This is a genomic window from Xenorhabdus eapokensis, assembly GCF_001908105.1.
The window spans coordinates 1-57,671 of sequence record NZ_MKGQ01000011.1; the positions used below are offsets into that span (position 1 = coordinate 1).

A 57,671-nucleotide genomic window follows, 5' to 3' on the forward strand; every position below is an offset into this window, starting at 1 on the left:
AGATAACAATTTGAATAATAGCTCAAAAACCCCTTTTTTTGACCAGGCATTGAAACGCTTAAAAAGGGTATTCCATTTTCCGAATTCCTCGGGTAAATCTCGCCACGGACATCCCGTTCTCATTCGATAAAGTATCCCTTCGAAAGTTAGGTAATGTTCTTCTTTGTAGTAAATGAATCCATGTTGTTGCATCAATACAGCTAGCGTATTCCATAAAGATTTTGATAACATTGTTCTTGGCATGATGAGCTGGAGTAATGGTTTTTTCGCGAAGACAATGATACCAGATCATCATGCTGTTCAAATTCCCCTCACAAAACGTCAACACGCCCTACCCTAATTTATTAAAAATTCTTTATCAAGAACCATGTTGGGTTAGAAAGCTGACAATACTACGATTCGCCGGAGGAAATTCATCAGCAATTAATTCTGATTGTAAAACCCAACGGGAAGGTTGCCCTTCTTTACCAAACGGCTCGTTTTCCCATTCATCGACCAGAAAAAAATCAAGAATGATGCTTCTATCAGGAAAATCATGTTTGATGGTGTCAATTAATTCACAATGCGTTACCGTGATCCCAACTTCTTCCTTTAATTCTCTAATCAATGCTTGTTCAGATGTTTCTCCCTGTTCAAGTTTCCCCCCTGGGAACTCCCAAAAGCCGCCCATATGTGAATCAGCCCTACGCTGAGTAATAAAAATTTCATTATTGCTATTTTTAATGATGCCTGCTGCAATATGCAGATGTTTTTTTTCCATAATCATTTTCTTACAGTGTATTATTCAACTTAACTAACTATCTCTTGCAGATTACATTAGAATGAGTTTAAGCCGCAAATTTGTATTTCATGCAAAGTGTAATCGCTTTTTATTACCAATTACCTCTCAGGAAAAAACAAATCATGTGAAAACAAGCTGTAAACAGTGGCAGAAATTAATTGGCAAATAGATTGAAATGACTATTTTAAGAATTAAGGAAGCACGGTTTATGCTAAATGATGTTCAATCATTGATCGAAGCACGGCAAATCGCCTATCAATTCTCTGGTGAAACAACACCTCTGTTTTCTGATATCAATATATTTTTAAATGCAGAACAACATGCGTTAGTTGGACGCAATGGTATTGGTAAATCCTGGCTGGCATCAATATTGGCACAGCAGATCCTTCCCACAGAAGGCAGTGTAAGACATTTTTGTGAGGTGGGTTATTTGTCACAAGGCCTAACACCTTTTGCCGGTCATACCGCTGATCTGCTGGGATTAACCAAAATCATGAGAGCCAATGAACGTGTTCTGGCGGGAGTGGGTGACGAAGCAGATTTTGATGCTATGGAAGGAAACTGGGATTGGCAATTTCAAACTGAGTCTTTATTGGCAGAAGGTGAACTCAACCCAAACATATTAAATCAACCTTTTAATTCCTTGAGCGGCGGAGAACAAACACGGATCAGGTTGTTGGCACTGAAACGTCAAGGCGCAGGTTTTATGATTCTGGATGAACCAAGCAATCACCTTGACCGACAAGGCCGCCTGTGGCTGGTTCAATGGCTAAGTGATTTTGCGGGCGGCATTTTACTGGTTACCCATGATACCCAACTATTACAGCATGTATCGGTTATTTACGAACTCAACGGATTAGGGTTATCCCGCAGTATTGGTGGATGGGAAACCTGGTTAGAAAGTAAAGAACAACTACGGCTAGGTGTTCAACGTGAAGTGGATCAAACCAGAAAAAATCTAAAAAAAGCCTTACGTGATAAACAAAAAGATCATGAGCTGGCTAGCAAAAGGCAAAGTCAGGGGAAGCAACGGCGGGAAAATGCCAATCAGGCTACAATCCTTCTTGATCACGCATTAGGACGCTCAGAAGCAACATTATCACGGATAGCAAAACAGAATGAAGAGCGATTGCAACGCAGCTCTTCATTAGTCACAGAAGCCAGAGCAAAACTCGAAATTATCGATCCGCTGTCAATCACTGTTGCGACTCCACAAACAGCAACTTCTCCGTTACTTTATCTTCAGGATGTCATTCTGCCCTTCGGCTCCGGCACTCCCATCAGTTTAACCGTCAATAATGGCGATCGGATCGCTATCACAGGTAAAAATGGCAGCGGAAAATCCACCTTATTAAAGGTAATGACGGGTTCACTGGTTCCGAAACAGGGTATCTGTCGTATCACTCCTTCACACAGTCTGATGGATCAACATTTTTCATTCCTTGATAAAAACCAATCTGCATTGCATAACTTTCAATTACAGTCACCAGGCTGGACAGAAGATCGTTACCGTACTCGGTTGGCACAATTGCGTATTCGCGGTGAGGAAGCCTTGAAACCTGTCGGTTATCTCAGTGGCGGAGAACAACTTAAAGTCGCGCTGGCTTGCCTGTTTTGTGGGCCATATGCTCCTGCCCTGTTGTTATTGGATGAACCCGATAACCATCTGGATATTGAATCACGCGAACTGTTGCAAAAAGCACTACATGGTTATACGGGGGCGATGGTACTTATTTCCCACGACGATAAATTCATTGAAAATGTAGGCAATATGCAGGAACTCATATTATGACAAAACCCTCAAATCTATATCTTAAAAGATAAGATCTAAGGGTTTTCGTTAAATTAACCCGTGCCAATGGTAATTTCCCACTGGCACGGTTTTTTTGCTTATAAACTCAATCTACTTATAAGCGACCGTGGCAATGCTTATATTTTTTACCAGAACCACATGGGCAAGGATCATTGCGTCCAACTTTACGCTCCCCCGTTGCCACTTGGGCCTCGGCTTTTGACATCAACGCGCCTTGTTCAACTTCATGGCTCAAATGTTGTTGTCTTGCCAAACGCTCAGCTTCCTCACGACGCTGCTGTTCAAGCGCCTCAACTTCTTCCGGCATTCTAACCTGCACTTTGCTCAAGGTACTGATCACTTCATATTTCAGTGATTCCAGCATATTGGCAAACATGGCAAAAGATTCGCGTTTGTACTCTTGTTTTGGATCTTTCTGGGCGTAACCACGCAAGTGAATACCTTGGCGTAGGTAATCCATCGCGGCCAGATGCTCTTTCCACAATGTATCCAGGGTTTGCAGCATGATGCCTTTTTCAAAGTTACGCATCATTTCTGCACCGACAATTTCTTCTTTTTGCTTATAAACTTCTATCGCCTTCTCAAGAATACGTTCACGTAATGTTTCTTCGTGCAATTCAGGCTCTTTATCCAACCACTCTTTAACTGGCAGGTTCAAATCGAAATCGTTGCTTAAACGTTCTTGCAACCCTTCAACATCCCACATTTCTTCCAGTGATTGCGGTGGAATGTAAGCATCAATTGTTGTCTTAAAGACATCTTCGCGGATGCTGGTGATGGTTTCGCTAACATCACTCACATCAAGCAAGTCGTTACGTTGAGCATAAATTGCCCGGCGCTGATCGTTGGCAACATCATCATATTCCAACAACTGCTTACGGATATCAAAGTTACGGCTCTCAACTTTACGCTGAGCATTCGCAATCGCTTTAGTCACCCATGGGTGCTCAATGGCTTCCCCTGGCTGCATACCAAGTTTACGCATCATGCCGGTCACTCGATCGGAAGCAAAAATACGCATCAAGGAGTCTTCCATTGAGAGGTAGAAACGTGAAGAACCCGCATCACCCTGACGTCCCGCACGACCACGTAATTGGTTATCAATACGGCGTGATTCATGACGTTCTGTACCGACAATATGTAAGCCACCTGCGGCCAATACCGCATCATGGCGCTCTTGCCATTCTGCCTTGATTTTCTCGATTTGTGCTTCAGTTGGCGCTTCCAATTTAGCGATGTCCGCCTGCCAACTTCCTCCCAACATGATATCTGTACCACGTCCCGCCATGTTGGTTGCAATCGTCACGGTTCCAGCCTGACCCGCCTGCGCGATGATGTCAGCTTCCATTGCATGGAATTTTGCGTTCAAGACGTTATGTACAATGCCCGCTTTCGTTAATGCGTTAGACACCAATTCCGATTTCTCAATTGAGATTGTCCCCACTAAAACAGGCTGACCACTGCTTGTCCGCGCTCTGATGTCTTCAATGATCGCCTCAATTTTTTCCGCTTCTGTCATATAGACCAGATCCGAGAGATCCTGACGAACCATTGGGCGATTAGTTGGAATGACAATGGTATCTAGTTTATAAATGGATCTGAATTCAAAGGCTTCTGTATCGGCGGTTCCTGTCATCCCTGCCAATTTTTCGTATATACGGAAATAGTTCTGGAATGTGATTGAAGCCAGCGTCTGGTTTTCATTCTGAATCTCGACACTTTCTTTCGCTTCCACAGCCTGGTGCAAGCCATCAGACCAACGACGTCCTTGCATAGTACGACCGGTATGTTCATCAACGATGATGACCTCGCCTTCTTTAACGATATAGTCAACATCACGGGTAAACAGGGCATGAGCGCGCAGAGCGGCTGTCACATGGTGCATCAGCATGATATTGGTCGGTGAATATAAGGATTCGCCTTCATCCATCAATTTGGCATCCACCAATAACTCTTCAATTAATACCAGGCCACGCTCTGTCAGGTTGACTTGACGGGTTTTTTCATCAACAGAGAAATGTCCTTCCCCTTGGAAGGTATCTGAATCCTCTTTTTCCTGACGAACCAGTTTCGGGATCAGCTTATCTACTTTGATATAAAGCTCAGAGCTGTCTTCCGCAGGTCCTGAAATAATCAGTGGGGTACGAGCTTCGTCAATCAGAATCGAGTCAACTTCGTCCACCAACGCATAGTGTAATTTGCGTTGGACTCGCTCTTCTGGACTAAATGCCATATTGTCACGCAAATAGTCAAAGCCAAACTCATTGTTAGTACCGTAAGTGATATCCGCAGCATAAGCTTCACGTTTTGCCGGCGCTGGCATACCCGGTAAGTTAATGCCGACACTCAAACCAAGAAATTCAAACAGTGGGCGGTTATTTTCAGCATCGCGCTGTGCCAGATAATCGTTCACGGTCACAATATGAACGCCTTTGCCACTAAGGGCATTCAGATAAGCTGGTAATGTTGCGGTTAATGTCTTACCTTCACCAGTACGCATCTCTGCTATGCAGCGTTCATTCAAGACCATGCCACCTAACAACTGTACATCAAAGTGGCGCATACCAAATACACGTTTACTGGCTTCACGCACCGTAGCGAACGCTTCTGGCAAAATTTTATCCAGTGATTCACCCTCTTTTAAACGGGCACGAAATTGTTCTGTTTTCGCTTTCAGTTCTTCATCAGAGAGTTTTTCACAGTCCGGCTCCATACAGTTGATTTCATCAACCACTTTGCGCAAACGGCGCAAGGTACGATCATTACGGCTACCAAAAATCTTTGTCAGTAATTTAATCAGCATAATTAGTACATCTCAGATAGGGCTATTGTTGTAGCCAATCAATCATTTTATTAAAAATTGTCTTATTACACTTAGATTGAAATAAGACAGTAGTATTAAAGCAAAAATAGATGATTGAGCGTTGGCCCTGCTCTAATTCCCTGTATTTTAGCGACCCAGAGAGCTGGAGTATGGGTATCAGGAAGCACCACATCTGCCATCGCAACATTTGAGATAATTTCAAATGGGGCAGGTGATTGTGTCAACATAGCATGCAACGTATCCAGCATAAGTCGTTGCATAGATGGAGAAGAAATCCGGGTACTTTCTTTTGCTTCTTCGTACTTGACGGGCTCAACAACCGAAAAAGCAAAAGAAAGTTGGCGGATCACATTACGGACGGCATGTTGCTGCCAGTAATTTAAATAATTAGCTGGTTGACGCTGAACACTTTTTAATTGAAGTAAATGTAATTTAAATAGGTGCTCAAAAGAGGAAAGTGTTTGATGGCGGCAGCCTTGGGCAGATGAAGCATTTGTATGATGCAAGCCTTCTGCCACTCCAGCGAAAACAGTAGGAACACCAATTCCTGTCGCAACTATGCCCAGTAAAAGGTGAGACCAAAAATAACGCCTACCAAATTGTCGCCAAAGATTTAAAATACTCATTAATCCTTCATTAATAAATACTGGAACTGCCCCTATTATGCGAGATAGCCGCCCACAATCACTGGATAAGCTGTTTGAAGACGCGGCAACTGTCGGAAAAAGCCCACTTCAACTCATTCAACAACATGCAATCGCATTATTGAAACTCAACCGAGCCGTTCTCAGTTTGCTTCCTGCACAATTGCACCCGTGGTGCAGGGTTGCCAATTATCGCAAACAAATTCTGGTACTGGAAGCAGGAAATGCCAGTTGGATGACTCGGCTGCGTTATGAAATTCCTGTCTTATTGTCTACATTGAGGAGCGAAATTCTACCATCTTTATCCTCAATCGACATCAGGATTAACCCATCATTAATGGTTAAGTGTGATAATAATGAACAAGGGTTCTCAAAATTATCAACAAAAGTATTCAGTAATGATAATCAGGAATTACCAAAGCGCCAGCTCACTCATGCAAGTGCAAAAACATTAATGATATTGGCTGAAAACAGTCCGGAAAAATTAAAAAGGAAATTGGAACGGTTGGCTGCGCTGGCCGGAGAGGATACCAGTACAGCCAAGAAGAAGCGTTAGCGCTGAATAAAAAACATCAGCGAAAGAAGCGTGACAGATAGCATAACCCATTGGTGCATCATAGGAATGTTCTCAACATTCTTTATCAATACACATGTCAGACATTATGCCAACACCAGCGATGGAGCGCGGAAAGCCAATGGCATTTCTGCTTCATCTTCAAATGTGACAAACTCCCAAGCGCTTTCCTGTGCTAAAACAGTTTGCAGTAGTTTGTTGTTTAATGCGTGACCTGATTTAAACGCAGTAAAGGCACCAATGATATTATATCCACACATAAACAGATCGCCGATGGCATCTAACATTTTATGGCGGACGAACTCATCTTCAAAACGCAAACCATCTTCATTGAGCACGCGGTAGTCATCAACCACAATCGCACAATCAAAGCTGCCACCGAGGCATAAACCTTTAGATTGTAAGTACTCAATATCGCGCATAAATCCGAATGTACGCGCACGACTAATTTGGCGAACAAACGAATCCGCAGAGAAATCGAGGCTATAGCGCTGTGTACTCGCATCAATCGCCGGATGATTAAAGTCGATGGTAAAATCCAGACTGAAACCATGATATGGCGCTAATTCCGCCCATTTATCACCGTCTTCCACACGAACACTTTCTTTCATTCGCACGAATTTCTTCGCTACATTCAGCTCTTCAATACCCGCATCCAATAACAGGAAAATAAACGGGCTAGCGCTGCCATCCATAATCGGGATCTCTGGTGCATTGACTTCAATAACAATATTGTCGATCCCTAAACCTGCCAGCGCTGCGTTCAAATGCTCAACTGTTGAAATACGCACATTATGCTCATTCACCAGACAAGTACAGAGCATAGTATCACGCACAGATTTGGCATCTGCCGGAAAATCAACCGGAGGATTCAAGTCAGTACGACGATAGATGACCCCGGTATTAGCCGGCGCTGGACGCATTGTCAGCGTGACTTTTTTACCGGTGTGCAAACCGACGCCGGTCGCTTGAACAATACGTTTTAGTGTCCTTTGTTTGATCATCGTTTATATCTCGCAATGTTACTTATCCCGCCAATCACTATAATGTATGACTGGCAGGATAGTTTAACACAAAAAGCGGAGAAGCCAATTTTTTAGCAATCAGTCAGCCTGCTTACGCAAAAATGCAGGAATATCCAGATAATCAGGCTCTTTACTCGTATGCGCATTTTGGTCATTAACGACTTTTGCTACCGTCTTATTCTCATCGGGCAATGAAGAGATTCCACCAGAGATTTGCTGGTAACGGCGCTCCATCGCGTTTGTCTGCGGAGCCTTGTTATTGGTCACCAGGGTGATTTCTGGACGTTTGTCCATACCAATACCTGTTGCTACAACGGTTACACGCAGCTCATCATTCATATCTGGATCCAGTGATGTACCGATAACCACCGTTGCATTATCCGAAGCAAATGCACGGATTGTGTTACCGACTGTTTCAAATTCATCCAAACGCAGGTCGAAGCCCGCTGTAATGTTGACCAGAACGCCACGTGCGCCAGAAAGATCAATATCTTCCAGCAATGGGCTGGAGATAGCCATCTCTGCGGCTTCTTCCGCCCGATCTTCACCTTGTGCAATACCTGATCCCATCATGGCGTAACCCATTTCCGACATCACGGTACGAACGTCAGCGAAGTCAACGTTCATCAGACCTGGGCGAGTAATCAGTTCAGCAATACCCTGAACCGCACCTTTCAGAACATCATTGGCTGCACCGAATGCATCCAACAGGGAAATGCCTCGTCCCAGGACTTTCAGTAACTTGTCATTTGGAATAGTGATCAGTGAGTCCACATGCTTGGACAGTTCAGTGATCCCTTGTTCCGCGAAGGCCATACGTTTTTTGCCTTCGAAATTAAATGGCTTAGTGACAACGGCAACGGTCAAGATGCCAAGTTCTTTGGCAATTTCAGCCACAACAGGTGCGGCTCCCGTTCCTGTGCCACCACCCATACCAGCGGCAATAAACACCATATCTGCGCCTTCCAGTGCAGTACGCAGTGATTCGCGGTCTTCTTCCGCAGCAGTACGACCAACCTCAGGGTTCGCACCAGCGCCTAATCCTTTCGTAATGCCGTTGCCAATCTGGATAGTCTGACCAACAGCCGTCTTACGCAGTGCTTGAGCGTCCGTGTTAACCGCAAAGAAGTCAACGCCTTCAATACGCTCACGCACCATGTGCTCCACAGCATTACCGCCGCCGCCGCCGACGCCGATGACTTTAATCACCGCGTCGTTGGTTAATTCCAGTGGTTCAAACATAATTTCTCTCCGTTTTGTGCCTTTATATCGAGGCCGGCAACATTGTTATGGCCTCTGTATAAAAAATCAAAATTCTCTTTTCAGCCAGGTGCTGACTTTCTTAAACCAGCCACTTACTGACGTTCTTTTATCGGCATCAGAATCTCCCCCAAGGTGGGATTCTTTGCCATAATGCAGAAGTCCAACAGCAGTTGAGTAGCAAGGCTCCTGCACATAATCTGTCAATCCAGTGATGTTCAGGGGGTGGCCAATGCGAACCTGGGTATGAAACACCCGCTGAGCACACTCGGCCAGACCATCAATCTGGGCGCCTCCTCCTGTCAGGACAATCCCTGCCGCCAGGTGGTGTTTTACTCCCTGCTGCCGCAATTGCTCCTGCAATCGCAAAATTTCATCGTTCACTAAATTCAGCAGCTCGGTATAACGGGGTTCGATCACTTCAGCCAATGTTTGACGCTGCAAGCTACGAGGAGGGCGTCCTCCCACACTTGGGACTTCGACACTCTCATCCTTGCTCACTATCGAACCCAATGCGCAACCATGACGAACCTTGATGGTTTCAGCATCACTTGGAGGAGTACCAAACGCATAGGCGATATCACTGGTCACCACATTGCCTGCATAAGGAATCACCTTGGTATGGCGCAATGCACCGCCAGTATATACAGCGATATCCATCGTCCCGCCGCCGATGTCAACGACACAGACCCCCAATTCACGTTCATCTTCTGTTAACACAGCATAACTTGCTGCCAGTCCTGCAAAAATAAGTTGATCAACTTTCAACCCACAACGTTCTACAGCTTTTACGATGTTTTTCGCCATGTCGTTATGGCAGGTAATCAAGTGGACTTTCGCCTGCATACGCACGCCAGAGAGTCCAACCGGATTTTTGATCCCTTCCTGATAGTCAATCGCGTATTCCTGTGGGATCACATGCAAAATACGGTGTTCATCACGAACACGAACTGACTTAGCGGTATGGACAACACTGTCCACATCATCCTGAGTGACTTCTTCTTCCGAAACCGGCACCATGCCAATTTCGTTTTGGCAACTGATATGCTTGCCGGAAAGTGCCAGATAAACTGAAGATATCTGGCAATCCGCCATGAGTTCAGCCTGATCAATAGCACGCTGTACGCACTTGACAACCGATTCAAGATCGTTGACACCGCCTTTGTCCATGCCGCGGGATGGGCAACTTCCTACGCCGATAATATTGACCATACCATCGGGCAGAATTTCACCAACCAAGGCAGACACCTTTGCTGTACCAATTTCAAGGCCAACTACCAATTTTCTGTCCGTTGATTTGATCATCGTTATTCTGCCTGTTTCTGTATTATTACCAGTCACTGTTTTTTTTCTTGCCCGTTCATTAAAACTGGCGTATCAGTTAATAAAGGAGCCCAACCTACCGCAGCACCACTGTCATAACGTAAGTCAACATAAGCCACACGTTTTTCAGTGTTTCTCAACAACACCGGATAAAGTTCAACAAAACGTTTCATTCGTTCCATTTTATCTCGATTTCCTAGCTCTAAACGGATATCGTTATCCAATATCAGTTGCCAGGAGTTACGCGCTGTCATGATCACTGCCTTAAGTTTCATCTGGTGTTTTTCAAGAAAAGCTGCCATTGTGTGGTATTCACTCAATGCGTCCTCTTCTTTGCCTTCCGGTCCATACAACATCGGATACTGCCCATTTGCACTGCGCTCTATAGGTAAGCTAAATACCCGACCTTCAGCATCTAACAATTGGGTATCATTCCAGCGCGCATAAGGCACGTATTCTACCAGATGTATTTTAAGTTCATCAGGCCATTGTTTCCGAACAGTGACCTGCCGGATCCACGGCAGTTGTTCAATCTTTTCCTGAATGACGTTGACATCCTGAGTCATAAATGTTCCGGGAGATCCCAGAAACAAAATAGCCTGCCTTACATCATCATTTGTGGTGTAATGGCGTTCACCAGTCAGTACCAGCTTTGAGAGCGGTAATCTGCTAGGATCTTTCATCCAGTCCAGCGTCATCCAGCCTCCCCATATGATGGTACTGACTACCATCAAGAAGAAGGCAATCCCTGCCAGATAGTAACCATTACTGGGACGAGATCCCTGCGCTTCCCCCCCCTGCTCCCGGCTATTTCGGGCTGCCTGCGACATATTAATCAGCCAGCTCCAAAATTCTCGCTACGAGTTGAGAAAAACTTAATCCAGCCTGACGCGCAGCGGTTGGCACAAGGCTATGGCTGGTCATGCCAGGGGAAGTATTCGCTTCCAATAGATAGAAATTACCATTCCCATCATCCATGATATCGACTCGCCCCCAACCATGACATCCCAGCGCCTTATATGCTTTTAAGGCGATATCTAATAGCTCTTGCTCTCTTTCCGCACTCAAGCCGCTTGGACAAAAATATTGCGTTTGGTTGGAAATATATTTCGCATCGTAATCATAAAAGGTGTTTGAAGCCTGAATACGGATAGAAGGAAGCGCCTCATCACCCAAAAATCCGACGGTATATTCAGGGCCAAACAGCCATTTTTCAACCAATACGTCAGTATCGTATTTAAATGCCAGCTCCAAGGCGTCACGCAATTCAGCATATTCATTCACCTTGGTCATCCCTACACTGGAGCCTTCCAGATTCGGTTTAATCATTAATGGCAAACCTAATTCTTGAACATACTCTTTGAGTTGAAAATCATTAACTTGTTCAAATTTTAGAGAATTAATTACGACATAAGGTGAAATAGGCAGTTTTGCTCCCTGCCAGAGTTGTTTTGTGCGCAATTTGTCCATTGACAAGGCAGATGCCATTACTCCGCTGCCGGTATAAGGAATTTGCAAAAATTCCAGCAAACCTTGCAACGTACCATCTTCACCACCGCGACCATGCAGTGCGATAAAGACTTTATTGAATCCTTCCTCTTTGAGTTTAGTCACATCAAAGTCTTTTGTATCAACTGAATAAGCATTAATGCCCGCTTCTTTCAGCCCTGCCACAACCGCATGTCCTGATTGCAATGACACTTCGCGTTCAGCGGAAGTTCCGCCCAACAGAACAGCAACTTTATCAACCATGATGTCCTCCCTCATAAAAAGATGGCTGCAATTTTGTTTCAGCCAAATTGCGCGCTATTTTACCGATATTACCGGCACCCTGTACCAAAACTAAGTCATTGTTTTCTATTACCTGTGACAGGATGATTGAAACTTGTTCAGGTTCTGATACAAAAATCGGCTCCAACTTGCCACGACTGCGGATAGTACGGCATAAAGAACGGCTATCCGCGCCTGGGATCGGCGTTTCACCTGCGGCATACACATCCAACATTAATAGAACATCTACCTGACTCAGAACATTGGCAAAATCATCATATAAATCACGCGTTCTTGTATAACGGTGTGGCTGGAATACCATGACAATGCGTTTATCCCCCCAACCCGCTCGTGCCGCTTTAATCGTGGCATCAACTTCTGTTGGGTGATGGCCATAATCATCGACCAACATCACGCTACCTTCTTTGCCATTGATATGTTTAAGCGGAAAATTCCCCAGAAAATCAAAGCGGCGTCCAGTTCCCTGAAACTCGGCCAGAGAAGCCAGAATAGCAGTATCATCAATGCCTTCTTCTGTTGCCACTGCAACCGCGGCAGTTGCATTCAGCGCATTGTGGCGGCCAGGGGCATTTAACACGACATGTAAATCCGGCAAATCCAATCGGCTGATAGTGAAAAATCCCTGAGCGCCTTTTTGCTCATAATGGGTAATACGGACGTCTGCTTCCGCACTGAAACCATAGGTCGTGATATAACGCCCAATGCGGGGAATCAGCTCTTTCACGACAGGGTCGTCAATACACATAATCGCACGCCCATAAAATGGCAGGTTATGCAGGAAGTTAACGAATGTTTGCTTTAAGTTTTCAAAGTCCCCTTGGTAAGTATCCATGTGGTCGGCTTCAATATTGGTGACAACCGCCATCATGGGCTGCAAGTGCAAGAATGAAGCATCACTTTCATCTGCTTCTGCAATCAGATAGCGGCTGCTACCTAATCGAGCATGTGTACCTGCCGCTTTGACCAACCCACCATTCACAAATGTAGGATCAAGGCCTGCCTGTGCATAAATGCCAGCAATCATTGCCGTCGTCGTGGTTTTTCCATGCGTTCCCGCAATAGCGATACCGTGGCGATAACGCATCAGTTCTGCCAGCATTTCCGCACGGCGGATAACGGGTATCCTCGCTTCACGTGCAGCCACAATTTCGGGGTTTTCTGCCGAAATAGCCGTGGATGCTACGACTACGCTAGCGTCCCGCACATTTTCTGGACGGTGATTAAAATAAATAGTTGCACCCAGTGCAATCAATTGCTGTGTGACAGAATTGGGTGCCAGATCAGAACCACTTATCTGATAACCTTCATTAGCCAACACCTCGGCGATACCACCCATGCCAGCACCACCGATGCCAACAAAGTGGATATGCCTGACTTTTCTCATTTCAGGCACTGAAGCTCTTAATTTCGCCAACTGTTGTGTATTCACGTTTTAATCTTCACTCGTTATGTTTACATCACCGTTCTACCTGGAACGGTATTAATGATTCTCTACAGCATCAATCAATGCTGCTGCTACACGCTCAGTTGCATTAATAATGGCTACTGAGCGTGCTTTTTCTGCCATTTCCAGCAATTGTGGACGTTGCCACTGAGTTAATAGACCTACGACAGCATCAACTGTAAATTCGGGCTGTTCGAGTATCTTTGCGGCACCCGCTTTTTCCAGAGGCAAGGCATTCCAATATTGCTGGCGATCTTTATGCTGGAAAGGAACAAAAATCGCCGGTAAGCCTGCGGCGGAAACTTCACTCACCGTAAGTGCACCGGAACGGCATACGACAATATCAGCCCATGCATAAGCATGCGCCATATCATCAATAAATTCAGTCACTTTGAATTCAGATTTAACTGAATTTTCATATTGTTTCTGCGTCTCTTCTCTGGCGCCCTTGCCTGCCTGATGCCATAAAGTGATTTTATCGCCCAAGCGGGCAGCTACTTCTGGCATAGTTTGGTTCAGGATCCTGGCGCCTTGACTACCGCCAACGACTAGCACCCGAACAGCTCCTACACGCCCAGCCAAACGCTGCATGGGTTCTGGCAGTGCCAATACATCTTCCCTTACGGGATTACCAACAACCGGCACGCCAGGGAATGCGCCTGGAAATGCCTGTAAAACTGTTTTGGCAATTTTGGCTAACCAACGATTAGTCAATCCCGCAATGCCATTTTGCTCATGCAATACTACCGGAATGCCACACAACCATGCCGCGATCCCACCTGGCCCAGAGACATATCCTCCCATTCCCAGCACAACATCGGGCTGATAACGGCGCATAATGGCTTTTGCCTGTCGAATAGCCTTAAAAATTCTCATTGGGGCTGCAAGTAACGCTTTAATTCCCTTGCCCCGCAAACCTGAAATCTGAATAAATTCGATATCAATGCCATGTTTCGGAACTAAATCAGCTTCCATGCGATCCGCAGTTCCCAACCAGCGAATATCCCACCCCAGCTCTTTTAAATGGTGGGCAACGGCCAGTCCTGGGAACACATGCCCCCCCGTACCACCAGCCATCACCATCAAACGCCGGTTTTTGCCACTCATTTAGGGCTCCTTACAAACGCCTGTGCTTTTGCCAGACGGACTTCATAATCAATTCGCAATAACAAGACGATGGCCGTTGACATCACGATCAAACTAGAGCCACCGTAACTGACTAAAGGTAATGTTAATCCCTTCGTTGGCAACATACCTGCCGCCGCACCAACGTTAATGAACGCCTGAAAGCTGAACCATATGCCGATTGCACAAGCTAAAAAACCAGAAAATCGTTGATTAAGCTGCAATGCCCGACGGCCGATCATCATGGCGCGGAAAGCGACGAAGAATACCATTGCCAACACTAAAACCACACCGAAATAACCCAATTCTTCGGCCAGAATGGAGAAAATAAAATCAGTATGGGCTTCCGGCAGGTATTCAAGTTTCTGGACTGAATTTCCCAGTCCTTGCCCAAAGAAATCGCCACGACCAAATGCCATTAACGATTGGGTTAACTGATAACCACTGCCAAAAGGATCTTCCCACGGATTCAGGAAAGAGGTCACCCTGCGTATACGATAAGGTTCAGCAACAATCAGTACGCACACGGCAAATATTCCGCAGCCAATAATGGCAAGAAACTGCCACAATTTCGCGCCTGCCAGAAACAGTAGAGCCAATGTCGTCACAAATAACACAACCACGGTCCCCAAATCGGGCTGTGCCAACAACAAAATTGCCAATGCAACCATGACACCCATCGGTTTGAAAAATCCCCAGAAGTTGTTTCTGACTTCCTCAACTTTTCTAACCAGATAGCTGGAGAGATAACAAAAGAGTGATAGTTTCGATAATTCTGCCGGCTGAATGCGTAATGGGCCAATCGCTACCCAACGTGATGCCCCATTAACTGAACTCCCCACAAACAGCACCACAACCAGCATCATGATTGTGACTAATAACATGGCATTGCTGTAACGCAGCCAGAAGTTCATCGGAATACGCAGCGTAATCAGGGACAGGAAAAAACACAGCGACAAATAAATGGCATCACGTCGTGCAAAGATAAAGGGATCCTGGGCAAGACGTTGACCAACAGGCATTGATGCCGACGTTACCATGACAAAGCCAATCACAGCCAACCCTAATATCATCCAGACCAGGGTACGATCATACATAACGGTATCTGTGGCATCGGCCTCCACATTTCCCGCCAACCAAGTTTTAAATTTACCAAGGCCTGGAATGGTCATCAGCCTAACTCCTCTGCCAAACGAGCAAATTCATGACCACGATGTTCAAAGCTGTTGAACTGATCGAAGCTGGCACAAGCGGGTGACAGTAATACCATGTCGCCAGAAACCAGCTTGGGTGCAATTTCTCTCATCGCCTGTTCCATTGTTTCCGTCAGTGTTGCAATTTCCGGGCGCAATTGTGCTAATTGTTCCCCGTCACGACCAAAACAGTAAAGACGAACATGTTCCCCCGATATATAAGGTTTCAGTGGGGTAAAATCCGCCGCTTTTCCATCTCCTCCCAATAAAAGATAGAGTGTCCCTTCCAGCTTCAATCCACTCAGTGCCGCTTGGGTGCTGCCAACATTGGTTGCCTTAGAATCATTCACCCAACGAATTCTGTTCCTCATGTGGATCACCTGAAAACGGTGTTCCAGCCCGGAATAAGTCCGTAACGCCTGAAGGCTGGCCACACGAGGAATGCCTATAGCGTCCGCCAGTGCTAACGCTGCCAATCCATTGGCATAGTTATGTTGTCCAGCCAACTGCATTTCACGTGTTGCCAACACAGGATGTTGATTAACCATCAGTTGTTGGTGTTCACTATCAAGCTGATAATCACCATTATCCACACCAAAACTGATACAACGGCTGTCTTTGCCTGTTTCTGGTAATGTCAGAGCATCCTGTTCATTAACCACACAAATTTTCGCTTGATGGTAAATACGCAACTTTGCTGCACGATACTGTGCCAACCCTTCGGGATAACGAACCATGTGGTCTTCGGTCACATTCAGTACCGTCGCTGCTGCGGCTTTCAGACTGTAAGTGGTTTCAAGCTGGAAACTGGACAGTTCTAGTACATAAAGTTGACAAGGCTGTTTCAGCAATTCCAGTGCAGGGATACCAATGTTGCCCCCCACACCAACCTGCCACCCTGCTTCTTTCGCCATTTCACCAAGTAGGGTGGTTACAGTGCTTTTACCATTTGAACCCGTGATGGCGACGATTGGCGCCGTCGCTTCGCGGCAAAACAGCTCAATATCACCGATAATCTCAACTCCAGCATCAGCCGCCGCTTGCAATTCAGGCGTTGCCAGCGCAAGACCTGGGCTGGCAACGATTAAATCGGCATCTATCAACCATTGTTTGTTCAGGCTGCCGGTGTGACATTCGACACTATCAGGCAGCTTATCGCTGCCTGGTGGCACTATACGGGTATCCATCACACGCGGTGTCACGCCACGTGTAATGAAAAAGTCAACGCAAGACAGACCGGTCAGCCCTAAGCCAACGATGACGACTTTTTTACCCTTATATTCTGTCATGAGACGCTCAGCCATGATTAACGTACCTTCAGCGTTGCCAGACCAATCAACACCAACATCAAAGAAATAATCCAAAAGCGCACGATAACGCGTGGTTCTGGCCAACCTTTCAATTCATAGTGATGGTGAATCGGTGCCATACGGAAAATACGCTGTCCACGCAGTTTGAATGAACCAACCTGCAAGATGACAGACAACGTTTCCACCACAAAAACACCGCCCATGATGATCAGCAGGAACTCCTGGCGCAGCAATACGGCAATGGTTCCCAATGCCCCGCCCAGAGCCAATGAACCGACATCTCCCATAAACACTTGCGCCGGATAAGTGTTAAACCACAAGAAACCCAGCCCAGCACCGACAATCGCAGTACAGACAATCACCAGCTCACCCGCGTGGCTCAAATAAGGGATATGCAGGTAGTTAGCAAAATTCACGTTACCTGTTGCCCATGCCACCAAGGCAAAACCTGCTGCAACCAGTACTGTTGGCATAATGGCAAGGCCATCCAATCCATCAGTCAGGTTTACCGCATTACTGGTTCCTACAATCACAAAATAAGTCAGCAGAATGTAAAGCAAACCCAGTTGCGGCATAACCTCTTTGAAGAATGGCACGACTAATTGGGTTGCAGATGTCTCTTTGCCGATGCTGTACATAACAAATGCGACACCCAGAGCAATAACGGACTGCCAGAAATATTTCCAACGAGCAATTAGCCCTTTGGTGTCTTTACGCACCACTTTGCGGTAATCATCGACAAATCCCACAACGCCATAACCGACTAAAACAAGCAAAACACACCAGACATAGGGATTATCCAAACGCGTCCACAGCAACACAGAGATCGTGATGGAGAACAAAATCAACAATCCTCCCATTGTCGGTGTCCCACGCTTACTAAAATGGGACTCAGGACCGTTATCGCGTACCACCTGGCCTATTTGCAATTTTTGCAGATAAACGATTAATCTTGGTCCCATCCATAGCGCGATGAATAATGCAGTAAGCAAGCCGACGATGGCTCTGAACGTCAAATATGAGAAGACGTTAAAACCGGTGTGATACTTAACCAGATATTCGGCTAGCCAAATTAACATTGGAAGTTCTCCTTCAGCACGTTCACTACCTCTTCCATTGCGGCACTACGTGAACCTTTAATTAATATGGAAATCATTTCGTGTTGTTCCAATAGAGGAAGCAGCGCTGCAACTAATTCAGTCTTGTTCGCGAAATGCTGCCCCCGACCACTCGCGTCACTAATATGGGCACTGAAAGCCCCCACGCTGAGTACTTTATCTATGTTTGTCGATGCCACGGCTTCGCCCACCTCACGATGGCACTGAGTCGTCTGTTCCCCCAACTCGCCCATATCACCAACAACCATGACTCGATAACCGGACATCTGCGCCAGCACATGCGCCGCTGCTATCATGGAGCCGGGATTCGCGTTATAGGTGTCGTCTAATATCATTTTTCCCTCAGTCAGAGGGACAGGAAATAAACGTCCTGCAACTGCTTGTAATCCCGATAGTCCGCTACGAATATCATCCAACGATGCCCCCACAGAAATTGCCAGCGCACTGGCTGCCAATGCATTGGCAACATTGTGTTTTCCCGGCAATGGCAATGTCAGTTCAACACTCCCAATGGGGCTATGGAGGCAAAAGTGTGTTGCCAATGGTTGTTCTAAAATGTCCGTTGGGTAAAAATCCGCTCCCGTTGTTGATGAAGCGGAAAAACGCCATACCGTTTGTTGATCGCTAATGCTGTGCTGCCAATTTTCCCAATCATTGCTATCCAGATTGATAATGGCGGTTCCGGTCGGAGCAAGGCCGGCAAAGATTTCACCTTTTGCCTTTGCCACCCCCGCCAAAGAGCCGAATCCTTCCAAATGGGCAGAAAAGAGGTTATTAACCAATGCACTTTCAGGACGAGCCATTTCAGTGGTGTAAGATATTTCACCGATATGGTTCGCTCCCAGTTCAATTACAGCAAACTGGTGTTCATCAGTAAGCCTGAACAAAGTTAATGGCACCCCAATGTCATTGTTGAAGTTCCCCGCGGTATACAGGGTATTGCCACACTGACGCAGAATCGCTGCCGTCATCTCTTTGACGGATGTTTTACCTGACGAGCCCGTTAAAGCCACAATGCGGGCTTTACTTTGTTGGCGAACCCAACCCGCCAGTTTTCCCATCGCCAGACGCGTGTCTTTAACTACGACCTGAGGACAATCAATCTCCAGACAACAACTAACCAATAAAGCACCAGCGCCCTGCTGTGCTACATCAGCAGCAAAATCATGAGCGTCGAATTTTTCCCCTTGTAAGGCAATAAACAACCCACCACGCACGATCTTACGGCTATCCGTTTCCACCGCATTAATTGGCAAAGTTTCAGCTTGCTGTTCGGTAACGCGATATAACAAGCCACCGGTCAAGTGTGCTAATTGCTGTAAGGTCAGAGGGATCATGCAATTACCTCCAGCAAACGCGCAACGGTCAGGCGATCTGAGTAATCCAAACGACGATTGCCAACCAATTGATAATCTTCATGACCTTTGCCGGCCACAAGAACCACATCGTCTTCATTTGCCTGCATAATGGCACTGGTGACGGCCTCAACCCGCCCATGAATCGCCGTCGCCTGTCCTGGGTCGATGAATCCTTGTAGGATATCAGCCACAATTGACTGCGGCTCTTCACTGCGAGGATTATCATCAGTGACAATCACACGATCAGCGCCCTGCTCTGCAATGCCCCCCATTAATGGACGCTTGCCTTTGTCGCGATCACCGCCACAACCAAATACACACCAAAGTCGCCCTTTACAGTGCAGGCGAGCCGCAGATAAGGCTTTTTCCAACGCATCAGGCGTGTGGGCATAATCAACCACAACCGTCGGACGACCAGCAGCAGAGAAAACTTCCATACGTCCACAAACGGGCTTCAGGCAAGAAGCCGTCGATAACAGTTTTTCCAGGGGATAGTCCAGGGACAACAAAGTTGTGAGCGCCAATAGTAAGTTACTCACATTAAACGCCCCCATAAGAGGGCTATCGAACGTTCCATTTCCCCAACTGGAATTAAATGTGATGGAAGCCCCTTTGTCGTGATAATGCACCTCACTGGCCGATAACCAACGTCCCGGCCAATTTTCTGGCAAGTTATTTTCCATTGAGACAGCCACTGCATCCGGCAGACGAGACAACCACTTCTGCCCAACAGTATCATCAGCATTAATGATTTTCTGCTTTACATCATGGTCACTGAACAGTCGCCATTTGGCATCTTGGTAATTTTCCATATCACCATGATAATCAAGGTGATCACGGCTTAAATTAGTAAAAATAGCCGCCTGAAATGGCAGTGCTGCGACTCTTCCCTGAACCAAACCATGTGAAGAAACTTCCATCGCAACAAAAGTGGCATTTTTGTTAGCAAGCTGCTGTAAATCAAGCTGAATATCAACCGCAGAGCCAGTCGTATTTTCGCCGGGGACTATCATACCCAGCAAACCATTTCCGACGGTTCCCATCACGGCACTGGTTTCGCCAAGCCCCTGGCTCCATTGTGCCAATAATTGTGTTGTTGTTGTTTTCCCGTTGGTGCCAGTCACACCAATCAATTTCAGTTTATTGCCGGGATGTTGGTAAAACTCGCCGGCCAACTTGGATAATTTGCTATTTAAATTATCCAGATAGATAACAGGCACACCGTGCATTTTCTGCACAGTGCCGTTATCCGCTTTTCCCTTCGCTTCTGCAATCACCGCAGCAACACCTTGAGCGATGGCTTGAGGAATATACTTTCGACCGTCTGTTTGATGCCCTTGAACCGCAACAAACAGATCTCCGGCAGCCGCCTTACGGCTATCCAATGTCATTTCGCGCAGCGGAAGCTCCGGTGTATCAACACCCCACGGAGACAATAAATCGCGCAAATTACGATCTGCCACTTTTATCCTCTTTATTTATTAATCACAAATTCGTTTTTATCGCCTACAGGCAATGCATCTGGTTCAACATTCATGGTACGCAGGACACCACTCATGATTGTGCCGAAGATAGGCGCCGCAACTGCACCGCCATAATATTTGCCTGCTTGTGGATCATTAATGATCACAACCAGTGAAAACCGTGGATTACTCGCCGGTGCAATTCCGGCAGTATAAGAAATATGCTTATTATTGAGATATCTGCCATCCGGCCCGACTTTTCTTGCCGTCCCCGTTTTAACGGCAATGCGATAACCTTTTATCGCTGCCCGTACACCGCCTCCCCCTGGTAATGCCACACTCTCCATCATGTGCACCACGGTCCGCATAACAGTTTCAGGAAACACTCTGGTGCCCGGTACGGGAGGATCGACTTTGGTAATTGACAATGGGCGATAAATGCCCAGACTGCCTATCGTTGCATAGACTCGTGCTAACTGTAACGGCGTTACCATTAGCCCGTAGCCGAAAGAAAAGGTGGCCCTATCAAGATCTGACCACCGTTGTTTATTAGTTGGAAATAAGCCACTACTTTCTCCGACCAGCCCCAAATTGGTCGGTTTTCCCATCCCAAAGCGTGAATAAACATTTACCACCTCTGAGGCAGGCATCGCTAACGCCAGCTTGGAAACACCAACGTTACTCGACTTCTGTAAGATACCGGTGATAGTTAACTCAGGGCGTGGCGCAACATCTTTAATTTCATGCCCCCGCGATCCATACGTTACTCGGTATGGTCTGGTATCTAACACCGTATTCTCTTTGACAATGCCACTATTCAGTGCGCTCATCACCACCAGCGGCTTCACCGTGGAACCAGGCTCAAAAATATCGGTGATGGCACGGTTACGCATCGCATCTTTCGGCGTTCCAGCCAAATTATTGGGGTTATAAGATGGGCTGTTTGCCATCGCCAACACTTCGCCAGTATTGACATCAACCAATACGGCTGAACCTGATTCGGCTTGGTTCAGTGCAACCGCTTTCGTCAATTCGCGATACACCAGCGTCTGAAGGCGCTCATCTATGCTGAGCGTCAAATCGTGAGCAGCCCGGCTATCTGTCGATGAAATATCCTCAATAACACGCCCTGTCCGATCTTTACGAACAGTTCGGCTTCCCGGCATGCCGGTCAGCCAATTATCAAAGCTCTTTTCAACGCCCTCAATACCGGCACCGTCAATATTAGTGACCCCAATAATATGCGCTGTCACCTGCCCTGCCGGATAATAACGGCGGGATTCCTGACGCAAATAGATACCAGGTAGCCTCAATTTCTCGACATAATCGCCGATAGACGTATTCACTTGACGAGCAAGGTAAACAAAACGCCCCTTGGGATATTCGTTAATTTTGCTGGTTAATTGTTCAAGAGGGATGGAAAGGGCATCAGCCAAAGCCTGCCAATGAGTGTCATTTGTGATGCCGCCTCTTTCAAACACTTCTTTAGGGTCTGCCCAGACCGCATCAACAGGCACACTCACTGCCAGTGGACGCCCATTGCGATCATTAATCATGCCTCTGGCAGTCGGGACAGATTGGATACGCAGAGAACGCGAATCACCTTCTTTTACCAAACGATCAGGATTGATGATCTGCAAATAGGCAACACGAATCAAAAGCCCGATTAAAGCAACCCCAATGCCTCCACATAGCAAGGCAAAACGCCAGCTTACAAAACTTGCTTTATCTTCTTGCTTTTTCAACTTTAAAGAGCGTGCAGCTTTCATCGCCCACCTTTTGGTTGTCAACTGGACTTATTGAGTGATCACAATATTCTCTTTACTTGGATCAACGTGTTGCATCTGCAATTTTTCAGTCGCAATCCGTTCAACCCGACTGTGATCACCCAGTGCGTTCTCTTCAAGGAGCAGATTACGCCACTCAATATCCTGAGCATCAAGCTGGATCACTTGACGCTCTTTTTCCGCAGTCAATAAGCGGGTCTGATGTGTGACCGTCACAACGCTGATGGCTGACACTACAACGGCTACCAGCAAAATCAGCGGGAGTTTGGCATTACGAATTAAATCGCTAGCAATCACTCCAACTAACCCATGACGTTCACCAGCCATCATTCACTCACCTTTTCAGCAAACCGCAAAACCGAGCTCCGCGCTCTTGGGTTTGTGGCTACTTCACCCTCTGAGGGTTTCATTTTGCCAATGGATTTCAGACTTCTTCCCCCCAGCGTTTTTAACTGCGCTTCCGTGAGAGGCAAACCGACTGGAACCTGTGGCCCCTGACTGTGTTGTCGGATAAAGCGTTTCACTATGCGATCTTCCAACGAGTGGAAACTGATGACAGATAATCGCCCTTGTGGTGCCAGAACGCGTAGTGCACCCTCTAATGCACGTTCTATCTCTTCCAGTTCACTGTTAATGTAAATCCTGATAGCCTGAAAGCTGCGTGTTGCCGGATGCTTATGCTTTTCTTTAATTGGACTTGCCTGAGCAATTAACTCTGCCAGCTCACGCGTACGCGTAATCGGTTGTTCCTGATTGCGTGCCACAATAGCCTTCGCAATACGTTTGGCAAAACGTTCTTCACCAAATGTTTTTAACACCCATGCGATGTCATCTGCTTCAGCCTTCATCAACCACTCTGCAGCAGACTGCCCCCGTGTGGTATCCATACGCATATCCAATGGCCCATCACGCATAAATGAAAAACCACGTTCAGGATCATCCAGTTGTGGGGAAGAAACCCCTAAATCCAGCAATACGCCATTAATTTTTCCAACCAGACCCGCCTCTTCTACATAAGTTGCCAATTCAGAAAATGGCCCATGAGTAATAGAAAAACGCTTGTCCGTAATGGCCTTTGACGCTTCAATGGCTTGTGGGTCACGATCGATCGCCATTAAATGTCCATTGGGTCCCAATTTCGACAAAATCAGGCGAGAATGCCCTCCGCGCCCAAACGTTCCATCGATATAAATTCCATCTTCTTGAATATTCAATCCATTGACAGCTTCATCCAGCAGTACACTGGTATGCTCAAAATGACTATTTGCCATGTTATAGTGATAAATCCTGTAGCCTTGCTGATAGAGGTTCTTGTGTGGATTGCTCAACCGCAATATCATCCTGTACCTGTTGATACCAAACTTGTTCATCCCACAATTCAAATTTATTAAATTGCCCAACCAGCATGACCTCTTTTGTTAGCCCTGCGTGCTGACGCAGTGTGCTGGCTAATAAAAGACGTCCTGCACTGTCCATTTGACATTCACTGGCGTGTCCCAATAGCAAACGTTGAACACGACGTTCGGCTGGATTCATGCTGGATAAGCGAGATAATTTTTTTTCGATGATTTCCCATTCGGGTAATGTATAAAGCAACAAGCACGGCTGATGAAGATCAATAGTACAAACCATTTGGCCTGTTGATACTTCATTCAGCATTTCTCTATATCGGGCTGGTACAGTAAGTCGCCCTTTGCTATCGAGATTAACCAGCGTTGCTCCACGAAACATACTCAGGTTACCCCTTGATGGCCCAAATCTCCACATTATCCCACAAATCACCACAATTAAGAGTTTACGGATGGTATGAAAACCTTGTCAAGCCAGAGCCCGTGCGCTTTAGCTAGATTTACAGAAAGATTCGGGAGAGAAAAAGAAGGAATTTCTAGATTTGGCTATATTAATAATAGATAACACTATGATAATTTTGAATAATTTAATAAATCTGTAGCGAGCCTTATTGGGGATTGAATTTAGTACAATTAATTACCACTTAAATTAATTTATGTAACCCATATCTCATTGTTGCTCAATTGTTACTCGTCATAAACTTATTAATAATAACTATCCATTTGGGTTACAATAGTATAAAAAATAATAACATATTGAAATTTTGTATTTATCTAAAAACATAAAATGATTATATATCAATTAAGTAAAAAAATAACTCTCAAACAACAAATAACTTACATAAATAATAACTCGCTATCACAAAATTATTCATCTTGTGAATTTAAATAACACATTATCGATTTTCACGGTTATAAAAAGCCATTTAGAAGAATTTTAGTAAGAATAATCTCAAAATTACCTTAATGCGCGTATTTTGATGATGTTAAGCAGGTAAACAGCACCCTCATCTTTAATGAGGGTGCTCAATTAGGCTTTTCGACTTAACTTACCACGACGACATAGATGACGACGCATTCGGGTTATTCCGGGGGTTGGACGCTGCTTTTCATCCAAACTGGCTAATACCAGTTCAAGGGCACGTTCAGCGACATCACGATGGCGTTGTGCCACCGACAATACCGGACATTCAAGGAAATCAAGTAACTCATGATCACCAAATGTGGCAATAACCAATTGACTTGGTAACCGACCACCGCGCTTGAGAAGCGTATCCATGACGCCCTGAAGTAACGCAAATGAAGTCGTATACAAAGCCTGAGGAACAGGATTAGTTTCCAACCATAACGCAAATACTTCTGCCGCAGCTTCACGTTCATAGCTATTGGCATAAAGATAGTTGACTTCCCGTGGATCATGTTCCCACGCTTCGCGGAAACCTTGTTCACGCAAAAAACTGACCGATAATTCAGGTAATGCTCCCAAATAAAGGACAGATTCAGCCGGAAATTGACGCAACTCCTGTGCCAGCATTTTCGCATCTTCGAGATCATCTCCAACCACACTGATAAAGTGTTCGCTGTCCAAGGCACGGTCAAGTGCGATGATTGGCAATGAGCGATTCACCCAACGCTGGTAGAAAGGATGCTCAGGCGGTAAAGCGGTAGAAACAATGATCGCATCAACCTGACGTTGCAAAAGATGTTCAACGCAGCGCATTTCATTATCTGGCTGATCTTCCGAACAGGCGATCAACAACTGGTAGCCACGTTGCCGTGCCTGACGTTCAAGATAATTGGCAATACGGGTGTAGCTCGTATTTTTCAGGTCGGGTATGACTAAACCAATTGAACGGGTTCGCCCCGCCCGAAGGCCAGCAGCGACAGCATTAGGATGATAATTATGCTCCTTAACCACTGCCATCACTTTTTCTACTGTTTTATCACTGACCCGATACTGTTTGGCTTTACCATTGATGACATAACTGGCCGTAGTACGTGAAACACCAGCTAAGCGGGCGATCTCATCCAGTTTCACATTAACCCCTCAGTAAGATTATGAAAAAGCCCTACTTTACAGTAGGGCTCAATGAATATCTGTATTTTAACCCGCAGATTACGATTTTTCATCGCATAATTTTATCGCCGCGAGAGACTCCAACTATGCCCGAACGCGCCACTTCGACGATCTCCGCCACTTCCCTGACTGAATCAAGAAAAGCGTCCAATTTTTCACTCGTCCCCACTAATTGGACGGTATAGAGTGTTGCAGTCACATCAACGATCTGCCCGCGAAAAATATCGGTGCTGCGTTTAATCTCTTCCCGCGCGTATCCACTGGCTTGTAATTTTACCAGCATGATTTCCCGCTCAACATGAGGCCCTGCTGTTAATTCATTGACCCGCAATACATCTACCAATTTATGCAATTGCTTTTCAATTTGTTCCAATACCTTGGCATCACCTTTGGTTTGGATAGTCACACGTGACAATGTGGGATCTTCAGTAGGAGCAACGGTCAAGCTCTCGATGTTATAACCCCGTTGGGAAAACAAGCCAACCACGCGGGATAATGCTCCCGATTCGTTTTCAAGTAATACAGACAAAATCCGGCGCATGATCAGGTCCTCTCTGTTTTGCTTAACCACATTTCATCCATTGCTCCGCCTCGGATCTGCATTGGATAAACATGTTCTGTTTCGTCAACGGTAACATCCACGAAAACCAGACGTTGATTTTCAGTGACTTCATGCAGTGCCTGGGTCAATTTCGTCTCCAACTCATCATAAGTTTGGATGGAGACACCAATATGCCCATAAGACTCTGCCAATTTGACGAAATCAGGCAGGGATTCCATGTAGGATTGAGAATGACGACCCGCGTATATCATATCCTGCCATTGCTTCACCATCCCCAAGAAACGGTTATTCAGATTCAGCACCAGCACAGGCAGACCATATTGCAAAGCAGTAGACAATTCTTGAATATTCATCTGAATACTGCCATCCCCTGTTACACATACTACCGTGGCTTCAGGTTTCGCCAACTTCACGCCAAGCGCAGCAGGCAAGCCAAACCCCATCGTCCCTAAACCACCAGAATTGATCCAACGTCGCGGTTTATCAAAGGGATAATGCAGAGCGGCAAACATCTGATGCTGACCAACATCTGACGCAATGTAGGCGTCCCCTTTGGTTAGGCGATAAAGGGTTTCAATGACCGCTTGTGGCTTGATTTTCGCTGTCGTGTGATCGTAATCAAGACACTTGCGGCTGCGCCACTGTTCAATCGCAAGCCACCAATCTTTCAGGGCATCAGGATCTTGGGTATCTTCCGTAGAATCCAATAATTCCAACATCTGACCAAGGACCTGTTTGGCATCGCCAACAATAGGAATATCCGCTGTTACCGTTTTTGAAATTGAAGTTGGATCGATATCAATATGTAATACGGTTGCTTCGGGGCAATATTTTTCCAGATTATTGGTTGTTCGATCGTCAAAACGCACACCCACGGCAAAAATAACATCAGAGTTGTGCATCACTTTATTCGCTTCAAACGTTCCGTGCATCCCCAGCATGCCTAAGCTTTGGCGATGTGTTGCAGGAAATGCACCTAATCCCATCAACGAACTGACGACCGGAAGGTGAAAATGTTCAGCCAACTTCAACAGTTCAGTTGTACATGCTGAATTTATGGCACCACCCCCGACATAAACCACGGGTTTTTTTGCCCTCATCAGCGTCTTCAATACACGTTTAATTTGTCCCTTGTGTCCCTGCACGGTAGGGTTATAAGAGCGCATGGTAATTTTTTCAGGGTACACATACGGGAATTTCAATGCAGGGTTGACGGTATCTTTGGGAAAATCGATAACAACAGGCCCCGGCCGACCACTTGCAGCCAGGTAAAAAGCTTTTTTAATTGTATTTGGGATATCTTCTGCTTTTTTCACCAGAAAACTATGCTTCACGATGGGTCGGGAAATTCCCACCATATCGCACTCCTGAAAAGCATCATTACCTATCAGGGAACTGGCAACCTGACCAGATAACACGACCATAGGAATTGAATCCATATATGCCGTTGCAATGCCCGTAACGGCATTCGTTGCTCCTGGCCCTGAGGTGACTAAAACAACCCCGACTTTTCCCGTACTACGCGCGTACCCATCCGCCATATGAACAGCCCCCTGTTCATGGCGCACTAAAATATGTTCGATTCCCCCAATCGTATGCAGGGCATCATAAATATCCAGTACCGCCCCGCCCGGATAACCGAACACGTGTTCAACGCCCTGATCGATTAGCGATCTGACAACCATTTCGGCTCCTGACAACATCTCCATCGAGTTTGCCTCCAGGCTCTGTTTGCAAGTTAATCGTCGTAATTTCATAAGGTAACGAAAAAGTTACCTTATTTATTCCATTTCTTATTTATTCCATAACGCTAAGTTAACTAACATAACGTTAGATACAAGTGTTAGCAAACATCAATTTACATATTGAAAACATTTATTGAAGAAGAGTCGAACTTTTGCCTATTTTCAATCCCGATACATAGATTCAATTTCGCGCTGATAATGCTGAGAAATAACCTTGCGGCGTAATTTCAATGTCGGCGTTAATTCTCCTTTTTCCATTGAAAAGGCTTCCGGCAAAAGAGTAAATCGTTTGACTTGATGGAATTTGACAATATTTTTCTGCATTTCCTTTAAGCGCCGTTCAAACAACGCTATAACCTGCTGATTGTGCAGCAGTTCAAGGCGGTCGCGGTAATGGAGATTAAGAGATTTCGCGTACTCTTCCAGTGCTTCATAGCTGGGGACAATCAACGCAGAAACGAATTGGCGGGCATCAGCAATAACGGCAATATGTTCAATAAAACGATCCTGCCCCAACATCCCTTCAATCATTTGTGGCGCAATATATTTACCTGTTGACGTTTTCATCAAATCTTTCAGACGCTCGGTAATAAACAGATGACCATTATCATCCAACCTTCCGGCGTCGCCTGTCCGCAACCAGCCATCCTCCGTAAAGGCATGGACTGTTTCCTCTGGGCGATTAAAGTAACCTTTCATTACAATAGAGCCACGCACCTGGATCTCCCCTTCCGCACTAATGCGAACATCAATCCCAGGCAATGGCGTACCAATTGAGCCTAACAGATAATTTTTTTCTTCCCAGCACGACACCGTCGCGCAAGTTTCTGTCATGCCGTATCCATATTTAATGTTGAGGCCAATAGACAGGAAAAAACGGGTAATGGCATCATCAAGGCGTGCTCCCGCTACTGGTAAGAAACGTACCCGTCCGCCCAAAAGGTTGCGGAGTTTGCTCAACACCAATTTGTCAGCCAATTGATAACTACAGCGAGTGAATGGGCATCCTTTTTTATTCTTCTGCTGACGCCCCCAGCGCTCTTCTCCCCGCTTCAATGCCCAGTGAAAAATCATCCTACGCCAAAAAGGCGCGCGGGAAACTTTTTCTAAGATCGCACCATGAACTTTTTCATAAAAACGGGGAACAGAACACATCACCGTCGGATGCACATCAGACATAGCTTCACGCACAAGATTGGTTTCTGTTAAATAAACGTTCAGGGCGCCAGTGTGCATGACATAATAACTCCAGGCCCGCTCAAAAATATGGGATAGTGGCAGAAAACAGAGTGATACATCCTGATTGGTCAATGTTAACCTCTGGTCATGCAGATAAAGCTGTGCCGCCATATTCCGGTAATCCAGCATCACCCCTTTTGGCTCTCCCGTTGTACCAGAGGTATAGATTAGGGTGAAAAGGTCATTTAAATCCTGCCCCGCAATACGGCTATTAAATTCTGCCTGATATTGCGAATAGTCATTATCAATCAAAGCGGATAAATACAATGCCTGCGGACATCCTTTCAAGTCCACAGATTCATCCATAATAATAAGATGAGTAAGTTTAGGACACCGTTCGATCAGTGTTATGGCAATATCATATTGTTCCTGCCCACCAACAAATAACACCTCTACTGCTGCATCATTGAGAATAAATGTGGCCTGCTCACAAGTATTGGTCGCATACAATGGCACAGTCACAGCCCGAAGCTGAAGGATAGCTAAATCAGCTAATGACCATGCCATACAATTCTGCGCAAAAATACCCACTTTCCCCTGCACTGCTACTCTCAATGACAGTAATGCTTTTGCCACCGATCTCGTTGTGCATTCAATCTGTCGCCAATTCATTTCCAACTGTTCTGATGGAGACCACTGCCGAAAGGCAACTTTTTCTGGATATTCATTGAATTGCTGCTGCAATCGGTTAACCAAGTGATAGGAGTGCAGAGGATCTGTTATCACAATATATTCCTGTATCAATATTTCATTTAGCATCTTTAGTAAGTGTATGACCTACTTTTCAGCTTACAGATGTTAGCTATTTCCGCGCAGTCTACTCATTCCTGGTAAAAGGGGGAAGTCCATTTTTGATATCTTCTCCCCTGCTCTACTTTACTGTGATCTATTTTTGTTCACCAAGATGACTTAATAGTGATTTCATCCACTGATGGCCTTTATCCCGATCTATTGCACCATGCCATATCAAATAACAAGGACGAAAAATCGGACCATTAGGCAAAGATACTGAACAGATATTTAGCTGTTCGGAATAGTGTTCAACCATCCATTTTGGTACTATGGCAACTAAATAAGTCTGAGAGACAATATTAAGAACGCTATTTAAATCCGTTCCCTGATAAGAAATAGAACGCAATAATTCATTATTTTCATAGTAAGGTTTACTAAATGAATCTATGTTATCCAATGCAACGATGGCATGTCTTTCTTCCTGCAATTGCTGCTGAGTAATTTCCTTACTAATTCTAGGATGATGTTTAGAAACAGCCAAAACCAATTCATCATTAAACAGAGAATAATTATGAAAATTAGGGCATTCCAATTGGTTATAACTGATAACAAATTCTATTTCCTGATACTTTAATTGCTTCTCAATATCATCATTAATTTGTGTTTTAATGACAATTTCGATATTAGAAGCCTGTTTTTTTATCTGCCCAACAATTTGAGCAGCTAAACGAATATCAAGGGGACTACAAATAGAGAGATGAAATACCCTTGTACTCTTGTTGGGATCAAATCCCACGCCAGGTAGTTCATTATGAACAATTTGCAGTGCTTGCCTAAGTGGTCCAAAAAGCTGTTTTGCCCTCGCCGTTGGCTGAATACCTCGACCATAACGAACAAATAACTCATCACCGAACATCGTTTTCAAACGCGATACAGCATTACTGACAGCCGGTTGTGACATTCCCAATGCCTGAGCTGCACGTGTAATATTCTGCATTTGCATGACAGTATCAAAAACAGTCAGCAAATTAAGATCCACACCCCGCAATTGAATATCACACGATTCTTTTTTTTCTGTCATTATTTCACTCCACTAAACATAGCAGTGTCCTCATTAAATATGAATATTGACTGTATTTAAATAAAAAATCTCAATATCATAAACAGCCTTATCCATTAATAAGATTAATTATCCAAATTTATTAGAAAATAAATCAAGATTCATTCTTGTACAAAAACCAAAATACGCATAACCAATGCATTTTTATCTACGTAATCGTAATATTTTTATAGGAATAAATATTAATTTTTTATATATAAATAGCAATAACTAAAATTACACTAATGACTTGTACCGCAAACAATTAGCCAATAATGAAATTCAAATCTATCAAAATACAATTTATTAATATTCTATATGGTTATGATTTCTTAACCTAAAGCACGGTGGTTAACATCCATCTATCCTTGTTCCAGAGAAATAAGGTTGACTGTATAAAATAACAGGCATCTCATTTATTATCCATCAGGGCAGGATTTTACTCCATATATTGATACAAAAAATAGATAAAAACATCGCTAAAAATGTAAAAAATAGTCACCCAACTCAACAATTGCTCAATAAACAATCCAAAATTCGCACAATCTACGCTAAATTCGTATTTATACTGCTTGACATTATTTTTTAGATAAAGTATCTATAAAATACATTAACAATTAAAACTAAATTAACAAATTTACAAAGGTTAGCTCACATGATTCATTCTGTTCTTCTACTAAGCCTACTAATGATCGCCTTTAATGCGCGCGGTATGCTGGTAGGTAAAAAACAGGGATAAGTTAACCTACATCAGACATAAAAACCCGCGCCATGCGCGGGTTTTTTTTACCTGCCGGCGCTCAAAAATAAATAAATCCCATTTACCAAACTAATTAACAGGAGCACAACATGAGCCAGCAAGTTATTATCTTCGATACGACGTTACGTGATGGAGAACAGGCATTACAAGCTAGCCTGAGTGTGAAAGAGAAACTGCAAATCGCTTATGCACTGGAAAGGCTGGGAGTTGATGTTATTGAAGCGGGTTTTCCAGTTTCTTCTCCGGGAGATTTTGAATCAGTTCAAACCATCGCCCGTGAAATCAAGAACAGTCGTATCTGTGCCTTATCCCGCTGTGTTGACAAAGATATTGATGTCGCGGCCGAAGCCCTGAAAGTCGCTGAAGCCTTCCGCCTGCATATGGTACTGGCTACCTCAAATCTGCACGTCGAACATAAATTAAAAAGAACCTTTGATGATGTTGTAGAAATGGCGGTTCGCTCTATCAAACGGGCACGCAACTACACCGATGATGTTGAATTTTCCTGTGAGGATGCCGGTCGTACAGATATCGATAATTTGTGCAAAATTGTCGAACAAGCCATCAAAGCGGGCGCAACCACCGTCAACATTCCAGACACGGTTGGTTACACAACGCCTTACCAGTTTGGCGGCATTATACGTACATTATTTAATCGCGTACCCAATATTGATAAAGCGATTATTTCAGTCCACTGCCACGACGACTTAGGCATGTCTGTCGCTAACTCCATTACAGCCATTCAGGAAGGGGCTCGTCAAATAGAGGGCACTATCAATGGATTAGGAGAACGCGCAGGTAACTGTTCACTGGAAGAAGTGATCATGACGATCAAAACACGCCAGCAAATGTTAGGTGTGCATACCAATATCAACCATCAAGAAATTTACCGTACCAGTCAATTAGTTAGCCAAATTAGTAATACACCGATCCCCGCTCATAAAGCCGTTGTTGGCAGTAATGCGTTTTCCCATTCATCCGGCATTCATCAGGATGGTGTGCTGAAAAATCGTGAAACTTACGAGATCATGACGCCAGAATCCATCGGCCTGAAAGATACCCAGTTGAACCTGACTTCACGTTCTGGACGTGCCGCAGTGAAACACCGTATGACAGAAATGGGCTATCAAGAGAGTGACTACGATCTGGATGTACTGTATCAGGCATTCTTGAAATTGGCAGACAAAAAAGGACAGGTGTTTGATTACGATTTGGAAGCCTTAGTGTTTATCAATCAACAGCAACAAGAACATGAACACTTCCGTCTGGACTATTTCAGTATTCAGTCAGGCTCTAATGTTGTACCTACTGCAACCGTTCGTCTGGCCTGCGGAGATGAAATCAAATCTGAAGCCTCAACGGGCAATGGGACTGTTGATGCTATCTATCAGGCTATCAACCGCATTACCGGTTACCCTCTGGAATTAATTTCTTATCAATTATCCGGTAAGGGGCATGGTAAAGATGCTCTCGGTCAGGTTGACATTATCGTGGAGTGTTTTGGCCGCCGTTTCCACGGAGTAGGTTTGGAAACTGACATTATTGGCTCCTCTGCCAAGGCAATGATCCATGTTCTGAATAATATCTGGCAGGCAGAGCAAGTAGAAAAAGAGAAACAACGTATCTCCCAAAACAGCAATACTCACGCTCATCGGAACAACAAAAAGGAAACGGTATAATCATGACTTCAAGCCAATCTATTTCAAATGACACGATCCCAGGCAAACAAGAAACTCAGCATTGCCACATTGCTGTTTTACCTGGTGATGGCATTGGCCCTGAAGTGATGAAGCAAGCCTACAAAGTGTTGGATGCCATCCGTCATCGTTTTAATATCCGTATCACAACCAGCGAATATGATGTGGGAGGGATTGCTATTGATCGTCATGGCACGCCTTTGCCTCAAGAAACAATTGCCGGTTGCGAAAAAGCTGACGCTATTCTATTTGGCTCCGTAGGTGGCCCGCAATGGGAACATCTGCCACCCGCCGAACAGCCAGAACGAGGGGCATTATTGCCATTGCGCAAGTATTTTAAATTATTCAGCAACTTACGACCAGCCCGCTTATATGCAGGCTTAGAATCTTTTTGTCCGCTTCGCCATGATATTGCCGCCAAAGGCTTTGATATTTTGTGCGTCCGTGAGCTGACAGGCGGAATTTATTTTGGGCAACCCAAAGGGCGCGAAGGTGAAGGGAAATATGAGCGTGCTTTTGATACCGAAATTTATCATCGTTTCGAGATAGAACGGATAGCGCGTATTGCTTTTGAATCTGCGCGCAAACGCCGCCATAAGGTCACTTCGATTGATAAAGCGAATGTTTTGCAAAGCTCCGTGCTATGGCGTGAAGTCGTTGGCAAAATCGCCAAAGATTATCCTGACGTTACCATCGAACATATGTATATCGATAATGCCACCATGCAGTTGATCAAAAATCCCGCCCAATTTGACGTTCTATTATGCTCCAATATTTTTGGCGATATTTTATCCGATGAGTGCGCTATGATCACGGGTTCAATGGGAATGTTGCCTTCTGCCAGCCTGAATGAAAAAGGTTTTGGCTTATATGAACCTGCTGGTGGTTCAGCCCCTGACATTGCCGGTAAAAATATCGCTAACCCAATAGCCCAGATATTATCCACAGCACTGTTGCTGCGCTATAGCTTTGGACACCTTGATGCCGCTGATGCTATTGAACGGGCGATCAGCCACGCTTTAGAACAAGGTTATCGTACCGCAGATCTCGCAGGTAATGACACAGCGGTCAGTACCGATGAAATGGGCGACATCATTGCACGTTATATCACCGAAGAAGTTTGGTAAAGGGAAACATAGCCATTTAAAAAAGCCAGTAACATAGCTTACTGGCTGGTAAAAAATATCATGACTCCCCAAAAATTGGGGCTGGTGCAAATTATGGGGATAAACGCATCGTGTGAGGAGCAAAAATGAACACTTTTGGATGGGTTGATGTTAAATCTGCGTGGATTACGTCTCCAGACGGATAATTCACAGGAAAAGCTAAAGTTATAAACATTTATTGTCTGGCCAGAACCATTTTATTCACTTTTTCTGTGGATATGTATGTGAAAAAGAGCGGGGTAAAACGGGTATACTTTTATTACATATTTTTACACTCTCTATAGGAGTAAATGGATATTTATTATTTTTCAATATATTAATATATTTTATACCCCTTTTGACATGGCATATCACTGATGAAAATTTTTAGACCTCCTCATACTGAGCAAACATTAACCATAGATGATTTTATCCACAGGATATGCCTTTTAGTTAAACAAAAATCGCCTATCTTTGTAGAAAACATCATTCATTAGCGCTGTAAATCAAACCAGTGATCTCACTTTTTATCACTTATCCCATAAATCTGTGGATAACATGGTGTAAGATCCTGTTTATTATCTTTGGGAACAGGTGAACAATCATAACGAGTCTATTTTTAATGCAGGAAATAACCATGAAAAGATCTTTTATATCATGCTATTATCAAAGAGTTCAGGCTAATGATAAATTAATAATGATTTTACGCAATCCGTGCGAACATTTTTTGACCAGTAAAAAATATACTCTATAACATGTACTTTACACCTCCGATACCACCTGAAAACGAACAACAACTATTCAATCGTGCCCATTCTTTGGCGGGCTTATCTATGGGTGAACTAGCTGCACTGGCCAAACTCTCCATTCCCCCCAATTTAAAACGCGATAAAGGTTGGGTTGGTATGTTGCTTGAATACTATTTAGGGGCAAGTGCGGGTAGTAAACCTGAACAAGATTTTGAACATATCGGTATCGAATTGAAAACTATCCCTGTGGATAGTAAAGGTTATCCATTAGAAACTACCTTTGTCTGTGTTGCTCCTTTAACCGGTAATAGCGGCATCACCTGGGAAAACTGCCACGTCAGGCGTAAATTATCCCGTGTCCTGTGGATACCCGTTGAGGGGGAAAGAAGTATTCCACTTTCTGAACGCCGTGTGGGTTCGCCGTTGCTGTGGAGCCCGAATGCGATTGAAGAAGAGTTGTTGAGACGCGATTGGGAAGAGCTTATGGATCTCATTGTATTAGGCAAAGTCGAGAGCATTACTGCCCGTCATGGTGAAGTGTTACAATTGCGCCCCAAAGCTGCCAATAGCCGAGCATTGACGGAAGCAACAGGAGAATACGGCCAACCAATTATGACGTTGCCCAGAGGTTTTTATTTGAAAAAAAACTTTACAGCGCCGTTATTAGCTCGCCATTTCTTTTTGTAAAAATCAAACTGAGTGTTGCCCACCCTGTCGATAAATATAATGCCATGTAAATGGTCAATTTCATGCTGCATAACAATTGACAGAAAATCTTCGCTTTCGATCGTCATTGGTTTACCAAACCGATCAAATGCTTCTATCTTCACTTTTTCAAATCGCTCGATATCTGCGTAATATCCCGGTATTGACAAACAGCCCTCCTGATCCGCCACTCCTTTTCATCATTAAAATCGCTTGCTTTGAAAAACTGAATTTTCCAATAAATTAGCAAACCAAATTTAGTAAAAATAACCACTAAAAATTAAATTAATATGCGTTAATGAAATAATAAAAAATGCCAACCGAAAAATCTCAATTGGCATAATGTTTGTGACAACCTAATTTTTGATTAGCTTAACTTTCTTATTTTATTTTCTTGTTATAAACTCGCATTTTCAAATGCCTGAGACAGATCCGCTATCAAATCATCTGCATTTTCAATACCGACAGAAATACGAAGCAGTTGTGGCGTAATTCCAGCGGCCAGACGCTTTTCCAGAGGAATAGAAGCATGGGTCATCGTAAATGGCTGGCCAATTAAACTTTCCACTCCCCCTAAACTTTCCGCCAATGTGAACAGTTGCAGTGCCTTAATAACCCGACGCGTATAGTCTTCATTTTCTTTCAGCACGATAGAGATCATGCCACCAAAACCCCGCATCTGACGCTTTGCCAATTCATGCTGTGGATGAGAAACAAGGCCAGGATAATACACTTTCTCAACTTGTGGTTGTTGTTCGAGCCAATGTGCAATCTTCTCTGCGCTGTCAATATGGCGCTCCATACGCAGCGCTAATGTCCGAATGCCACGCAGAACAAGGAAACTGCTGAACGGATCAAGAATGCCACCAATGGAATTTTGCAGGAAAGCAACTTGCTCGGCTAACTCTGCGTTATTGCCCACCACCGCAAGGCCAGCAACAACATCAGAATGACCATTCAGATACTTAGTTGCAGAGTGCACAACAATATCAAAACCCAAATCAAGCGGACGCTGAATATAAGGGGAAGCAAACGTGTTATCTGCCACGCTGATAATATTATGCCGCTTGGTAATTCGTGCAATCGCCGCTAAATCAGCCAATTTCAATAGTGGATTAGTAGGAGTTTCTACCCAAATCATTTTAGTATCAGGCTCAATTGCTGCTTCCAATGCCGCAGTATCCCCTGCTTCAATATAAGTCACTCTCAGACCCGTCGTCCGGCGCCGCACTTTTTCCAGTAGTCGGTAAGTCCCACCATAGAGATCGTCCACCGCAATGATATGGCTGTCTTTATCAAGTAGCTCCAGAATGGTCGAACTGGCTGCCAGACCAGAGCCAAAAGCATAACCACGTGTTCCATTCTCCAATTCTGCAATCGCACGCTCTAAGACATCACGCGTCGGGTTTCCACTACGGGAATATTCATATCCCGTGTGCTGACCAGGTGCAGGCTGAGCATAAGTTGATGTCGCATAGATGGCGGGCATCACAGCCCCCGTGTGATCAGGGACATAACCAGCATGAACGCTTTGTGTATCAAATTTAATCTTATTCTTAGTCTTATCAAATTTAGCCATTAATTTATTCCTGAAAGAGATCAATTGAGTTGTTGACGCCATGCGTTCAATACATCGGTACGAGTAACAAGCCCCAGGAAATGATTGTCATCATCAACAATCAGAGCCACATGACCAGCATCAAAGGTAGCAATTAACTGCGCCAATGACGCTTTTTTATTGAGTGTATGAACCTGATTGGTCATCGCTTCAGTAACAGGCAACGAGAAATGACGTGAATTGGCCTGAATCGTATGCATGAGATCCCATTCATCAATAAGCCCGACAACTTGATCATTCTCGATCACAGGTAACTGTGAAATGTCATACAGACGCATGCGGCTATAAGCGATCTGCAAGGTATCTTGCGGAGAAACCGAAACCGTCGCGCCATCCTGATAGCGATAAGTAATATAGTCGCTCAAATTATTTTCTTGTGGTTGTGAACGAAGCCCTTGTTCCAATAACCAGTAATCATTAAACATCTTCGACAGATATTTGTTACCACTGTCACAAGCTAACGTCACTACACGTTTTGGCGTTGTCTGTGCTCGACAATAACGTAGCGCCGCCGCTAACAATGTGCCTGAAGAAGAACCAGCCAGAATCCCTTCTGTCAGTAGTAAATCACGGGCGCAGGTAAACGCTTCTGCATCGGTAATCCGATAAGCATGGTGAACCTGAGAAAAATCCCCAAGAGGCGGGACAAAATCTTCTCCGATACCTTCCACAAACCAACTACCCGCTTCGTCATAGTGACCATGCTCAACATAATCGGCAAGAATAGAACCTTTAGGATCTGCGAGAACAAATTCCGTATGAGGGGAAACTTCCTTAAAATACTGGCTCAAGCCACCCAGAGTTCCGCCAGAGCCAACACCCACGACCATAGCATCGACATGCTGCTTCATCTGCTGCCAAATCTCCGGCCCCGTGGTAGCAAAATGCGCGGCTGAGTTTGCAGGATTATTGAATTGATCAATATAATAAGCCCCGCTGATTTCTTTCGACAGACGCAGAGCATAATCCTGGTAATATTCTGGATGCCCTTTGCCGACATCAGAGCGTGTCAGGCGGACATCGGTTCCCAGCGCTCGCAGGTGATAAATTTTTTCCCTGCTCATCTTATCAGGTACAACCAAAATGAGTTTATAGCCCTTCATGGCGGCAACCAACGCCAACCCAATTCCCGTATTACCTGCCGTGGCTTCAATGATAGTGCCCCCTGGCTTTAACCATCCCTGTTTTTCTGCCTGCTCAATCATTGAAAGTGCAACACGATCTTTAATCGACCCGCCAGGATTCTGATTTTCTAACTTAATGAATAGCTGGCATGGGCCTGTATCCAGATGCGTCAATTCCAATAGCGGTGTATTCCCTATAAGTTCAAGAACCGAACGTGGTGCTGCCATATTTGCCTCTTGATAATCGGTAAAATTTGCAAATAACACTTTCAGATTGGGAAAGGATAACGCTGCATAGCAATCAATTTGAAAGAACAAAAGAAAACTACATATAACCAAAGAGAATTAATTAATTCGATATTGATAAATTAAAACTTACTGCCAATTCATTTATTTATCATTTAATAATAAATAAACTCTAATAACAGTGAGTTATTGGAAATAAGCTCCTCACAATAATAATTTCATTGCAATCTAAATAAAATATCAATCAATCTGTATATTCCTTAATCCAGAAAATCCGATAAAATGGCATACACTTAAATTACATCAAATAAACATTTCAATAACTCATTTCCTCAACAACAAAGAACAAACAAAAGAGGCACCTATGTATACATACAGAGAGGCCGCCAATTTTGCGGCATTCGTGTTATATGCAGCGAAAATGAATGAACAGTACTACAATAACCCAACTCCCCCAGCCGATCCGCGCATTGAACAAGATGGATGGAGAGTTATCGCGTATCTTTCAGCCAATGATCTGTCTTTCTCAGTAACACCCAGAAAAGGTGAATTGCCCGATCATGTCTGTTTTGGCTATGTGGCAAAAAAAGTGACAGAAAAAAACCATTCTCCAAAGGAGCATATTATTGCTATACGTGGAACCGATCCCACCATTTTGCTAGAAAATGTCCATAATGGACTGATTAACTTTACATCACCGTGGACCCGTTTCCCCAAGATAGAAGTCAGTATGGGGTTTTTTAGCATCTATGACTCAATGAAGCTGATTACTATTGAGCCTGAATCTCACCGTGATTACAGCAATCTCAAATTAGCTGAAGCGATTAGCCAATTTCTAGGGATAAATAATCAATTCACGATAGTCGGTTACAGCCTTGGCGCAGCAATTGCATCCTATCTGATGTATGAAATTGGCCCTATAACCGCCGATCACTCGGCCTGTTTATTTGCCTGCCCAAGGCCAGGAAACGGAGAATTTTCCAAACACGTCACCCAAAACTTTAGCAATTTTGCAGTGTTCAACTATATCGATGATGTCATACCTCATCTGCCCCCTAAAATTCTGGGATATGCCTCATTGGACTATATCAACGAGTTTAAACCTCAAACCAATTTAGATATTTCAGATGGGCCGTTATGTAGCCACTATTTAATCGACTACATTGCCAGATTAGATTTAGATGTGTTCAAAAGAGTCACAAAATACGGTGATATTGATTCTTGTATTAATTTATAGTTGGGAACTCATCATCGACAAACAGGAGCATAAAGATGAAATGGCGTGGTTACACATACAGCGCAATATTAATGGCAGGCAGCCTGTTTTCCCCTGCATTATGGGCAAAAGGGGAAGCACATTTGTTATTCCATATGGGATTAGGAGCCAACGACAAATTCTTTGTAGGCGGCACACTGCAAAACAAAGGCGACCAACCTGTGGCAGGGGGCTATCTGGCTGTTTTACCCCTTAATGCTAAATGTGAACCAGGTACGCTGACAGTGTATTCATTTGAACCCTTGGCATCGGGGGAGAAAAAAGAATTTCGTATCCCAATAAATACTCCGCTAAACAGTTATCGTTTAATTGGTTTTGGTGCCTATGATGATATGGGATTTCCTCTTCCCGCCATAGATGAAACAGCAAAAATCATTCAAGAGCGCGAATCCAGTGAGCGCAAAGCATGTCAATCAGCCCGGAAATCTGCATCTGCCAATAAATCTATATAGCCAACTCATCTCAATGATGGTTTATCAAAAATCAAAAATAAACCATCATGAAAAGCAGAAAAACTACATTTTTATTGTCGCTAGAAGATTTGCGGGAAAGTAAAAGCAGGGAAAGCGATATGCTTAATATAGTGATAAGTTCCGTCGGGTGAACGGAACTTAATTAAGGCAAAGGGTTAGCTAAAAAACCAATATTTGGTTAGTAAGCTAAATTAAAAACGATAACCAACGCCAAGTACCCATGTACCCAGATTAATACTATCTAATTTAGTGTATTCATATGATGCATCAATTGCCACATTCGGCAATGGATTAAATTGCACACCTGCGCCATAAGCTACTGCTGTTTTGGTATCATCATTAAAAGATAGGATGCTATTGTATTTGCTAATTCTAATATGCTCAGTGTTTGACGCTTTACCCACTCCTGCACCAATTAAAGCATAAGCACTTATATATTCATTAAAACGATATGATGGTCCAATTGTTATAGAATTATAATCAAGGCTTCCTCCATGATAGCCAAGTGGATCGTCATAACTAGTGTTATAACCTGTATGGGTGAATGAACTAATTAAGCCAAATTGCTCATTGAACTCATAACGATATTTAACGTTAAAACCTTTTAAGCTTGTTTTTAAGTTATTGTTTTCAATGTTAATTTTGCTCTGCGCATATCCCGCAGAAATAGTATGCTCACCAGCATTAGCTGCCAATGAGGTAATGGATAATCCAGCTACAATTGCGGAAATTAAAAATGTCTTCTTCATTATTATTAATCCATAGTGATAATAAACCTGCGATAATATATACAAGCCAATATATGAACACAATCGAAACATTCTTTAAAAGTGATCCAACCACTAACAAATGACTATTTTTATTAAATAATCAATAAGTTATTGTCTTTCACTTTACACCGTGTGAAGAAACTCATCCCACGATTTATTTATTTTTACCATTACATTGAAAATAATCAGTCACTTAGACATAAAATCACTAAAAATTTATCGCGTGATTTTTCTATCCTATTGATCCGTAACAATGCAAATCCATCCCAACCTTTTCCCCACAGTCTGTAAAGCCGTGACAGTCAGTTCAGGATATCTTTTACTTATTCCAGTTGGCTTACACCTTTTGTGGCCTGACAAAGATAGATATCCGCTTTTAAACCTGTTTTAGCCTTGTATTGTTGCTCAATCGCCCTTTCGACATTTTTCACCAAATCAGGAAGAACCAACGCCACCACACAACCACCAAAACCCCCCCCTGTCATACGGACGCCGCCGTGATCGCCAATCACATCTTTAACAATCGCCACCAGCACATCTATTTCACGGACAGTAATGTCAAAATCATCACGCATGGAAATATGAGATGCAGCCATAAGCTGACCAAGGAGAAATAAATCACCAGCATTTAAAGCATCAGCCGCCAATTTAGTCCGCAAATTTTCACTGATCACATGGCGAGCCCGTTTGGCGAGCAATGTATCGAGTAACGTTTGATTAGCATTGAAATCCTCAAGAGTGATATCACGCAATGTTTTCACTCCCAACAAATGAGCGGCTTCTTCACATTGCTGTCTGCGTAGGTTGTATTCGCTATCCACCAGGCCACGCTGTTTATTAGAATTGATTATCATCACAACCACTTGATCAGGCATACGTATAGATTGTGTTGTCAACGTGAGGCAATCGATCAACAAGGCGTGATTCTCTTCCCCACAAGCAGAGATTAACTGATCCATAATGCCAGAATTGCAACCGACAAATTGGTTTTCTGCTTGCTGCCCGCTCAATGCAATCATTTTGGGGCTAATATCGAGTTGATAAAGCGACTTAATGGTTTGCCCAACCACGACTTCCAATGACGCAGATGAACTCAAACCCGCACCTTGTGGAATATTGCCACTAATGGCGAGATCCATACCACCAAACGCATAACCACTCTCCACCAAAGAGTTCACCACACCACGGATGTAATTCGCCCACATTTTTTCTGGCTGAAAGAGAATGGGCTGGCAAAGATCAAACTCATCACACTGATTATGATAATCAACAGCTATCACTCTGACACGCATATCCCCACGCTTAGCGGCGGCAACTACTGTCTGGAAATTAATCGCACAAGGCAAGACAAAACCACTGTTGTAATCCGTATGCTCACCGATAAGATTCACCCGCCCCGGTGCCTGAAAAAAATGCGTTGGAGAATAATTAAAGCACGCCTCAAAAGATTTAGTGACGTTTTGGATTAAAGTTTTCATCTCTTTTTCCTCCAGAAACGTTTCCTCGTGAAAATCAGCGTAGCTTAAAATGAATGTCGCTGACATCCCGTAACCGTTGGGCGGCCTGTTCTGGCGTTAAATCACGCTGAGCTGCCGCCAACATCTCATAACCCACCATAAACTTACGGACGCTGGATGAACGTAATAACGGCGGGTAAAACAGTGCATGTAATTGCCAGTGATCAATATTGTGTTTGTGTGATATGGCATTGTCATCGCATTGATGCTCGAAGAAAGGAGCAAAATGCCAGCCCATTGAATAGGGAAAAGCACACTGAAACAGATTATCATAGCGACTGGTCAATTTTTTCATCGCCACTGCCAGGTCATCACGTTGTGCTTCCGTCAGTTCACTCATGCGGCGGATAGGATTTTTCGGCACTAGCATCGTTTCAAACGGCCATACCGCCCAATAGGGCACAACCGCAAGCCAATATTCAGTTTCCACTACCGTACGGGCGCCATCTTTGCGCTCAGCTTCGAGATAATCCACCAATAAACTAGTTCCTTGCTGACAATAATATTGCCGCAATAGTTCATCTTTACGTGCCAGCTCATCAGGCAGGAAATCACTGGCCCAAATCTGGCCATGAGGATGGGGTTGAGAACATCCCATCATTTCTCCTTTATTCTCAAAAACCTGAATCCAAATATAACGCTGGCTCAACTCCTCAATCTGCGCATTCCATGTATCAATAACACGACGGATTTGACTCAACGACAGTTCCGGCAATGTTTTGCTGTGATCAGGAGAAAAACAGAGAACCCGACAAACGCCACTCACTGGCTCAATTTTAAATAATGGGTTATCGGTAGGACTAATATCAAACCGCTCCGGTAGCAAGGCAGAATAATCATTCTGGAATATATAAACGTCCTGATAATCTGAATTACTATTACCTGAAGCACGGGTATTATTCGGGCATAAAAAACAGTGTTCATCATAACTTGGCAAGGCAACGTGAAGTGGTTTTTCATCAATTCCACTCCACGGTCGTTCAGTTCGGTGCGGTGAAACAATAATCCATTTACCCGTCAAAGGGTTATATCGCCTATGTGGACAATCAACAAAATTGAATCGCAACTTTGACATCTTGGATACCCCCTTGCTTTCACCACACACCCCTTACAGAAAACCAAACATTTTTTGCTGTTTCTTACTTCGCTTTGTAGCCATTGGGATTTTGAGACTGCCAACGCCAGGCATCAGCGGTCATTTCCACGATAGTTCGGTTTGCTTTCCAGCCTAGTTCTCGCTCGGCTTTCTCCGAGCTTGACCAACATTCTGCAATATCTCCCGAACGACGTGGACAAATTTCATAAGGAACGGGTTTGCCGCAAGCATGACTAAAAGCGTCCACCATTTCCAGCACGCTGGTACCTCTTCCGGTACCCAAATTGTAGATATGCAGTCCCGCTTTCTTACCAACCGCATTTAGGGCAGCGATATGCCCGTCAGCCAAATCCATAACATGGATATAATCGCGCACTCCAGTGCCGTCGGTTGTTGGATAATCATTTCCATACACAGACAATTTTTCCCGACGGCCTACCGCAACCTGGGCAATATAAGGCATCAAATTGTTGGGAATTCCCTGAGGATCTTCTCCCATTGTGCCAGAAGGATGAGCACCAACTGGATTGAAGTAACGCAACAGCACCACAGACCAATCATTTTCTGCATGATGGAGATCAGACAAGCAGCGTTCAACCATATATTTACTGGTGCCATAAGGGTTAGTTGTATTGCCTACCGCAGACTGTTCAGTAATAGGCACAACATCCGGATCACCATATACCGTTGCAGATGAGCTGAAGATAATGCTTTTTACACCCGCTTTACGCATGCTACGCACCAGCACCAGCGTTCCATTGACATTATTGTCATAATATTCGATAGGTTTAGCGACAGATTCACCCACCGCTTTCAAACCTGCAAAATGAATCACTGCCTGAATTTGATGACGGGAAAAAATAGCATCAAGGAAGGATTCATCACGAATATCCCCTTCATAAAACAGTGGCTGTACGCCAGTCAATGCTTCAACACGAGCCAGAACTTCACGATTGGCATTGCACAGGTTATCGATGATGATCGGCGTCATTCCCGCTTCAATCATTTGAACACAAGTATGGCTACCAATATATCCCATTCCACCTGTCACTAATATTTCCACAATAACCTCTTTTCAAAAATGATAATAACGACGAGTATAAAAAGAGTTATCACGTTAGTGAACTAAAATTAAGATATGGCAAAATCAGATCATAAACATTTTTAATTGATCTGCTCTCTAATAATCGCAGCCAATAATAAAAAACCATGATGAAAAAAATGACTTTTACTTCTATCCTTACCTTTGCTCAAACCGCTACCATAAATGATCCTTTTTTTACAGATATACAAGCCGGTGTGCTGTCAGAACATGCCGACCTGCAAGTTATAAAAACGTATTTTGATCTGTCTTACTATCGGGATGCGCTATTTAACGAATGTAGCATTACCTACCCAAGCCAGTTACAAAATGCAGTACATAAACGACGTGCGGAATATCTGGCTGCTCGTTATTGCACTCAACAAGTTTTAAATCGTTTGGGTTATCCTGGTTTTCAGGTAACCAATGCCCCAGATCGCTCCCCAATCTGGCCTGGCAACATTTGTGGCTCGATTTCTCATTCCACCAACTGTGCCATTGCCTTTGCGGCTTCTTGCAATAACTACCGAATAATAGGCGTAGATATCGAGCAAGAGATTAAACCAGATACCATCAAAAGTGTTTCATCGAGCATCATCAATGATAATGAAGTGAAATTACTGACAGAATGCTCATTACCTTTTACACAGGTATTTACTCTTGCGTTCTCCGTCAAGGAGAGTCTGTTTAAGGCACTTTATCCCCACGTAAAACGCTTCTTTGATTTCCATGCGGCTGAAATTACGTCAATTGATTGCAGAGATTACGCTATAAGCATAAAACTACTGCAAACATTATCTGATGAGTATCGAGCTGGCTCGCAATTCCACGGAAATTTTGCCTTAATGCCGCAGCAGCAAGTGTTGACGTACATTGTGCAGTGATGGAACATTGAGCTATTTTATGAAAGAAAGAGCATAAAAACAGATTGAATTACAGGCTCACCTTTAAATGAGCCTTTAAAAACAACTGACAAGATTAATGCATTACAGATCTTTCTTCGATGCCTGCAAATACAGCAACTCCAGTCCAATTGTTGCGGCGGCCAATGCCGTAATTTCAGATTGGTCATAAGCCGGTGCCACTTCCACCACATCCATTCCAACGATATTCAATGGTTGTAAGGCGCGCACTATTTTCAAGGCGCGATCTGACGTCAATCCACCCATCACTGGCGTTCCTGTACCGGGTGCAAATGCCGGATCGAGGCAATCAATATCGAACGTCAGATAAATCGGCAAGTCACCAACCACCGTTTTAATCTGCTCAACAATGTCATCAACACCGCGATCATTAACCTGACCTGCATCTAATACAGTAAAACCATTATCTGCATCGTGTTCAGTGCGAATACCTATTTGTACTGAGTGGTGAGGATCTATCAACCCTTCATTTGGCGCATGGTAAAACATCGTACCATGATCAAATTGACTGCCATTTGCATAAGTATCTGTATGGGCATCAAAATGGATCAGCGCCATCTTACCAAAGTATTTTGCATGAGCTCGTAGCAGTGGCAAAGTAACAAAGTGATCACCGCCAAAAGACAGCATACGCTTACCCGATGCCAGTACCTTTTCAGCATGTGCCTGCAACTTATCACTCATATCCTGGGCATCACCGAAATTAAAGACCAGATCCCCGCAATCCACCACATTCAGGTGCTTGCGTAAGCTAAAGTTCCACGGCCAACGGCAGCTTTCCCACGCCAGATTAGTCGATACCTGACGAATAGCGGCTGGCCCATGACGGCTGCCCGCACGTCCCGATGTTGCCATATCAAAAGGAACACCGGTAATTACCCATTCCGCATCACTGGAATAGGGTTGAAAATTCAATGGAAAACGCAAGAATCCGAAGGCATTTGAAACCAAAGAGTTATCAATTTGGTTTCCTAAGGCGCTAACACTCATGATATATCCTCAAAAGTCCTATGCTGGCTCATTACCCGTCTCCAATATTGGCAGTAACAAGTAACACAGAGGCTTATTTACACTATTATACAAAACACATGACCAAGAATGACTATTAATGCAGTTCAATGACTAACCAGGATTACTCGTCTTCCAAATAAGTGTAGCCATACAGGCCACTTTCAAACTCTTGCAAGAATTGTTCCCGTAAATTTTCATTCAGATCGGCCGATTTCACTTGATCACGGAAACGAGTCAATAATACCTGCGGCTCCAGTTTGACATATTGAAGCATATTGGCGACCGAATCACCTTCCTCACTCTGCTTATAAGTCACTGCGCCATTTTCTGAAACATAAACATCAATAGCCGCCGTATCACCAAACAAGTTATGCATGTTACCCAAAATTTCCTGATAGGCTCCGACCATAAAGAAACCAATCAATGGCGGGTTTTCTGGATCATAAGCTGGCATTGGCATCGTTGTCGCCACACCATCGCCATCAACATAGTGATCAATCGTACCATCAGAATCGCAGGTAATATCCAGCAGAACAGCACGACGATCCAGCGGCTTATCCAGACCTTCAATCGGCAAAACAGGGAAAAGTTGATCAATCCCCCACGCATCTGGCATTGACTGGAACAGCGAGAAATTCACATAGAATTTATCGGCCATGCGTTCCTGTAATTCATCAATAATCGGACGATGGGCACGGTTGCTTGGGTCAAGATCTTGCTGAATATGGCGACAAATATTTAAATACAGTTCTTCCGCCCATGCTCGTTCTGACAGATCCAACATACCGTGAGCATACTGAGTATGGACGTCATGCAGATCAAACTGGCTGTCATGCAGCCATTCACGCAGGGAACGGCGGCTACTGTCGGATTGCATCTCCTGCCAGGTTTCCCACAAACTAGTCAGGGGACGCGTCGCATCTTCTGCCGGTGGCGTTGTTTGAGTAAACTCATTGTGCTCCACCCCAATCACATTGGAGACCAAAACCGTATGATGAGCGGTCAATGCACGGCCAGATTCCGTAATCACGGTTGGGTGAGGCAGGCCATGTTCTTCACACGCATCACCAATCCCCCAAATAACGTTGTTCGCGTATTCATTTAAACCGTAGTTAACCGAGCATTCTGATTGAGAGCGTGTCCCTTCATAATCGACACCTAAACCCCCACCCACATCAAAGCACTGGATCTTGACACCCAGTTTAGATAACTCGACATAAAAACGAGCAGATTCACGCACTCCCGTCGCCACATCGCGGATATTTGCCAATTGGGAACCCAAATGGAAATGCAGCAATTGCAAGCTATCCAACCGCCCTGCTGAACGCAACCTTTCAACTAATTGCAATACCTGCGCAGCAGCCAAACCAAACTTAGATTTTTCACCGCCACTGGCCTGCCACTTGCCAGAACCCTGGGATGCCAAACGAGCACGAACGCCCAAGCGCGGGATAACATTCAGGCGCTTGGCTTCTTCCAGTACCATCTCAATTTCAGACATCTTCTCGATAACCAGATACACCTTGTGTCCCAGCTTTTCACCGATCAACGCCAGACGGACATATTCGCGATCCTTATAGCCATTACAAACAATCACAGTTCCCGTCATGCCTGCATGAGCCAGCACTGCCATTAATTCCGCTTTGGAACCGGCTTCTAATCCAATCGGTTCATCAGCATTTGCCAATGTCTCAATAACGCGGCGGTGCTGATTGACCTTAATCGGGTAAACAAGGAAGTAATCTCCTTGATACCCATAAGATTCACGGGCACGTTTAAATGCGGCATTAATCGAACGCAAGCGATGTTGCAAAATCTGGGGAAAACAAAACAATGCCGGCAAACGCAACTGTTCTTTTTCTTCCTGAACTTTCTTCACCAGAGTGGCGAGTTCAACTTGAGCTCCCGGTAAGTCAGGGTTTGGGCAAACACTGACATTACCCAGATCATTGACATAGTAATAGCCACCACCCCAGTATGCGATGTTATAGGTCTGTTGCATTTTGCGAGCGATATTATCATTCATGGCAGTCTCCTTCATGGAGTTGAGGTTTGCCTTCACCTGTAAAGTCAATAACCCAAGACACTATTTATCGTGCGTATCTTGCGCATTAAAAAATGTCAGGGAACAGCATGCTCTTAGATTATAGGAACGTTTAGAGAGTACTAAACAACATATTTACTGCGTGACTATATAATGATGCCAACCCAATTTATCTGCGGCTTAGCCACGGGTAACATCGAAAGACCTGCGTATATAAAAGGAAGGGACAAGATGTGAATATATCAATGGTATAATGTGGCTGTTGGCCGTTAACATTCAGCAGATAATGGATCATAACCCCATTCACCTCCACATGGCTTACTACCGCAAGCCGTTTCTCAATTGAGAAGCAGGATACGCATATATCTCCTGCAAACGCCTGTAACGCCAAGTTCCACGTGCAAAAAATGACTTGTGTTACGCGCGCAGTTTATACCTGTAATCCAGTAAAATTGCAAAACGAAATTTATCTAAACGGGGAATGAACACCTCCATACTTTTTGGATAAATGTCACACACTGGCAGGTAATTAAAACTAAAAAAACTGGTAACCTTAGTAAGAGTGACTTAGAATAGCCGTCTAGACGGTAATACATCCCAATCCGCCCTTAAACCAAGATTATATTTAAGGTAATAAAATATAATGACTACACATCTTTTTACTTCTGAATCTGTTTCAGAAGGGCATCCAGACAAAATTGCTGATCAGATTTCCGATGCCGTCCTTGATGCAATTTTAAAACAGGATCCTAAAGCTCGCGTAGCCTGCGAAACTTACGTTAAAACAGGCATGGTCATGGTTGGTGGTGAAATCACTACCAGCGCTTGGGTTGATATAGAAGAAATTACTCGCAGTACAGTACGTGAAATCGGCTATACCAGCTCAGATATGGGGTTTGATGCCAACTCATGTGCGGTTATCAGTGCCATTGGTAAACAATCCCCTGATATCAACCAGGGGGTTGATCGTACAGATCCTCTGGAGCAAGGCGCAGGAGATCAGGGGCTGATGTTTGGTTATGCGACCAACGAAACTGATGTTCTCATGCCAGCACCTATCACTTATGCACACCGTTTGGTTGAGCGTCAGGCTGAAGTTCGTAAAAATGGCACCCTGCCGTGGTTGCGCCCTGATGCAAAAAGTCAGGTCACTTTCCAGTATGAGAATGGCAAAATTATTGGTATTGATGCAGTTGTCCTTTCAACCCAGCATAGTGAAGATATTGATCAAAAAGCACTGCATGAAGCCGTGATGGAAGAGATCATCAAACCTGTATTGCCTACCGAATGGCTTACTCCGATGACCAAATATTTCATCAATCCAACAGGTCGCTTTGTGATCGGTGGGCCAATGGGTGACTGTGGTCTGACTGGACGTAAAATCATTGTTGACACCTACGGTGGTATGGCTCGTCACGGTGGTGGCGCATTTTCTGGTAAAGATCCCTCCAAAGTTGACCGTTCGGCAGCCTATGCAGCGCGTTACGTTGCCAAAAACATCGTTGCAGCAGGCCTGGCTGATCGTTGTGAAATCCAAGTCTCTTACGCCATCGGTGTTGCAGAGCCAACCTCTATCATGGTGGAAACGTTCGGTACAGAGAAAGTGCCAACTTCCACATTGATTCAACTAGTGCGTGAATTTTTTGATCTGCGCCCTTACGGCCTGATTAAGATGCTGAATCTGTTACAACCTATTTATCGCGATACCGCGGCTTACGGTCATTTCGGTCGTGAACAATTCCCGTGGGAAGCCACAGATAAAGCTGAAATTCTGCGTTCTGCGGCAGGATTGAAATAAATTTTTTACTAGTCTACGAAGCCCGCAAATACTGCGGGTTTTTTTATGATCAAAAGTACCTTTATTATGGAAATGAAATATATACTCATTTTTTGTTTATGTTTGCCGCTTTAATTTTCTCTGCTTCTTCAATGATTTGATCGGCTGTTTTCCCATGAAGAGATTGAAAAAATTTCTGTTCCAACTTTTGTATATCTGCATGTTTGATATTTCCATTCTTGTTATCCTTAAACAGATCATCAAAGTCGATACTATTGCTCATAACAATATTTAATGAGTCATCAAATTGTAATCTTTTATCTTCTGGTAAAGTATCTCTGATCTTCTCAATGGATGTTTTCACAGCGATTTCATTTATTCCATCAATTTTGAGTTGATTATCACATCCAGCTAATGCAAATCCCAACAAACAAATAATGAACAATTTTTTCATGATCAACCCCGCCTATTACCAATAAAGTAATAATAGCAAGAATGGCAACATATAAATCATTTTAAGGAAAATATTTATTATTAAATCAGAAATGTTTATAACTTGATTATTGATTTCTTCAGGTTATTAATGTGTATGTGGTTTCTAATAATCAACGTATTATCGAATGCATTTTCCCCTTGTTGTCAAAATCCCCACCAAATTGTTAAAATAATGTAACACGAAAATAACTTCACCAGACGGTTATACCAGCAACTGAAAAGATCGAAGGTAGTTTTACCTTAATGGATTGTCATTAAAGTAAAAATTTATAAGTAACTATTTTTATCTCAGTAAAAATGTAAAAAGGGTTGATTAGCCTGAATAACAACCATTATCATCTACTTTGCATCGGAAAAATAACAGAAACCCCACTGCGCTCACTTTGTGAATAAATATATTTGAAATCCATAAGATTAAAAATATAAATGAAACGAAAATTAATGATAAGTAATTTAGCCATATCTATACATTGATATCTCTTATATAACTTCAAATAATGAGGAAAAGTAATGTTTAATATACATTATCCCATAAAATGTTTTCTGTCCGCGTTATTCATATTACTCCCCATATATGCTCAAGCAGAAAAAATGACCGTTAAAGATATTATGGGGCGTGAAGTAACAATCAACGTACCTGTTAAACGCGCTATGTTAGCAGATAGCCGAATGGTTATTGCCCTGAATATTTTGCATCCCTCTGAACCATTGAAAGGTATTGTTGCGTGGGATAATGCATTGGAGAAAAAATCTCCTGACCTCGCGACAGCCTATGAAAAGAAATTCCCTCAACTAAGGAAAATTCCGGTTTTCCCTAATCCCTATACCAGTGATTTCAATGTCGAAAAAGCCATGATGTATAAGCCTGATCTGGTTATTTTCGATATTGGTTTGAAATCCAAATTGGATAGCAGTAATACGATTAACGTGTTGGAAAAAATAGGAGTTCCTGTCATTTTCATCGATTTCCGTCAACATCCTCTATCCAATACAGTTCCCAGCATGAGATTGTTAGGGCAGGTTTTCCAACAAGAAGAAAATGCCAATAAATTCATTCAGTTTTATGAAAATCGTCTGTCCATCATTAATAAACGTATCGCGGCATTATCTATTAAGCACATTCCCAGCGTCTTTATTGAGCGCCATGCCGGTATGTTAGGTGATGACGATTGTTGTAATACCTTTGCCACCAATAGTTTCGGAGAGTTTGTTACTGCCGCAGGTGGTGAGAATATGGGAAGCAAATGGTTTTCTGGTATGGGAGGCAAAATTAATGAAGAACAATTATTGGCGACCAATCCCGATTATTATCTGATGACAGTAGCAGATTGGGATACAATTCATTCAAACAGTCAATCTGTTCCTTTAGGTTATACCGGAGAGCTGGCAACATCGCAGAAACGTTTTCAAAAGCTGCTCGCGCGCGCCAAGCTAAAGATTTTAAAATCGTATCGTGAAAAACATGTTATGGCGATTTATCATCAATACTATGATACTCCATTCAATATTATTGCTGTAGAAGCCATTGCAAAATGGTTACATCCCGATCTTTTCAAAGATATTGATCCTCACGCAGACAATATTTATGTTCACCAAACCTTTACCGCATTAGATGGTAGTGGTGTTTTCTGGGTAACCGCAAAATAACTCCTCTTCTGAATCAAACCCACTCGTCTTTTGCGTGGGGAGATAACTATAAAATTATAAAAAAATACAGTTTTATACTGGTTTCTTATATAATGTTTTTTATTTTTTAACAATAAATGATTGGATTTACGCTCTCGCTACTTGTTCACAACAAAAAATCAGAGTAATTTTAACATTAATCTTATCATTCCAATAATACCTTCCATAATAATGAGAATCCATCTCATTATTATGGAAGACGTTACTATTTTCTAAACAAAAGGAAACGTTAAATTAATTAATAAAAAACAAAGCATTAATATCAATATTAACACTATGGATAAGAAACAGGAATCCTATGTCTACGACTCTAAAGAAGAAACCTTTATACCAAATACTCTATGTTCAAGTTATATTCGCCATTTTGCTGGGTATCGCCCTTGGTCATTTTTATCCTGATATTGGAACATCATTAAAACCATTAGGTGATGCATTCATTAAAATTGTGAAAATGATTATTGCACCGGTTATCTTTTTGACGGTAGTCACAGGGATAGCTGGAATGAATAATATAAAAAAGGTTGGAAATGTTGCAGCAAAATCAATGTTATATTTTTTAACATTTTCAACACTTGCATTAGTTATTGGGTTAATTATCGCCAATATTGTCCGCCCCGGCGATGGCTTAAATATCTCTCCTGATTCGTTAGACAGCAGCAAGGTTATTGGTTATGTGGAGAAAGCCCATGAATCATCCATTGTTGACTTTCTGATGAATATCATCCCTGAAACCGTTGTCAGCCCACTTGTGAATGGCAATATTCTTCAGGTTCTGTTTATTTCAGTTATTTTTGGTATCGCTTTAGCCGCTATAGGGAAAAAAGGGGAACCTGTTTTAGAATTTTTACAACACCTCTCAGAACCTATCTTTAAAATGGTAGGAATTTTAATGAAATTAGCACCAATTGGTGCATTTGGAGCAATGTCTTTTACCATAGGCAAATATGGTATTTCATCGATCGGCAATTTGATGATGTTAATTGTCACTTTTTATATTACATCATTGCTTTTTGTTCTTATTATATTGGGAGCAGTTGCTAAATATAATGGATTCTCTATTATTCAATTAATAAAATACATTAAAGACGAATTATTGTTGGTTTTAGGAACCTCATCCTCAGAGGCAGCATTACCTGGACTAATGAAGAAAATGGAAAATCTGGGTTGTGAGAAATCGGTTGTTGGTTTAGTTATTCCAACAGGTTACTCATTTAATCTTGATGGTACTAATATTTACATGACGATGGCAGCGTTGTTTATTGCCCAGGCAACCAACATTGAATTAAGTCTATATGAGCAAATTTCTTTATTATTAGTTGCAATGATAAGTTCAAAAGGCGCGGCAGGTGTGACAGGGGCAGGTTTTATTACGCTCGCTGCGACCTTATCTGTTGTTCCCAGCGTCCCCGTAGCAGGCATGGCGCTTATTTTGGGCATTGACAGATTTATGTCTGAATGCCGTGCATTAACAAATTTAGTTGGCAATGCTTGTGCCAGCATTGTTGTAGCCCGCTGGGAAAATGCTTTAGATAAAGAAAAAATGAATCAAATATTAAATGGTGATATGCAAAATTCAGTAGAAAAAATGCTAAATAAATAAGTTATATCACCTACAGTAAATAATAAAAATTTATATCCCCCAGCTATAAATGGGGGGTATGCCTTCACCCAAAACACCAAAAAATAAAAAATTCAGTTGAAAGATTCAATATAAATAAAAATTACAAAAAATATCTCATGGAAAATTATAATATATAACACACCGTTATTAATTTTAAGACAGATATCCCACCGGAAAAAGAAATCATATGCAATAAAGCAATTTTCCACGTTGTTATATTAACCATTAATATTTATATTTATTGATAGAGATCTTTTATATTTAAGTTCAATTTTGATAAAAATTAAGAATTAGTCTAATAATAAATTAGGCGTATTTTCCCTAACATACCAAAAACCAAAGTATTCGGAGAATATAATGAAAAAGTTACATGATATCGAAAAAGAATTTTTACCTTGTAAATCTTATCAGATGCTGATTAATGGCGAATGGGTTGATAGCGTTGCAAAAAATACAATGCAAAGCTACAACCCTGCAACAGGTGAATTGCTGACAGAATATGCTGCTGGGAATACAGAAGATGTTGAACTTGCCGTCAAAGCGGCCCAAAAAGCGCTGCCAGCCTGGCGCAAAACATCCGCGGCTGAAAGGCAATCTTTATTACTGAAAATCGCCGACTTACTGGAAGCCGAAGCTGAACGCTTTATTGTCCTTGAAACATTAGATGGTGGTAAAACTCAGGCTCTGTGTCGGCATTTCGATATCCCTTTTTCTGTTGATCATTTCCGCTATTTTGCCGGCGTTATTCGCGCTCATTCTGATACTACTGATGTCATCGATAATGACACACTAAGCTTAGTCATCAGAGAACCAATGGGTGTAATCGGACAAATTATTCCCTGGAATTTCCCGTTATTGATGGCTGCCTGGAAACTCGCACCTGCCCTTGCTGCCGGTAATACTATTGTTATCAATCCTGCAAGTCTGACCCCAATCACTCTGCTTGAGCTGGGGCGTATTATGAATCAGGTTCTGCCTGCGGGCGTTGTCAATATTGTTACAGGACGTGGCTCAGTGGTAGGCCAGGCAATCCTCGACCATAATGGTATTAACAAGGTCGCCTTTACCGGCTCGACAGAAGTCGGTTACAACGTTGCCGCAGCAGCGGCGAAAAGGCTCATTCCAGCAACGTTGGAATTAGGGGGTAAATCGGCCAACATCGTTTTCCCCGATGCCAATATGAAAAAGGCAATCAAATATGCAGCCAATGCAATTTTGCTGAACCAAGGGCAAGCCTGTGAATCCGGTGCCCGCCTGTTCCTGCATAAAGATATTCATGATGAATTTCTGAATTCACTGAAAACCGTGTTTGAATCCATCAAAGTGGGCGATCCTATGTTGGCAGAAACAGAAATGGGCTGCCAGGTCAGTGAAGAACAGATGAACACTATTTTAGGTTACATCGATCTGGCAAAACAGGAAGGTGCAACCATTTTGACTGGTGGAAAACGCATAACCGGAACAGGATATGATGATGGATTCTTTATCCAGCCGACAATCCTGACCAATGTCACCAATAAGATGCGGGTGGCACAGGAAGAAATTTTCGGGCCTGTGCTATGCGTTATTCCATTCAGCAACGAAGAAGAAGTCATCGAAATGGCTAATGATTCCGAATATGGCCTGGCAGGTGCTGTATGGACGCAGGATATTAACCGTGCCCTGCGCATCGCCAAAGCAATAAAAACAGGCCGTATGTGGATTAATACCTATCACGAATTGCCCGCCCATGCGCCTTTCGGCGGCTATAAAAAATCAGGGCTTGGACGCGAAACCCACAAAATGATGCTAGATGCTTACACAGAAGTAAAAAATATCTATATCAGCACCAAAGAGGATTAACATAATCGCCACCTGCAAAGGTGGCGTTTTCGATCATAGCTTATTTAACAGAGGGAATTACAACCAGAAGAACCAGGCAACCACAGAAATAATAGCAATACATACCACATTCAGCACTATGCCTACCCTAACCATTTCAATTTGTTTGATATAACCAGAGCCATAAACAATCGCGTTAGGTGGTGTTGCTACAGGTAACATAAATGCACAGGATGCGCCAATACCAATTATCAGGGTCAAAACCACGACCGGCATTCCCAGCGCTTCTGCAACTGTGGCAAAAATAGGTACAAGGAGTGCTGCGCTTGCAGTATTACTTGTAAATTCTGTCAGGAAGATAATAAATGCAGCAATCGCAACGATGATGACAAACCAAGAG

General features: G+C 43.6%; 47 protein-coding genes and 1 pseudogene (1 of these 48 running past the window's edge). 12 read left to right on the forward strand and 36 right to left on the reverse strand.

All coding sequences use genetic code 11. The features are described 5' to 3' along the window. Together Xedl_RS39290 and mutT are read right to left on the reverse strand one after the other, a co-directional pair. On the reverse strand, positions 1-243 hold a 243-nt coding region (locus Xedl_RS39290), incomplete at its 3' end, for a transposase (protein ID WP_143187396.1). 115 nt (positions 244-358) lie between these two features. Continuing rightward, complete coding sequence (gene mutT, locus Xedl_RS39285; RefSeq protein WP_074023014.1) at positions 359-760, reverse strand: 8-oxo-dGTP diphosphatase MutT; 402 nt, start codon at positions 758-760, stop codon at positions 359-361. 229 nt (positions 761-989) lie between these two features. On the opposite strand from mutT, the gene Xedl_RS39280 reads away from it, so the two are divergent. Further along, positions 990-2,573: an ATP-binding cassette domain-containing protein gene (locus Xedl_RS39280; RefSeq protein ID WP_074023013.1), complete on the forward strand. Its 1,584-nt coding sequence runs from the start codon at positions 990-992 to the stop codon at positions 2,571-2,573. Between the two features lie 115 nt (positions 2,574-2,688). On the opposite strand, the gene secA is transcribed toward Xedl_RS39280, so the two are convergent. Together secA and secM are read right to left on the reverse strand one after the other, a co-directional pair. Continuing rightward, on the reverse strand, positions 2,689-5,397 hold the full coding sequence (secA, locus tag Xedl_RS39275) for a preprotein translocase subunit SecA (protein ID WP_074023012.1): 2,709 nt from the start codon (positions 5,395-5,397) through the stop codon (positions 2,689-2,691). 95 nt (positions 5,398-5,492) lie between these two features. After that, complete coding sequence (gene secM / locus Xedl_RS39270; protein ID WP_074023011.1) at positions 5,493-6,044, reverse strand: secA translation cis-regulator SecM; 552 nt, start codon at positions 6,042-6,044, stop codon at positions 5,493-5,495. Between the two features lie 37 nt (positions 6,045-6,081). On the opposite strand from secM, the gene Xedl_RS39265 reads away from it, so the two are divergent. Then, positions 6,082-6,618, forward strand: coding sequence for a DUF721 domain-containing protein (locus Xedl_RS39265; RefSeq protein ID WP_074023010.1), 537 nt, complete (start codon positions 6,082-6,084; stop codon positions 6,616-6,618). Positions 6,619-6,722: 104 nt separating this feature from the next. On the opposite strand, the gene lpxC is transcribed toward Xedl_RS39265, so the two are convergent. The 21 genes and pseudogenes from lpxC to leuO all read right to left on the reverse strand — a co-directional run bounded on the left by lpxC (position 6,723) and on the right by leuO (position 31,618). After that, positions 6,723-7,640 carry a UDP-3-O-acyl-N-acetylglucosamine deacetylase gene (gene lpxC, locus Xedl_RS39260; RefSeq protein ID WP_074023009.1) on the reverse strand — a complete coding sequence of 306 codons (918 nt, stop codon included), beginning with the start codon at positions 7,638-7,640 and terminating at the stop codon, positions 6,723-6,725. Between the two features lie 99 nt (positions 7,641-7,739). After that, entirely contained in the window at positions 7,740-8,903 is a 1,164-nt protein-coding gene (ftsZ, locus tag Xedl_RS39255) for a cell division protein FtsZ (RefSeq protein ID WP_074023008.1), read from the reverse strand. Between the two features lie 66 nt (positions 8,904-8,969). Further along, positions 8,970-10,226: a cell division protein FtsA gene (gene ftsA, locus Xedl_RS39250; protein WP_074023066.1), complete on the reverse strand. Its 1,257-nt coding sequence runs from the start codon at positions 10,224-10,226 to the stop codon at positions 8,970-8,972. Positions 10,227-10,258: 32 nt separating this feature from the next. After that, on the reverse strand, positions 10,259-11,074 hold the full coding sequence (ftsQ, locus tag Xedl_RS39245) for a cell division protein FtsQ (protein WP_074023007.1): 816 nt from the start codon (positions 11,072-11,074) through the stop codon (positions 10,259-10,261). Position 11,075: 1 nt separating this feature from the next. Then, the gene (locus Xedl_RS39240; protein WP_074023006.1) at positions 11,076-11,996 is read right to left on the reverse strand and encodes a D-alanine--D-alanine ligase; all 921 of its coding nucleotides are present in this window, start codon (positions 11,994-11,996) and stop codon (positions 11,076-11,078) included. After that, positions 11,989-13,464 carry a UDP-N-acetylmuramate--L-alanine ligase gene (murC, locus tag Xedl_RS39235; RefSeq protein ID WP_074023005.1) on the reverse strand — a complete coding sequence of 492 codons (1,476 nt, stop codon included), beginning with the start codon at positions 13,462-13,464 and terminating at the stop codon, positions 11,989-11,991. The genes Xedl_RS39240 and murC overlap by 8 nt, the downstream gene beginning before the upstream one ends. Positions 13,465-13,515: 51 nt before the next feature. Next, positions 13,516-14,586 carry an undecaprenyldiphospho-muramoylpentapeptide beta-N-acetylglucosaminyltransferase gene (gene murG / locus Xedl_RS39230; RefSeq protein WP_074023004.1) on the reverse strand — a complete coding sequence of 357 codons (1,071 nt, stop codon included), beginning with the start codon at positions 14,584-14,586 and terminating at the stop codon, positions 13,516-13,518. Then, a complete protein-coding gene (ftsW, locus tag Xedl_RS39225) occupies positions 14,583-15,776 on the reverse strand; it encodes a cell division protein FtsW (RefSeq protein WP_074023003.1) in 1,194 nt (397 codons plus the stop codon). Before ftsW ends, murG begins: the two co-directional genes overlap by 4 nt. After that, the gene (gene murD / locus Xedl_RS39220; protein ID WP_074023065.1) at positions 15,776-17,086 is read right to left on the reverse strand and encodes a UDP-N-acetylmuramoyl-L-alanine--D-glutamate ligase; all 1,311 of its coding nucleotides are present in this window, start codon (positions 17,084-17,086) and stop codon (positions 15,776-15,778) included. Before murD ends, ftsW begins: the two co-directional genes overlap by 1 nt. A gap of 17 nt (positions 17,087-17,103) precedes the next feature. Further along, the gene (gene mraY / locus Xedl_RS39215; protein WP_074023002.1) at positions 17,104-18,186 is read right to left on the reverse strand and encodes a phospho-N-acetylmuramoyl-pentapeptide-transferase; all 1,083 of its coding nucleotides are present in this window, start codon (positions 18,184-18,186) and stop codon (positions 17,104-17,106) included. Then, a complete protein-coding gene (gene murF, locus Xedl_RS39210; RefSeq protein WP_074023001.1) occupies positions 18,180-19,562 on the reverse strand; it encodes a UDP-N-acetylmuramoyl-tripeptide--D-alanyl-D-alanine ligase in 1,383 nt (460 codons plus the stop codon). Before murF ends, mraY begins: the two co-directional genes overlap by 7 nt. Beyond that, on the reverse strand, positions 19,559-21,046 hold the full coding sequence (gene murE, locus Xedl_RS39205; RefSeq protein ID WP_074023000.1) for a UDP-N-acetylmuramoyl-L-alanyl-D-glutamate--2,6-diaminopimelate ligase: 1,488 nt from the start codon (positions 21,044-21,046) through the stop codon (positions 19,559-19,561). The genes murF and murE overlap by 4 nt, the downstream gene beginning before the upstream one ends. Continuing rightward, a pseudogene (locus Xedl_RS39200) lies at positions 21,033-22,815 on the reverse strand (peptidoglycan glycosyltransferase FtsI). The gene murE and the pseudogene Xedl_RS39200 overlap by 14 nt, the downstream one beginning before the upstream one ends. A 27-nt stretch (positions 22,816-22,842) precedes the next feature. Next, the gene (ftsL, locus tag Xedl_RS39195; RefSeq protein WP_074022998.1) at positions 22,843-23,163 is read right to left on the reverse strand and encodes a cell division protein FtsL; all 321 of its coding nucleotides are present in this window, start codon (positions 23,161-23,163) and stop codon (positions 22,843-22,845) included. Further along, complete coding sequence (rsmH, locus tag Xedl_RS39190) at positions 23,160-24,104, reverse strand: 16S rRNA (cytosine(1402)-N(4))-methyltransferase RsmH (RefSeq protein WP_074022997.1); 945 nt, start codon at positions 24,102-24,104, stop codon at positions 23,160-23,162. The genes ftsL and rsmH overlap by 4 nt, the downstream gene beginning before the upstream one ends. Position 24,105: 1 nt before the next feature. Next, positions 24,106-24,564, reverse strand: coding sequence for a division/cell wall cluster transcriptional repressor MraZ (mraZ, locus tag Xedl_RS39185; RefSeq protein WP_047767655.1), 459 nt, complete (start codon positions 24,562-24,564; stop codon positions 24,106-24,108). Between the two features lie 648 nt (positions 24,565-25,212). Continuing rightward, the gene (gene cra, locus Xedl_RS39180) at positions 25,213-26,220 is read right to left on the reverse strand and encodes a catabolite repressor/activator (RefSeq protein ID WP_074022996.1); all 1,008 of its coding nucleotides are present in this window, start codon (positions 26,218-26,220) and stop codon (positions 25,213-25,215) included. An 88-nt stretch (positions 26,221-26,308) separates the two neighbouring features. Further along, positions 26,309-26,800 (reverse strand): acetolactate synthase small subunit, encoded by a 492-nt coding sequence (gene ilvN, locus Xedl_RS39175; RefSeq protein ID WP_167366717.1) that lies wholly within the window; start codon positions 26,798-26,800, stop codon positions 26,309-26,311. Between the two features lie 2 nt (positions 26,801-26,802). Further along, complete coding sequence (gene ilvI / locus Xedl_RS39170; protein ID WP_074022995.1) at positions 26,803-28,530, reverse strand: acetolactate synthase 3 large subunit; 1,728 nt, start codon at positions 28,528-28,530, stop codon at positions 26,803-26,805. Between the two features lie 198 nt (positions 28,531-28,728). Then, positions 28,729-30,564, reverse strand: a complete 1,836-nt coding sequence (locus Xedl_RS39165; RefSeq protein ID WP_208605032.1) for an AMP-dependent synthetase/ligase — start codon at positions 30,562-30,564, stop codon at positions 28,729-28,731. Between the two features lie 127 nt (positions 30,565-30,691). After that, positions 30,692-31,618 (reverse strand): transcriptional regulator LeuO, encoded by a 927-nt coding sequence (leuO, locus tag Xedl_RS39160; RefSeq protein WP_074022993.1) that lies wholly within the window; start codon positions 31,616-31,618, stop codon positions 30,692-30,694. An 867-nt stretch (positions 31,619-32,485) separates the two neighbouring features. Between leuO and leuA the strand changes: the two genes are divergently transcribed. The 3 genes from leuA to mutH all read left to right on the forward strand — a co-directional run bounded on the left by leuA (position 32,486) and on the right by mutH (position 36,674). Then, complete coding sequence (gene leuA, locus Xedl_RS39155) at positions 32,486-34,075, forward strand: 2-isopropylmalate synthase (protein WP_074022992.1); 1,590 nt, start codon at positions 32,486-32,488, stop codon at positions 34,073-34,075. Between the two features lie 2 nt (positions 34,076-34,077). Continuing rightward, positions 34,078-35,220: a 3-isopropylmalate dehydrogenase gene (gene leuB / locus Xedl_RS39150; RefSeq protein ID WP_074022991.1), complete on the forward strand. Its 1,143-nt coding sequence runs from the start codon at positions 34,078-34,080 to the stop codon at positions 35,218-35,220. A gap of 773 nt (positions 35,221-35,993) precedes the next feature. Then, a complete protein-coding gene (gene mutH / locus Xedl_RS39145) occupies positions 35,994-36,674 on the forward strand; it encodes a DNA mismatch repair endonuclease MutH (protein ID WP_074022990.1) in 681 nt (226 codons plus the stop codon). On the opposite strand, the gene Xedl_RS39140 is transcribed toward mutH, so the two are convergent. The 3 genes from Xedl_RS39140 to Xedl_RS39130 form a co-directional block, all read right to left on the reverse strand. Next, positions 36,620-36,883: a peptide deformylase gene (locus tag Xedl_RS39140; protein WP_244149678.1), complete on the reverse strand. Its 264-nt coding sequence runs from the start codon at positions 36,881-36,883 to the stop codon at positions 36,620-36,622. The two genes, mutH and Xedl_RS39140, sit on opposite strands and share 55 nt — an antisense overlap. 206 nt (positions 36,884-37,089) lie before the next feature. After that, positions 37,090-38,271, reverse strand: a complete 1,182-nt coding sequence (locus Xedl_RS39135) for a trans-sulfuration enzyme family protein (RefSeq protein ID WP_074022989.1) — start codon at positions 38,269-38,271, stop codon at positions 37,090-37,092. Positions 38,272-38,291: 20 nt separating this feature from the next. Continuing rightward, positions 38,292-39,662 (reverse strand): pyridoxal-phosphate dependent enzyme, encoded by a 1,371-nt coding sequence (locus Xedl_RS39130; RefSeq protein ID WP_074022988.1) that lies wholly within the window; start codon positions 39,660-39,662, stop codon positions 38,292-38,294. Between the two features lie 382 nt (positions 39,663-40,044). Between Xedl_RS39130 and Xedl_RS39125 the strand changes: the two genes are divergently transcribed. Both Xedl_RS39125 and Xedl_RS39120 read left to right on the forward strand, forming a co-directional pair. Then, positions 40,045-40,917, forward strand: a complete 873-nt coding sequence (locus Xedl_RS39125) for a lipase family protein (RefSeq protein ID WP_074022987.1) — start codon at positions 40,045-40,047, stop codon at positions 40,915-40,917. Positions 40,918-40,952: 35 nt separating this feature from the next. Continuing rightward, complete coding sequence (locus Xedl_RS39120; protein WP_074022986.1) at positions 40,953-41,408, forward strand: membrane-associated Zn-dependent protease 1; 456 nt, start codon at positions 40,953-40,955, stop codon at positions 41,406-41,408. Between the two features lie 212 nt (positions 41,409-41,620). Here the strand turns inward: Xedl_RS39120 and Xedl_RS39115 are convergent, their stop codons facing one another. From Xedl_RS39115 to galE, 4 genes are all read right to left on the reverse strand, one after another. Further along, positions 41,621-42,178: an Ail/Lom family outer membrane beta-barrel protein gene (locus Xedl_RS39115; protein WP_074022985.1), complete on the reverse strand. Its 558-nt coding sequence runs from the start codon at positions 42,176-42,178 to the stop codon at positions 41,621-41,623. A gap of 344 nt (positions 42,179-42,522) precedes the next feature. Then, a complete protein-coding gene (gene galK, locus Xedl_RS39110) occupies positions 42,523-43,677 on the reverse strand; it encodes a galactokinase (protein WP_074022984.1) in 1,155 nt (384 codons plus the stop codon). A 34-nt stretch (positions 43,678-43,711) separates the two neighbouring features. After that, on the reverse strand, positions 43,712-44,791 hold the full coding sequence (locus Xedl_RS39105) for a UDP-glucose--hexose-1-phosphate uridylyltransferase (protein WP_074022983.1): 1,080 nt from the start codon (positions 44,789-44,791) through the stop codon (positions 43,712-43,714). Between the two features lie 64 nt (positions 44,792-44,855). Beyond that, entirely contained in the window at positions 44,856-45,875 is a 1,020-nt protein-coding gene (gene galE / locus Xedl_RS39100) for a UDP-glucose 4-epimerase GalE (protein ID WP_074022982.1), read from the reverse strand. A gap of 158 nt (positions 45,876-46,033) precedes the next feature. Between galE and Xedl_RS39095 the strand changes: the two genes are divergently transcribed. Further along, positions 46,034-46,777, forward strand: a complete 744-nt coding sequence (locus tag Xedl_RS39095) for a 4'-phosphopantetheinyl transferase family protein (RefSeq protein ID WP_244149677.1) — start codon at positions 46,034-46,036, stop codon at positions 46,775-46,777. 102 nt (positions 46,778-46,879) lie between these two features. Here Xedl_RS39095 and speB read toward each other — a convergent pair whose 3' ends face one another. Then, positions 46,880-47,806: an agmatinase gene (speB, locus tag Xedl_RS39090; protein ID WP_074022980.1), complete on the reverse strand. Its 927-nt coding sequence runs from the start codon at positions 47,804-47,806 to the stop codon at positions 46,880-46,882. Between the two features lie 142 nt (positions 47,807-47,948). Beyond that, positions 47,949-49,853, reverse strand: coding sequence for a biosynthetic arginine decarboxylase (speA, locus tag Xedl_RS39085; protein WP_074022979.1), 1,905 nt, complete (start codon positions 49,851-49,853; stop codon positions 47,949-47,951). A 661-nt stretch (positions 49,854-50,514) separates the two neighbouring features. Between speA and metK the strand changes: the two genes are divergently transcribed. Then, positions 50,515-51,669 carry a methionine adenosyltransferase gene (gene metK / locus Xedl_RS39080; protein ID WP_074022978.1) on the forward strand — a complete coding sequence of 385 codons (1,155 nt, stop codon included), beginning with the start codon at positions 50,515-50,517 and terminating at the stop codon, positions 51,667-51,669. An 85-nt stretch (positions 51,670-51,754) separates the two neighbouring features. On the opposite strand, the gene Xedl_RS39075 is transcribed toward metK, so the two are convergent. Next, positions 51,755-52,102 (reverse strand): DUF6694 family lipoprotein, encoded by a 348-nt coding sequence (locus tag Xedl_RS39075; RefSeq protein ID WP_074022977.1) that lies wholly within the window; start codon positions 52,100-52,102, stop codon positions 51,755-51,757. 551 nt (positions 52,103-52,653) lie between these two features. On the opposite strand from Xedl_RS39075, the gene Xedl_RS39070 reads away from it, so the two are divergent. The 3 genes from Xedl_RS39070 (at position 52,654) to Xedl_RS39060 (ending at position 57,292) form a co-directional block, all read left to right on the forward strand. Further along, positions 52,654-53,790 carry an ABC transporter substrate-binding protein gene (locus tag Xedl_RS39070; protein WP_074022976.1) on the forward strand — a complete coding sequence of 379 codons (1,137 nt, stop codon included), beginning with the start codon at positions 52,654-52,656 and terminating at the stop codon, positions 53,788-53,790. A gap of 337 nt (positions 53,791-54,127) precedes the next feature. Next, a complete protein-coding gene (locus tag Xedl_RS39065) occupies positions 54,128-55,429 on the forward strand; it encodes a dicarboxylate/amino acid:cation symporter (protein WP_074022975.1) in 1,302 nt (433 codons plus the stop codon). Between the two features lie 378 nt (positions 55,430-55,807). Further along, complete coding sequence (locus Xedl_RS39060; RefSeq protein ID WP_074022974.1) at positions 55,808-57,292, forward strand: aldehyde dehydrogenase family protein; 1,485 nt, start codon at positions 55,808-55,810, stop codon at positions 57,290-57,292. 57 nt (positions 57,293-57,349) lie between these two features. Here Xedl_RS39060 and Xedl_RS39055 read toward each other — a convergent pair whose 3' ends face one another. Then, positions 57,350-57,671, reverse strand: partial view of an SLC13 family permease gene (locus Xedl_RS39055; protein WP_074022973.1) — the 3' end only. The gene runs 1,064 nt beyond the window's last position; only the last 322 of its 1,386 coding nucleotides appear in the window; its start codon lies beyond the right edge, outside the window — the gene reads right to left on this strand; the stop codon is at positions 57,350-57,352.

Excerpts from the sequence above, each read along its gene's own strand:
- mutT (WP_074023014.1), bottom strand. The coding sequence starts at position 760 with ATGGAAAAAAAACATCTGCATATTGCAGCAGGCATCATTAAAAATAGC.
- Xedl_RS39280 (WP_074023013.1), top strand. The coding sequence starts at position 990 with ATGCTAAATGATGTTCAATCATTGATCGAAGCACGGCAAATCGCCTAT.
- secA (WP_074023012.1), bottom strand. The coding sequence starts at position 5,397 with ATGCTGATTAAATTACTGACAAAGATTTTTGGTAGCCGTAATGATCGT.
- secM (WP_074023011.1), bottom strand. The coding sequence starts at position 6,044 with ATGAGTATTTTAAATCTTTGGCGACAATTTGGTAGGCGTTATTTTTGG.
- Xedl_RS39265 (WP_074023010.1), top strand. The coding sequence starts at position 6,082 with ATGCGAGATAGCCGCCCACAATCACTGGATAAGCTGTTTGAAGACGCG.
- lpxC (WP_074023009.1), bottom strand. The coding sequence starts at position 7,640 with ATGATCAAACAAAGGACACTAAAACGTATTGTTCAAGCGACCGGCGTC.
- ftsZ (WP_074023008.1), bottom strand. The coding sequence starts at position 8,903 with ATGTTTGAACCACTGGAATTAACCAACGACGCGGTGATTAAAGTCATC.
- ftsA (WP_074023066.1), bottom strand. The coding sequence starts at position 10,226 with ATGATCAAATCAACGGACAGAAAATTGGTAGTTGGCCTTGAAATTGGT.
- ftsQ (WP_074023007.1), bottom strand. The coding sequence starts at position 11,074 with ATGTCGCAGGCAGCCCGAAATAGCCGGGAGCAGGGGGGGGAAGCGCAG.
- Xedl_RS39240 (WP_074023006.1), bottom strand. The coding sequence starts at position 11,996 with ATGGTTGATAAAGTTGCTGTTCTGTTGGGCGGAACTTCCGCTGAACGC.
- murG (WP_074023004.1), bottom strand. The coding sequence starts at position 14,586 with ATGAGTGGCAAAAACCGGCGTTTGATGGTGATGGCTGGTGGTACGGGG.
- ftsW (WP_074023003.1), bottom strand. The coding sequence starts at position 15,776 with ATGACCATTCCAGGCCTTGGTAAATTTAAAACTTGGTTGGCGGGAAAT.
- murD (WP_074023065.1), bottom strand. The coding sequence starts at position 17,086 with ATGACAGAATATAAGGGTAAAAAAGTCGTCATCGTTGGCTTAGGGCTG.
- mraY (WP_074023002.1), bottom strand. The coding sequence starts at position 18,186 with ATGTTAATTTGGCTAGCCGAATATCTGGTTAAGTATCACACCGGTTTT.
- murF (WP_074023001.1), bottom strand. The coding sequence starts at position 19,562 with ATGATCCCTCTGACCTTACAGCAATTAGCACACTTGACCGGTGGCTTG.
- ftsL (WP_074022998.1), bottom strand. The coding sequence starts at position 23,163 with ATGATGGCTGGTGAACGTCATGGGTTAGTTGGAGTGATTGCTAGCGAT.
- rsmH (WP_074022997.1), bottom strand. The coding sequence starts at position 24,104 with ATGGCAAATAGTCATTTTGAGCATACCAGTGTACTGCTGGATGAAGCT.
- mraZ (WP_047767655.1), bottom strand. The coding sequence starts at position 24,564 with ATGTTTCGTGGAGCAACGCTGGTTAATCTCGATAGCAAAGGGCGACTT.
- ilvN (WP_167366717.1), bottom strand. The coding sequence starts at position 26,800 with ATGCGCCGGATTTTGTCTGTATTACTTGAAAACGAATCGGGAGCATTA.
- ilvI (WP_074022995.1), bottom strand. The coding sequence starts at position 28,530 with ATGGAGATGTTGTCAGGAGCCGAAATGGTTGTCAGATCGCTAATCGAT.
- Xedl_RS39165 (WP_208605032.1), bottom strand. The coding sequence starts at position 30,564 with ATGCTAAATGAAATATTGATACAGGAATATATTGTGATAACAGATCCT.
- leuO (WP_074022993.1), bottom strand. The coding sequence starts at position 31,618 with ATGACAGAAAAAAAAGAATCGTGTGATATTCAATTGCGGGGTGTGGAT.
- leuA (WP_074022992.1), top strand. The coding sequence starts at position 32,486 with ATGAGCCAGCAAGTTATTATCTTCGATACGACGTTACGTGATGGAGAA.
- leuB (WP_074022991.1), top strand. The coding sequence starts at position 34,078 with ATGACTTCAAGCCAATCTATTTCAAATGACACGATCCCAGGCAAACAA.
- mutH (WP_074022990.1), top strand. The coding sequence starts at position 35,994 with ATGTACTTTACACCTCCGATACCACCTGAAAACGAACAACAACTATTC.
- Xedl_RS39135 (WP_074022989.1), bottom strand. The coding sequence starts at position 38,271 with ATGGCTAAATTTGATAAGACTAAGAATAAGATTAAATTTGATACACAA.
- Xedl_RS39130 (WP_074022988.1), bottom strand. The coding sequence starts at position 39,662 with ATGGCAGCACCACGTTCGGTTCTTGAACTTATAGGGAATACACCGCTA.
- Xedl_RS39125 (WP_074022987.1), top strand. The coding sequence starts at position 40,045 with ATGTATACATACAGAGAGGCCGCCAATTTTGCGGCATTCGTGTTATAT.
- Xedl_RS39120 (WP_074022986.1), top strand. The coding sequence starts at position 40,953 with ATGAAATGGCGTGGTTACACATACAGCGCAATATTAATGGCAGGCAGC.
- Xedl_RS39115 (WP_074022985.1), bottom strand. The coding sequence starts at position 42,178 with ATGAAGAAGACATTTTTAATTTCCGCAATTGTAGCTGGATTATCCATT.
- galK (WP_074022984.1), bottom strand. The coding sequence starts at position 43,677 with ATGAAAACTTTAATCCAAAACGTCACTAAATCTTTTGAGGCGTGCTTT.
- Xedl_RS39105 (WP_074022983.1), bottom strand. The coding sequence starts at position 44,791 with ATGTCAAAGTTGCGATTCAATTTTGTTGATTGTCCACATAGGCGATAT.
- Xedl_RS39095 (WP_244149677.1), top strand. The coding sequence starts at position 46,034 with ATGACTTTTACTTCTATCCTTACCTTTGCTCAAACCGCTACCATAAAT.
- speB (WP_074022980.1), bottom strand. The coding sequence starts at position 47,806 with ATGAGTGTTAGCGCCTTAGGAAACCAAATTGATAACTCTTTGGTTTCA.
- speA (WP_074022979.1), bottom strand. The coding sequence starts at position 49,853 with ATGAATGATAATATCGCTCGCAAAATGCAACAGACCTATAACATCGCA.
- metK (WP_074022978.1), top strand. The coding sequence starts at position 50,515 with ATGACTACACATCTTTTTACTTCTGAATCTGTTTCAGAAGGGCATCCA.
- Xedl_RS39075 (WP_074022977.1), bottom strand. The coding sequence starts at position 52,102 with ATGAAAAAATTGTTCATTATTTGTTTGTTGGGATTTGCATTAGCTGGA.
- Xedl_RS39070 (WP_074022976.1), top strand. The coding sequence starts at position 52,654 with ATGTTTAATATACATTATCCCATAAAATGTTTTCTGTCCGCGTTATTC.
- Xedl_RS39065 (WP_074022975.1), top strand. The coding sequence starts at position 54,128 with ATGTCTACGACTCTAAAGAAGAAACCTTTATACCAAATACTCTATGTT.
- Xedl_RS39060 (WP_074022974.1), top strand. The coding sequence starts at position 55,808 with ATGAAAAAGTTACATGATATCGAAAAAGAATTTTTACCTTGTAAATCT.